Origin of the sequence: Streptomyces sp. NPDC005551, assembly GCF_042871785.1 — a bacterium.
Taxonomy (GTDB): domain Bacteria; phylum Actinomycetota; class Actinomycetes; order Streptomycetales; family Streptomycetaceae; genus Streptomyces.
Genome location: NZ_JBIAJE010000002.1, coordinates 797,266 through 853,498 on the forward strand (window position 1 = coordinate 797,266; position 56,233 = coordinate 853,498).

Annotated in this window: 51 protein-coding genes and 2 tRNA genes (2 of these 53 running past the window's edge); 19 read left to right on the top strand and 34 right to left on the bottom strand. The window is 71.7% G+C overall.

All coding sequences use genetic code 11. From position 1 onward, the window contains the following. Positions 1–10 (top strand) — tRNA-Leu (locus ACFYP4_RS07670) (it extends 74 nt beyond the left edge of the window). Positions 11–68: 58 nt separating this feature from the next. On the opposite strand, the gene rdgB is transcribed toward ACFYP4_RS07670, so the two are convergent. The 4 genes from rdgB to ACFYP4_RS07690 form a co-directional block, all read right to left on the bottom strand. After that, the gene (gene rdgB, locus ACFYP4_RS07675; RefSeq protein ID WP_358851371.1) at positions 69–671 is read right to left on the bottom strand and encodes an RdgB/HAM1 family non-canonical purine NTP pyrophosphatase; all 603 of its coding nucleotides are present in this window, start codon (positions 669–671) and stop codon (positions 69–71) included. Between the two features lie 61 nt (positions 672–732). Next, entirely contained in the window at positions 733–1,119 is a 387-nt protein-coding gene (locus ACFYP4_RS07680; protein WP_358851372.1) for a hypothetical protein, read from the bottom strand. 82 nt (positions 1,120–1,201) lie between these two features. After that, a complete protein-coding gene (gene rph, locus ACFYP4_RS07685; protein ID WP_358851373.1) occupies positions 1,202–1,936 on the bottom strand; it encodes a ribonuclease PH in 735 nt (244 codons plus the stop codon). A 123-nt stretch (positions 1,937–2,059) separates the two neighbouring features. Continuing rightward, the gene (locus ACFYP4_RS07690) at positions 2,060–2,347 is read right to left on the bottom strand and encodes a PTS glucose/sucrose transporter subunit IIB (RefSeq protein ID WP_358851417.1); all 288 of its coding nucleotides are present in this window, start codon (positions 2,345–2,347) and stop codon (positions 2,060–2,062) included. Positions 2,348–2,468: 121 nt separating this feature from the next. On the opposite strand from ACFYP4_RS07690, the gene ACFYP4_RS07695 reads away from it, so the two are divergent. The 5 genes from ACFYP4_RS07695 (at position 2,469) to ACFYP4_RS07715 (ending at position 9,264) form a co-directional block, all read left to right on the top strand. Then, positions 2,469–3,758: a PTS transporter subunit EIIC gene (locus ACFYP4_RS07695; protein ID WP_358851374.1), complete on the top strand. Its 1,290-nt coding sequence runs from the start codon at positions 2,469–2,471 to the stop codon at positions 3,756–3,758. Positions 3,759–3,991: 233 nt separating this feature from the next. Continuing rightward, complete coding sequence (locus ACFYP4_RS07700) at positions 3,992–5,257, top strand: PTS transporter subunit EIIC (protein ID WP_356237616.1); 1,266 nt, start codon at positions 3,992–3,994, stop codon at positions 5,255–5,257. A gap of 288 nt (positions 5,258–5,545) precedes the next feature. Beyond that, entirely contained in the window at positions 5,546–5,737 is a 192-nt protein-coding gene (locus ACFYP4_RS07705) for a hypothetical protein (protein WP_388783653.1), read from the top strand. 63 nt (positions 5,738–5,800) lie between these two features. Beyond that, positions 5,801–7,966, top strand: coding sequence for a peptidase domain-containing ABC transporter (locus ACFYP4_RS07710; protein ID WP_388783656.1), 2,166 nt, complete (start codon positions 5,801–5,803; stop codon positions 7,964–7,966). Next, complete coding sequence (locus ACFYP4_RS07715; RefSeq protein ID WP_388783659.1) at positions 7,963–9,264, top strand: glycosyltransferase; 1,302 nt, start codon at positions 7,963–7,965, stop codon at positions 9,262–9,264. The genes ACFYP4_RS07710 and ACFYP4_RS07715 overlap by 4 nt, the downstream gene beginning before the upstream one ends. 154 nt (positions 9,265–9,418) lie before the next feature. Here the strand turns inward: ACFYP4_RS07715 and ACFYP4_RS07720 are convergent, their stop codons facing one another. Further along, positions 9,419–10,171 (bottom strand): MBL fold metallo-hydrolase, encoded by a 753-nt coding sequence (locus ACFYP4_RS07720; protein ID WP_358851376.1) that lies wholly within the window; start codon positions 10,169–10,171, stop codon positions 9,419–9,421. Between the two features lie 265 nt (positions 10,172–10,436). On the opposite strand from ACFYP4_RS07720, the gene ACFYP4_RS07725 reads away from it, so the two are divergent. Then, positions 10,437–10,940 (top strand): type II toxin-antitoxin system PemK/MazF family toxin, encoded by a 504-nt coding sequence (locus ACFYP4_RS07725; RefSeq protein ID WP_388783662.1) that lies wholly within the window; start codon positions 10,437–10,439, stop codon positions 10,938–10,940. Between the two features lie 139 nt (positions 10,941–11,079). On the opposite strand, the gene ACFYP4_RS07730 is transcribed toward ACFYP4_RS07725, so the two are convergent. From ACFYP4_RS07730 to clpS, 7 genes are all read right to left on the bottom strand, one after another. After that, entirely contained in the window at positions 11,080–12,030 is a 951-nt protein-coding gene (locus ACFYP4_RS07730; RefSeq protein WP_358851378.1) for a cysteine synthase, read from the bottom strand. Between the two features lie 5 nt (positions 12,031–12,035). Beyond that, positions 12,036–12,314: a MoaD/ThiS family protein gene (locus ACFYP4_RS07735; RefSeq protein WP_388783665.1), complete on the bottom strand. Its 279-nt coding sequence runs from the start codon at positions 12,312–12,314 to the stop codon at positions 12,036–12,038. A 115-nt stretch (positions 12,315–12,429) separates the two neighbouring features. After that, positions 12,430–12,531, bottom strand: a complete 102-nt coding sequence (locus ACFYP4_RS07740) for a putative leader peptide (protein ID WP_356134259.1) — start codon at positions 12,529–12,531, stop codon at positions 12,430–12,432. Between the two features lie 79 nt (positions 12,532–12,610). After that, a complete protein-coding gene (locus ACFYP4_RS07745; RefSeq protein WP_358851380.1) occupies positions 12,611–13,033 on the bottom strand; it encodes a M67 family metallopeptidase in 423 nt (140 codons plus the stop codon). Positions 13,034–13,152: 119 nt separating this feature from the next. After that, positions 13,153–14,589, bottom strand: coding sequence for an amino acid permease (locus tag ACFYP4_RS07750; protein ID WP_358851381.1), 1,437 nt, complete (start codon positions 14,587–14,589; stop codon positions 13,153–13,155). A gap of 331 nt (positions 14,590–14,920) precedes the next feature. Next, the gene (locus ACFYP4_RS07755; RefSeq protein ID WP_358851382.1) at positions 14,921–15,526 is read right to left on the bottom strand and encodes a DUF2017 domain-containing protein; all 606 of its coding nucleotides are present in this window, start codon (positions 15,524–15,526) and stop codon (positions 14,921–14,923) included. A gap of 82 nt (positions 15,527–15,608) precedes the next feature. Continuing rightward, entirely contained in the window at positions 15,609–15,926 is a 318-nt protein-coding gene (gene clpS, locus ACFYP4_RS07760; protein WP_358851383.1) for an ATP-dependent Clp protease adapter ClpS, read from the bottom strand. A 79-nt stretch (positions 15,927–16,005) separates the two neighbouring features. On the opposite strand from clpS, the gene ACFYP4_RS07765 reads away from it, so the two are divergent. Next, complete coding sequence (locus ACFYP4_RS07765) at positions 16,006–17,334, top strand: nicotinate phosphoribosyltransferase (RefSeq protein ID WP_388783671.1); 1,329 nt, start codon at positions 16,006–16,008, stop codon at positions 17,332–17,334. 312 nt (positions 17,335–17,646) lie between these two features. Beyond that, on the top strand, positions 17,647–18,240 hold the full coding sequence (locus tag ACFYP4_RS07770; RefSeq protein ID WP_358851385.1) for a nicotinamidase: 594 nt from the start codon (positions 17,647–17,649) through the stop codon (positions 18,238–18,240). Positions 18,241–18,359: 119 nt separating this feature from the next. Here the strand turns inward: ACFYP4_RS07770 and ACFYP4_RS07775 are convergent, their stop codons facing one another. Continuing rightward, positions 18,360–18,689 carry a hypothetical protein gene (locus ACFYP4_RS07775; protein WP_358851386.1) on the bottom strand — a complete coding sequence of 110 codons (330 nt, stop codon included), beginning with the start codon at positions 18,687–18,689 and terminating at the stop codon, positions 18,360–18,362. A gap of 122 nt (positions 18,690–18,811) precedes the next feature. After that, positions 18,812–21,157 (bottom strand): immune inhibitor A domain-containing protein, encoded by a 2,346-nt coding sequence (locus ACFYP4_RS07780; protein WP_388783675.1) that lies wholly within the window; start codon positions 21,155–21,157, stop codon positions 18,812–18,814. Positions 21,158–21,605: 448 nt separating this feature from the next. On the opposite strand from ACFYP4_RS07780, the gene ACFYP4_RS07785 reads away from it, so the two are divergent. Then, complete coding sequence (locus ACFYP4_RS07785) at positions 21,606–21,902, top strand: hypothetical protein (RefSeq protein ID WP_358851388.1); 297 nt, start codon at positions 21,606–21,608, stop codon at positions 21,900–21,902. Between the two features lie 45 nt (positions 21,903–21,947). Here the strand turns inward: ACFYP4_RS07785 and ACFYP4_RS07790 are convergent, their stop codons facing one another. Together ACFYP4_RS07790 and ACFYP4_RS07795 are read right to left on the bottom strand one after the other, a co-directional pair. After that, complete coding sequence (locus ACFYP4_RS07790) at positions 21,948–22,667, bottom strand: RDD family protein (protein WP_388783678.1); 720 nt, start codon at positions 22,665–22,667, stop codon at positions 21,948–21,950. A 67-nt stretch (positions 22,668–22,734) separates the two neighbouring features. After that, the gene (locus ACFYP4_RS07795) at positions 22,735–24,828 is read right to left on the bottom strand and encodes an RDD family protein (protein WP_388783681.1); all 2,094 of its coding nucleotides are present in this window, start codon (positions 24,826–24,828) and stop codon (positions 22,735–22,737) included. Positions 24,829–25,048: 220 nt separating this feature from the next. Here ACFYP4_RS07795 and ACFYP4_RS07800 point away from each other — a divergent pair, with 220 nt between their 5' ends. Beyond that, positions 25,049–25,522, top strand: coding sequence for an SsgA family sporulation/cell division regulator (locus ACFYP4_RS07800; protein ID WP_358851391.1), 474 nt, complete (start codon positions 25,049–25,051; stop codon positions 25,520–25,522). 50 nt (positions 25,523–25,572) lie between these two features. On the opposite strand, the gene ACFYP4_RS07805 is transcribed toward ACFYP4_RS07800, so the two are convergent. After that, complete coding sequence (locus ACFYP4_RS07805; RefSeq protein WP_358851392.1) at positions 25,573–26,979, bottom strand: FAD-linked oxidase C-terminal domain-containing protein; 1,407 nt, start codon at positions 26,977–26,979, stop codon at positions 25,573–25,575. Positions 26,980–27,071: 92 nt separating this feature from the next. On the opposite strand from ACFYP4_RS07805, the gene ACFYP4_RS07810 reads away from it, so the two are divergent. Continuing rightward, on the top strand, positions 27,072–28,679 hold the full coding sequence (locus tag ACFYP4_RS07810) for a tetratricopeptide repeat protein (RefSeq protein WP_388783685.1): 1,608 nt from the start codon (positions 27,072–27,074) through the stop codon (positions 28,677–28,679). 29 nt (positions 28,680–28,708) lie between these two features. Here ACFYP4_RS07810 and hppD read toward each other — a convergent pair whose 3' ends face one another. Then, positions 28,709–29,854 (bottom strand): 4-hydroxyphenylpyruvate dioxygenase, encoded by a 1,146-nt coding sequence (gene hppD / locus ACFYP4_RS07815; RefSeq protein ID WP_358851394.1) that lies wholly within the window; start codon positions 29,852–29,854, stop codon positions 28,709–28,711. Positions 29,855–29,976: 122 nt separating this feature from the next. Between hppD and ACFYP4_RS07820 the strand changes: the two genes are divergently transcribed. The 5 genes from ACFYP4_RS07820 to ACFYP4_RS07840 are packed head-to-tail and all read left to right on the top strand — an operon-like array spanning position 29,977 to position 34,284. After that, a complete protein-coding gene (locus ACFYP4_RS07820) occupies positions 29,977–30,447 on the top strand; it encodes an Lrp/AsnC family transcriptional regulator (RefSeq protein WP_355791329.1) in 471 nt (156 codons plus the stop codon). Positions 30,448–30,493: 46 nt separating this feature from the next. After that, a complete protein-coding gene (locus ACFYP4_RS07825; RefSeq protein WP_358851395.1) occupies positions 30,494–31,141 on the top strand; it encodes an ABC transporter permease in 648 nt (215 codons plus the stop codon). Then, entirely contained in the window at positions 31,134–32,414 is a 1,281-nt protein-coding gene (locus tag ACFYP4_RS07830; protein WP_388783689.1) for a betaine/proline/choline family ABC transporter ATP-binding protein, read from the top strand. Before ACFYP4_RS07825 ends, ACFYP4_RS07830 begins: the two co-directional genes overlap by 8 nt. Next, on the top strand, positions 32,411–33,325 hold the full coding sequence (locus ACFYP4_RS07835) for an ABC transporter permease (RefSeq protein ID WP_358851397.1): 915 nt from the start codon (positions 32,411–32,413) through the stop codon (positions 33,323–33,325). Before ACFYP4_RS07830 ends, ACFYP4_RS07835 begins: the two co-directional genes overlap by 4 nt. Further along, the gene (locus ACFYP4_RS07840) at positions 33,322–34,284 is read left to right on the top strand and encodes a glycine betaine ABC transporter substrate-binding protein (protein WP_358851398.1); all 963 of its coding nucleotides are present in this window, start codon (positions 33,322–33,324) and stop codon (positions 34,282–34,284) included. The genes ACFYP4_RS07835 and ACFYP4_RS07840 overlap by 4 nt, the downstream gene beginning before the upstream one ends. 112 nt (positions 34,285–34,396) lie before the next feature. Here the strand turns inward: ACFYP4_RS07840 and ACFYP4_RS07845 are convergent, their stop codons facing one another. From ACFYP4_RS07845 to ACFYP4_RS07860, 4 genes are all read right to left on the bottom strand, one after another. Further along, positions 34,397–35,182: a S16 family serine protease gene (locus tag ACFYP4_RS07845; protein WP_358851399.1), complete on the bottom strand. Its 786-nt coding sequence runs from the start codon at positions 35,180–35,182 to the stop codon at positions 34,397–34,399. A gap of 288 nt (positions 35,183–35,470) precedes the next feature. Continuing rightward, on the bottom strand, positions 35,471–36,112 hold the full coding sequence (locus tag ACFYP4_RS07850; RefSeq protein WP_358851400.1) for a helix-turn-helix domain-containing protein: 642 nt from the start codon (positions 36,110–36,112) through the stop codon (positions 35,471–35,473). A 431-nt stretch (positions 36,113–36,543) separates the two neighbouring features. Then, positions 36,544–38,343, bottom strand: coding sequence for a DEAD/DEAH box helicase (locus ACFYP4_RS07855; protein ID WP_358851401.1), 1,800 nt, complete (start codon positions 38,341–38,343; stop codon positions 36,544–36,546). A gap of 197 nt (positions 38,344–38,540) precedes the next feature. Beyond that, complete coding sequence (locus tag ACFYP4_RS07860) at positions 38,541–40,073, bottom strand: MFS transporter (protein ID WP_388783695.1); 1,533 nt, start codon at positions 40,071–40,073, stop codon at positions 38,541–38,543. A 287-nt stretch (positions 40,074–40,360) separates the two neighbouring features. Between ACFYP4_RS07860 and ACFYP4_RS07865 the strand changes: the two genes are divergently transcribed. Further along, positions 40,361–40,435 (top strand) — tRNA-Cys (locus ACFYP4_RS07865). Positions 40,436–40,561: 126 nt separating this feature from the next. Here ACFYP4_RS07865 and ACFYP4_RS07870 read toward each other — a convergent pair. The 11 genes from ACFYP4_RS07870 to ACFYP4_RS07920 all read right to left on the bottom strand — a co-directional run bounded on the left by ACFYP4_RS07870 (position 40,562) and on the right by ACFYP4_RS07920 (position 54,272). After that, positions 40,562–41,290, bottom strand: a complete 729-nt coding sequence (locus ACFYP4_RS07870) for a hypothetical protein (protein ID WP_388783698.1) — start codon at positions 41,288–41,290, stop codon at positions 40,562–40,564. A 274-nt stretch (positions 41,291–41,564) separates the two neighbouring features. Continuing rightward, the gene (locus ACFYP4_RS07875; RefSeq protein WP_388783701.1) at positions 41,565–42,662 is read right to left on the bottom strand and encodes an SUKH-4 family immunity protein; all 1,098 of its coding nucleotides are present in this window, start codon (positions 42,660–42,662) and stop codon (positions 41,565–41,567) included. A 237-nt stretch (positions 42,663–42,899) separates the two neighbouring features. Further along, positions 42,900–45,203, bottom strand: coding sequence for a molybdopterin cofactor-binding domain-containing protein (locus ACFYP4_RS07880; RefSeq protein ID WP_358851405.1), 2,304 nt, complete (start codon positions 45,201–45,203; stop codon positions 42,900–42,902). Beyond that, complete coding sequence (locus ACFYP4_RS07885) at positions 45,200–47,116, bottom strand: (2Fe-2S)-binding protein (RefSeq protein ID WP_388783704.1); 1,917 nt, start codon at positions 47,114–47,116, stop codon at positions 45,200–45,202. Before ACFYP4_RS07885 ends, ACFYP4_RS07880 begins: the two co-directional genes overlap by 4 nt. Further along, complete coding sequence (locus ACFYP4_RS07890; RefSeq protein WP_388783707.1) at positions 47,113–48,006, bottom strand: FAD binding domain-containing protein; 894 nt, start codon at positions 48,004–48,006, stop codon at positions 47,113–47,115. The genes ACFYP4_RS07885 and ACFYP4_RS07890 overlap by 4 nt, the downstream gene beginning before the upstream one ends. Before the next feature lie 279 nt (positions 48,007–48,285). Continuing rightward, positions 48,286–49,905 carry a beta-N-acetylhexosaminidase gene (locus ACFYP4_RS07895; RefSeq protein WP_358851408.1) on the bottom strand — a complete coding sequence of 540 codons (1,620 nt, stop codon included), beginning with the start codon at positions 49,903–49,905 and terminating at the stop codon, positions 48,286–48,288. Between the two features lie 4 nt (positions 49,906–49,909). Next, positions 49,910–50,770, bottom strand: coding sequence for a carbohydrate ABC transporter permease (locus tag ACFYP4_RS07900; RefSeq protein ID WP_358851409.1), 861 nt, complete (start codon positions 50,768–50,770; stop codon positions 49,910–49,912). Beyond that, complete coding sequence (locus tag ACFYP4_RS07905; RefSeq protein ID WP_358851410.1) at positions 50,767–51,759, bottom strand: sugar ABC transporter permease; 993 nt, start codon at positions 51,757–51,759, stop codon at positions 50,767–50,769. Before ACFYP4_RS07905 ends, ACFYP4_RS07900 begins: the two co-directional genes overlap by 4 nt. 4 nt (positions 51,760–51,763) lie before the next feature. Beyond that, positions 51,764–53,071, bottom strand: coding sequence for an extracellular solute-binding protein (locus ACFYP4_RS07910; protein ID WP_388783711.1), 1,308 nt, complete (start codon positions 53,069–53,071; stop codon positions 51,764–51,766). A 297-nt stretch (positions 53,072–53,368) separates the two neighbouring features. Continuing rightward, the gene (locus ACFYP4_RS07915) at positions 53,369–53,671 is read right to left on the bottom strand and encodes a DUF3039 domain-containing protein (RefSeq protein WP_356172847.1); all 303 of its coding nucleotides are present in this window, start codon (positions 53,669–53,671) and stop codon (positions 53,369–53,371) included. A gap of 28 nt (positions 53,672–53,699) precedes the next feature. Continuing rightward, positions 53,700–54,272 (bottom strand): YqgE/AlgH family protein, encoded by a 573-nt coding sequence (locus ACFYP4_RS07920; protein ID WP_358851412.1) that lies wholly within the window; start codon positions 54,270–54,272, stop codon positions 53,700–53,702. 252 nt (positions 54,273–54,524) lie between these two features. On the opposite strand from ACFYP4_RS07920, the gene murA reads away from it, so the two are divergent. Beyond that, positions 54,525–55,871 (top strand): UDP-N-acetylglucosamine 1-carboxyvinyltransferase, encoded by a 1,347-nt coding sequence (gene murA, locus ACFYP4_RS07925; protein ID WP_358851413.1) that lies wholly within the window; start codon positions 54,525–54,527, stop codon positions 55,869–55,871. A 139-nt stretch (positions 55,872–56,010) separates the two neighbouring features. On the opposite strand, the gene ACFYP4_RS07930 is transcribed toward murA, so the two are convergent. Further along, positions 56,011–56,233, bottom strand: partial view of an HU family DNA-binding protein gene (locus ACFYP4_RS07930; RefSeq protein WP_007382399.1) — the 3' portion only. The gene runs 59 nt beyond the window's last position; the window shows 223 of its 282 coding nt (coding positions 60–282); its start codon lies beyond the right edge, outside the window — the gene reads right to left on this strand; its stop codon occupies positions 56,011–56,013.

The window sequence follows — 56,233 nt, forward strand, 5'->3', positions numbered from 1 at the left end:
ACCGGCCGCACAAGCGGGAAACCGTGGCGCCCGCCCAGAGAGGTCGGCGCCACGGCTTCTGCGCGCCCTCAGCCCACCAGTTCCCGTACCGCCGGGATCAGGGCGCGGAACGCCTGGCCCCGGTGGCTGATCGCGTTCTTCTCCTCGGGGGAGAGTTCCGCGCAGGTGCGGGTCTCGCCGGCCGGCTGGAGGATCGGGTCGTAGCCGAAGCCGTTCGTGCCGGAGGGGGCGGCGCGGAGGGTGCCGAGGAGGCGCCCCTCGACGACGCGCTCCGTGCCGTCGGGGAGGGCGAGGGCCGCCGCGCACGCGAAGTGGGCGCCGCGGTGCGGGTCGGCGATGTCGCCGAGCTGGGCGAGCAGCAGTTCCAGGTTGGCCGCGTCGTCGCCGTGGCGGCCGGCCCAGCGGGCGGAGAAGATGCCGGGGGCGCCGCCGAGGACGTCGACGCAGAGGCCGGAGTCGTCGGCGACGGCGGGCAGGCCGGTGGCCCGGGCGAGGGCGTGCGCCTTGAGCAGGGCGTTCTCGGCGAAGGTGACGCCGGTTTCCTTGACGTCGGGGATGTGGGGGTAGGCGTCCGCGCCGACGAGGTCGTGTGGGAGTCCTGCGTCGGCGAGGATCGCCTTCAGTTCGGTGATCTTTCCGGCGTTGCGGGTGGCGAGGATCAGGCGGGTCATGCGCACCAGTATCCAGGGGTGCGGCGGGGTCCCGGCCGGACTGCCTTCGTGGCGCCGGGTGTTACGGGGTGCAGACCTTGGTGAGTTCGCCGGCCGCGTCCGTGACGGGGCTGATGTCGGGGGTGTCGTCGCCGTTCTTGATGGCGGTGCGGACGTTGTCGACGGCGGTGCCGAGGTCGTCGACGGCCTTGCTGACGTCGGCGTTGTCGGTGGTGTCGTCGATCTTGTCGAGGTTCCGCTCGATGGAGCGGAGGGATTCGTCGGTCTGTGCCGGGTCGTTGGCGGCGTTCTCGACGGCCTGCTGGAGGTCGGTGACGCTGTCGGCTATGGCGTCCGCGGTCTGGACGCAGTCCAGGGCCTTGTTGACGGCGTCGCAGCCGACGGCCGCCGGCAGGACGACGAGTGCGGCGGCGACGGCGAGTGCCGCGGTGCGGTGGCGCGAGGCCATGGAAGGGTCCCTCCCCGTGGGCATGGTGTGGTCGCGGGCGCGCGGCTGGGCCGTGCGCCCGTACCTCTAAGAACGCGTACGGCTAGTGTGCGGTTGCCTCGAGGGCGGCGCGCTGGGCGGCGGCGAGTGTGTCGCAGCCCGATACGGCGAGGTCGAGGAGGGCGTTGAGTTCCTTGCGGTCGAAGGGTTCGGCCTCCGCGGTGCCCTGGACTTCGACGAAGCGGCCGTCGCCGGTGCAGACGACGTTCATGTCGGTGTCGGCCTTCACGTCTTCCTCGTAGCAGAGGTCGAGGAGGGGTACGCCGCCGACGATGCCGACGGAGACGGCGGAGACGGTGCCGGTGAGGGGCTGTCGTCCGGCCTTGACGAGTTTCCTGCCCTGGGCCCAGGTGACGGCGTCGGCGAGGGCGACGTAGGCGCCGGTGATGGCGGCGGTGCGGGTGCCGCCGTCGGCCTGGAGGACGTCGCAGTCGAGGACGATGGTGTTCTCGCCGAGGGCCTTGTAGTCGATGACGGCGCGCAGGGAGCGGCCGATGAGGCGGCTGATCTCGTGGGTGCGGCCGCCGATCCTGCCGCGGACGGATTCGCGGTCGCCGCGGGTGTTGGTGGAGCGGGGCAGCATGGAGTATTCGGCGGTGACCCAGCCTTCGCCGCTGCCCTTGCGCCAGCGCGGTACGCCTTCGGTGACGGAGGCGGTGCAGAAGACCTTGGTGTCGCCGAAGGAGACGAGGACGGAGCCTTCGGCGTGCTTGCTCCAGCCGCGCTCGATGGTGATGGGGCGGAGCTGGTCGGGGGTGCGGCCGTCGATTCGAGACATGGCGACGAGCCTAGCCGTACATGGGTGAGGGGCCGCTCCGGGTGGGGAGGCGGCCCCTGGGGGTGAGCCCGGTGGGCCCGGCGGGACGTGGTGACTCCGGCGGGGTCCGGTGGGTTCAGGTGTTCACATCATGTCTTCGATGTCGGCGGCGATGGGGTCGGCGTCGGTGCCGATGACGACCTGGATGGCGGTGCCCATCTTGACGACGCCGTGGGCGCCTGCGGCCTTGAGGGCGGCTTCGTCGACCTTGCCGGGGTCGATGACCTCGGTGCGGAGGCGGGTGATGCAGCCTTCGACCTCTTCGATGTTCTCGATGCCGCCGAGCCCGGCAACGATCTTCTCAGCCTTGGTGGCCATGTCCTTCTCCCTGATCCGAACCGCTTTTGTCGCAGTAACCCACAGTTGGCCCATCTTCGCGAGCGGTCGTGCGGTGTGTGCCGAATGATGACGATCACGACAGCCGACCGTTCGCAACTGGTCTACACCACTTTTCAACGGCCGCCAAACCCGGTCCTGTTCCCGGAGGACGTCCATGAGCGCCGACAGTGCGGCCCAGCCCGCGCGCACCCGCCGGAACGACCTGTTCCAGGGCTTGCAGAAGATGGGCCGGAGCCTGCAGCTTCCCATCGCGGTGCTGCCGGCCGCGGGCATCCTGAACCGGCTGGGGCAGCCGGACGTGTTCGGGGACGAGGGGCTCGGCTGGACCGACGTCTCCAAGGTCATGGCGGGTGCGGGCAGCGCGCTGCTCGACGGTTCGCTCGGGCTGCCGCTGCTGTTCTGCATCGGTGTGGCCATCGGCATGGCGAAGAAGGCAGACGGGTCGACGGCGCTGGCGGCGGTGGTCGGGTTCCTCGTCTACTACAACGTGCTGCGGCAGTTCCCGGAGGACTGTGCCGAGCAGGCGAAGGTCATCCAGAACATCGGCTGCATGGGCGCGGACCAGTCCGTGACGGCGTTCACGTACCAGAATCCGGGGGTCTTCGGCGGCATCGTCATGGGGCTGATGACCGCGTATCTCTGGCAGCGTTTCCACCGTACGAAGCTGGTCGACTGGCTGGGGTTCTTCAACGGCCGCCGGCTCGTGCCGATCATCATGTCGTTCGTGGCCATCGCGTTCGCCGCGCTGTGTCTGTGGGTGTGGCCGCCGATCGGTGACGGGCTGGAGAACTTCAGCGACTGGCTGGTGGGGCTCGGGGCGTGGGGTGCGGGTGTCTTCGGTGTGGCCAACCGGGCGCTGCTGATGATCGGGCTGCACCAGTTCCTGAACGTGCCCATCTGGTTCCAGTTCGGCAGTTTCACCAAGCCGGACGGGACGGTGGTGCACGGTGACATCAACATGTTCCTGGCGGGTGACCCGAACGCGGGGCAGTTCACGTCGGGGTTCTTCCCGATCATGATGTTCGCGCTGCCTGCGGCGTGCCTGGCCATGACGCACTGCGCCAAGCCGCACCGCCGCAAGGAGATCGGCGGTCTGATGCTCTCGGTGGCGCTGACGTCGTTCGTCACCGGCATCACGGAACCGATCGAGTACTCGTTCATGTTCATCGCGCCGCTGCTGTACGTGATCCACGCACTGCTCACCGGTGTCTCCATGGCGGTGACCTGGGGGCTCGGCGTGCACGACGGTTTCAGCTTCTCGGCCGGCCTGATCGACTACGTCATCAACTGGAACCTGGCGACGAGACCGTGGGCGATGATTCCGATCGGGCTGTGCTTCGCCGCCGTGTACTACGCGATCTTCCGTTTCGCGATCACCAAATTCGACCTCAAGACTCCGGGGCGTGAGCCCGAGGACGAGGTGGAGGACACGACGCGGGCGTAGCCGCCCCGGGACATACGCCCCCTCGCCGCCCGAAGGGCCCCTGGACCTGCCTGGTCCGGGGGCCCTTCGCGGCGTATGGAACCGGTTGTTCCGCTATGGCCGAGGCCACAAATTCCGCGGGTTCCTTATCCAGCCTTCACCGTGCTACAACAGGTCTACACCACTGAGTGGTGTAGACCACGCCGCTCCCCACCCCCTGTCCCCGGGCGGCGCCTTGCCCACTGGAGGAAGTTGTGTCCACGGCCAGCGCCGCTCCCGCGGCCGAGAAGAAGAAGGGTGCCGGCGCGATGGCTGTCCTGCAGCGCATCGGCCGCAGCCTGATGCTTCCGGTCGCCGTCCTGCCCGCCGCCGCACTGCTGGTGCGCCTAGGCAACACCGACATGCTGGGACGCGAGTCCTTCCCCGCGTTCCTCACGAAGATCGCGAGCTTCATGTCGGCCGGCGGCAACGCCATCCTCGACAACATGGCGCTGCTGTTCGCCGTGGGTATCGCGATCGGCTTCGCGAAGAAGTCGGACGGCTCCACCGCCCTTGCGGCCGTGGTCGGCTACCTCGTCTTCAAGAACGTGCTGGCCACGTTCACTGACAAGAACCTGCCGAAGGTGGCGACGGCCGTCGACGGCAAGGTCGTCATGGTCGACGCGCCCGTGGACGCCAAGGTCCTCGGCGGCGTGGTCATGGGCATAGTCGTGGCACTGCTGTACCAGAAGTTCTACCGGACCAAGCTGCCCGACTGGGCAGGCTTCTTCGGCGGCCGCCGCCTCGTCCCGATCCTCTCCGCCTTCGCGGGCCTCGTCATCGGTGTCGTCTTCGGCTACATCTGGCCGGTGCTCGGTACGGGGCTGCACAACTTCGGTGAGTGGCTCGTGGGTTCGGGCGCCGTGGGCGCGGGCATCTTCGGTGTCGCCAACCGCGCGCTCATCCCGATCGGCATGCACCACCTGCTGAACTCCTTCCCGTGGTTCCAGGCGGGTTCGTACGAGGGCAAGAGCGGCGACATCTCGCGCTTCCTCGCCGGTGACCCGACCGCCGGACAGTTCATGACCGGCTTCTTCCCGATCATGATGTTCGCGCTGCCCGCCGCCTGCCTCGCGATCGTGCACTGCGCCCGCCCCGAGCGCCGCAAGGTCGTCGGCGGCATGATGTTCTCGCTCGCGCTGACCTCGTTCGTCACGGGTGTCACGGAGCCGATCGAGTTCACCTTCATGTTCATCGCGCCGGTCCTCTACGCGATCCACGCGGTCCTCACCGGGGTCTCGATGGCGCTGACCTGGGCGCTCGGCATGAAGGACGGCTTCGGCTTCTCGGCCGGCGCGGTCGACTTCGGCCTGAACCTCGGCATCGCGACCAACCCGTGGGGCCTGGTCCTGGTCGGCCTGTGCTTCGCCGCCGTCTACTACGTCGTCTTCCGCTTCGCCATCACCAAGTGGAACCTGCCGACGCCGGGCCGTGAGTCCGACGAGGAACTGGCGGAACTGCAGAAGGCGGAGGCCAAGTAGGGCCTCCAGGAAAAGCCGTACCACTCGAATTCCCCGGACCGCAGGGCGGCCCGGGGAATTCGGCATGCCCGAAGGAACACGCTTTTCGCCCGCGGAGGCGGCGCAGTCCCGAAAGCCTCGCGGGGTTCCACATTCCCCGACTTTTCCTGCGTGAAGATGATCACCTGTCCATACGGCTTGATCATTTACATTCCCGCCTCGTACGGTCGGGACCACGGCCGCACCGTGACCAGGTACGGCCCGACACGAAGGCCGGAAACGGTCACGACCGACACAGTGGGGAAATCGATGAGTCTTCAAGCTCTTCGGGACATGCAGTTCACCGTGCTCACCGACGAGGAGGCGGCAGCCGCCTCGGGTGAGGGCAAGCCGAGCCGTGCGCGCTGCGAATGGATCTTCGCGCAGATCGGGAATCCGCTGTCCTGCAGTTACATGGACTACTACAAGCTCTGGAAGTCGCTGGGCTGCGACAAGCTGTAGTGCGCGACCGGCGCCCGCCCCTTTCCGGGGCGGGCGCCCGTGACGGCCGGGGGGAGAACACCAGTGAAGTGGCAGCGGTTCCACACGCATCAGACGGGGGACACCGACTGCGGTCCCGCATGTGTACGCACCGTGCTCCTGCGGCACGGGGTGCGGGTCGACGCGGCGATCCTGCGGGACTCCGTCGGCCTGGGCGAACGCGGCTCGAACCTGCTGAAGCTACGTGACGTCCTCGTCGGCTACGGCGTCGACAGCGAGCTTCTGCGCCTGGACACGGCCCAGTTGGAGCAGGTGGTCCGGCTGGCCGGTCCCACCGTCGTGCTGCTGGACGAGGGGGGCAGCCATCGGCACTTCGTCGTCGTGCACGAGGCCGCGGGCGGCTTCTTCCTGGTCAGCGACCCACTCCTGCACCGGCCGATGCGTATCGCCGCCGACGTCCTGGGAGAAGCGTTCCACGGCGAGGCCCTGGTCACCGACCGGCCCGCCGTGCGGCGGGTGCCGGGCATGCGCGTCCGTCGGCCACCGGGGCAGCGGCTCCTGCGGCGCCTGATGCTCGAACACTGGGGACACCTGGCCCTGGTCCTGACAACGACCGCCGTCGTCGCCGGAGTCGCCCTGCTGAACAGTCTCTTCGTCCAACTGGCGGTGGACCGTGTCATGCGGAACGGTTCGCGGCACGAACTAGCCGTCACCTCTCTGCAGTTCGTCGCCGTCGCGTCGGCGGCCGCGGCGGTCCAGTACGGGCGCGGACGCGCCATCGTCGCCCTGAGCCAGTCGTTGCAGCGGCGGCTGTCGGAGAGTTTCCTGGGGAAACTGCTGCGCCTTCCCCAGCCGTATTTCAAAAGCAGGCGGGCCGGCGACCTGGTGAGTCGGCTCGACGATGTGCAGGAGATTCAGGGACGGGTCACCGCGGCCGCCGTGCGGGCCGCCATCGACATCGGAGTCGTTGTTTCCGTCGGCGTCTATCTGCTCGTGACGAGCCCTCTCCTTTTCCTTGTCCTGTTGCCCCCCTCCGCAGTCAACGTCATCAGCTCGGTCTTTCTTTATCCGCACATCAGAAATTCCGCGGAGGAAGCACTCCAGCGTGACGCGACCCTGAAGTCCGAGACTCTGACCGTCCTCCAGGGGCGCGAGGAACTGATCGGCTACGGAAAGCGGGAATTCGCCTTCGACCGGATGACCCGGGCACTACGGCGAAGGGTCGCAGCGGAGACACGGCTGGGCCGACTGGAGAATCTCAACTCCGTGATCAAGACCGGCAACCAGGGAATCTTCACGATCGTGGTCGCCTGGGCCGGACTGACGCAGATGCTCTCCGGGGCCCTCACCGTCGGTCAGGTCTTCGGCTTCCTCACCATGGCCGGCTACTTCCTCGGGTCGATGGACTCCGTCGCCTCGCTCCAGGTGACGGTGCAGCGCACCTCGGCCGCTCTGGGCAGGTACCGAGACGTGGTCCTGCACCGGGACGACGCGCGGCGGGAGCTGACGGAAGCGGAAGCGGAGTCGCCGCTCGAACCGGCGGACATCCGGGTCACCTCGCTGTGCTTCTCCTACGAGGGATCCGGGCGGGACGCGCTCGCGGACTGCGACCTCGACATCCCCTTCGGCGCCAGCGTGCTGCTGCGCGGCTCGAACGGGTCGGGCAAGAGCACCCTGCTCGCCCTGCTGGCCGGCACGCACTCCGGCTATCGCGGGAGCATCACCCTGGGCGGAGCCGAGATCAGCCGTGTCGGCGAATCCGTGTTGCGACGCCACGTGCTGTACGTGCCGGAGACTCCGGTGCTGCTGGCCGCATCCCTGCGCGAGAACCTCACTCTCGGTGCCGGGCACAGCGAGGCCGCCATCAGGGAGGCCTGCCGTGTCGCGGGGTTCTCGGAGGTCCTGGCCACTCTTCCGGAAGGGCTCGACGAACCGGTACGGGACACCGGCGCGGGCCTGTCGCGCGGGCAGCTGCAGCGGCTCTCCCTGGCCCGCGCCGTACTGCACGCCCCCCAGGTCTATCTCTTCGACGAGTCGTTCAGCGGGATCGACCGCGAGACCTTCGCCCGCGTCTGGGACCGTCTCGGTGCCCTCAAGGCGACCAAGGTCGTGGTGTCGCACGGCCATGTCCAGGACGTTCCCTTCGACCTCCACATCTCCCTGGACCAGTCCCCGAAGCCTCGGTCGGCCCGGCAAGCGACCGCCGGCCATCCGCCGGCCGTACTCGTCAGAAAGTCCTCACCGAAATGAAGTTCGCGGAACTGCTGGACCTCGCCCGCACGCCCGACGGTCTGCCTCCCTCACGGCTGGCCGCCGACCTGACCCTGGTCACCACCGTCTCGGCGGATCTGGCGGGGGCATCGCTCCCCTCACCCGACCCGGCGGAACTGGCGCTGCTCTACGAGAGTCACCGAGCGACGCCGGTCACGGCCGCCGTGCTCACCCGTGACGAGGAGCAGGGCATCGCGGACTGCCTCGCGGCACTCGCCCGGGACGCCGACCGCTGCCTGCTGATCGACTCGGGTTCCACCGACGCCACCGTGGAGCGTGCCCGTGCGGCGCACGGCGACGTGACAGTGGTGTCCGCGCCCTGGGCCGACGACTTCTCCCACCACCGCAATCTCGCGCTGCGGCACGTCACAGACGGCTGGATCGTCTACGTGGACGCGGACGAGGTCCTCCGGCCCGAGCACGCGGGCCGGATCCGGCGCGCGCTGGCGCTGTCCGGCTTCCTGCTGCCCGGCGCCGACTTCGTCGTGTCGCCCGTGATCGAGGACGTCGGCGGGCCGGCCTACACCAACACCCAGCGCGTCCTGCGGGCCGACGCCCCGTTCCGCTTCCGGGGACGGGTCCACGAGCACCCGTACGACGCCGCGGGCAACGCCCCTCGGCGGATCGGGATCGACGCCCGCTTCGACCACACGGGATATCTGCCGGAGGTGGTCGAGGAAAGGGGCAAACGGGAGCTCTACGGCAGGCTGAGCCGGCTGGCCGCCCACGAGGAGCCGGACAATCCGAAGTGGGTCTACTACGAGGTGCGCGACACCGTGGACTACCGGACGGCGTCCAGGGAGGAGCTGACGGCCTGCTTCGACCGCGTCGAAGCGGCGTTCGCGGCAGCCGCGGGCCAGGGACCGGACTACCGGGCGGAGCGCACCGTCGACGCGTGGGTCCTGCTCTGCGAACTGGCAGTGCGCTTCGGCGGGGCGGAGCAGATCGCAACGTACGCCGGTCGGCTCGCGGCCGCCGGAAGGACGGTGGAGGCCACCTACTACCGAACCGTCGTGGAGTCGAGCCGGCTCCTGGGACGTCTGTCCGCACTCGTCGACGGGATAACCGCCGCCGAGCCCGCCGAGGAGCCGGACAACCGTCACCTGATGGCGCGGCTGTTCGAACTCCAGGCGACCCTCGCTCTCGCGAGCGGCCGGTACGAGACGGTCGTACCCGCCCAGCGCAAGGCCGTCGCCCGCGGTGCCGGAGAGAGCGTGACCGAGGACTTCGAGGCACTCGAGCGGGTGCTGGCCGCGGCGCGGGAGGGCACTGGGTAGGGGCGCGATCACGCCGGGGCCCGCGAGATCACTCCGGGCCCCGTCGTGCGTACCGGGGTCCGTGGTGCGGATCGGGCCGCCGTGGCCGACGGCTCGTCCCGGCCGACCCGAGCGGGCTCGGGTGCACGCGGCCGCAAGGCCGCGGGAGGAGTGCTTACACCTCGTACGACCTGCTCGGTACCGCCAGTTCCACCGGGCCGTCGTACACCGCGCGCGCGTCCGCCAGGTTGATCCGGGGGTCCGTCCACGGGGGGATGTGGGTGAGGACCAGGCGGCGGGCTCCCGCGCGGGTGGCCGTCTCGCCGGCCTCGCGGCCGTTGAGGTGGAGGTCGGGGATGTTCTCCTTGCCGTGGGTGAACGCCGCCTCGCACAGGAACAGGTCGGTGTCGCGGGCGAGTTGGTCCAGGGCGTCGCTGACCCCCGTGTCCCCGGAGTAGGTCAGCGAGCGGCCGCCGTGCTCGACCCGGATGCCGTACGCCTCCACCGGATGGCGCACCTTCTCCGTGTGCACGGCGAAGGGGCCGATCTCGAACGAGCCCGGCTTGACGGTGTGGAAGTCGAAGACCTCGCTCATCGAGGACGCGGAGGGCGTGTCCGCGTACGCCGTGGTCAGGCGCTGCTCCGTGCCCTCGGGTCCGTACACGGGGAGGGGTTCGCAGCGGCCGCCGTCGTGACGGTAGTAGCGCGCGACGAAGTACGCGCACATGTCGATGCAGTGGTCGGCGTGCAGATGGCTGAGGAAGATCGCGTCGAGGTCGTAGAGACCGCAGTGGCGCTGCAGCTCGCCCAGGGCACCGTTGCCCATGTCGAGAAGCAGCCGGAAGCCGTCGGCCTCGACGAGGTAGCTCGAGCAGGCCGATTCCGCGGACGGGAACGACCCCGAGCAGCCGACGACGGTGAGCTTCATGAGGGCTGGAACCTCCGCGCTGGCGGGAAATGCAAAGGCAGAAACGAAACGGGAACGGGGGTCGTGCGGTGCGTCGAGCGTAAGGCGCAAAAGCTCCCGTCGCTCCTCCGCCAGGGGCCGTTGTGGGCGAACTCACCTGTGCTGTCACCGGTTCGGATGGACATGCCGCGGACGGGGCCGGGCCGTGGCGGTACCGGTCTGGGCCGGCGTGCGGCGGACGGGGCCGGGGCGGCGGCCCGAGGTGCGCGCCGGTACCTTCTACGGTATGCACACGACCTGGTGGCTCGCCCTGGTGGCCGTGGTACTGCTCGCTCTGGTCGCGACGCTGGTCGACGGCTGGGGTCGCGGGCGGCGCCCGCCGGGACGTACGCGTCCGCAGGGACGTACACGTCCGCAGGGACGTACACGTCCGCCGGGGCGTCCGTCCGGGCGGGCGGCGGAGCCGCGGGGACGGGTGGGCGAGCCCCGGCCGGCGGAGATCTGGTGGGCGAACGTGCCCTACGAGGACGGTCCGGGTGCGAAGGACCGGCCCTGTCTGGTGCTGTCCGTGCGCGGGCGCCGGGCGACGGTCGCGAAGATCACCAGCAAGTACCACGACGAGCGGGCCGGGGTGATCCCGTTGCCGCCCGGGTCGGTGGGCGATGCCCACGGCAGGCCGAGTTATCTGGAGACGGACGAGTTGCGGGACGTTCCGGTCGGGGACTTCCGGCGCCGGGTGGGGGCCGTGGACCCCGCGCTGTGGGACCAGGTGCGCCACCTGGCCCGGTGACCGCGCGGCCGTACCCCGAGGGGCCGGCCGCAGTCCCGGACGCCGGCGGGCGTGGCCCCCACGGGCCGGGCCGCCGGCCCCGGGCGCCGGACGGGCCGCGGGTCCGGCCGCCCCTCCGGCTCCGGGAGTGCGCCGGGAGCTACGCCCAGAGCTGGCCCTGGAGCGTCTCGATGGCCTCTTCCGTGGTCGCGGCCGTGTAGACGCCCGTCGACAGGTACTTCCAGCCGCCGTCGGCCACGACGAAGACGATGTCGGCGCTCTCCCCCGCCGCCAGCGCCTTCCTGCCGACGCCGATCGCGGCGTGCAGGGCGGCGCCGGTGGAGACCCCGGCGAAGATGCCCTCCTGCTGGAGCAGTTCCCGCGTACGGGTGACGGCGTCCGCCGAGCCGACGGAGAAACGGGTGGTCAGGACGGAGGCGTCGTACAGCTCGGGGACGAAGCCCTCGTCCAGGTTGCGCAGCCCGTAGACCAGGTCGTCGTAGCGCGGCTCGGCGGCGACGATCTTGACGTCGGGCTTGTGTTCGCGCAGGAACCGGCCGACGCCCATGAGGGTGCCGGTGGTGCCGAGTCCGGCGACGAAGTGCGTGAGGGAGGGGAGGTCGGCGAGGATCTCCGGGCCGGTCGTGGCGTAGTGCGCGCCCGCGTTGTCGGGGTTGCCGTACTGGTAGAGCATCACCCAGTCCGGGTGCTCGGCCGACAGCTCCTTGGCGACGCGTACGGCCGTGTTGGAGCCGCCGGCCGCCGGGGACGAGATGATCTCGGCGCCCCACATGGCGAGCAGGTCGCGGCGCTCCCGGGAGGTGTTCTCGGGCATGACGCAGACGATGCGGTAGCCCTTGAGCCTGGCGGCCATGGCGAGCGAGATGCCGGTGTTGCCGGAGGTCGGTTCGAGGATGGTGCAGCCGGGGGTGAGCCGGCCGTCCTTCTCCGCCTGCTCGATCATGTGGAGGGCCGGGCGGTCCTTGACCGAGCCGGTCGGGTTGCGGTCCTCCAGCTTGGCCCAGATGCGCACGTCCTCGGACGGCGACAGCCGCGGCAGGCGCACCAGGGGGGTGTTGCCCACCGCGGCCAGCGGGGAGTCGTAGCGCATACCGATCAGGCCATGCCGCCGGCCACGGCCGGCAGGATCGTGACGTTGTCGCCGTCGGTCAGCTTGGTGTTGATGCCGTCGAGGAAGCGGACGTCCTCGTCGTTGAGGTAGACGTTGACGAAGCGGCGCAGCTCGCCGGCGTCCACGATCCGGGCCTGGATGCCCGCGTGGCGGGTCTCCAGGTCGGCGAAGAGCTCGGCGAGGGTCTCCCCGCCGCCCTCGACTGCCTTCTGGCCGTCGGTGTAGGTGCGGAGGATGGTGGGGATGCGGACCTCGATGGCCATGATTGCGGGCTCCTGTCGGGAGGAAAGTCAGGTCGGTGGGCGCGCGGCGGTGCTGCGTGCGTAGCGGGACGCGGGGTGCGGACGCCGCGGCTCCACGGCCGTACGGCGGCAGGGGTCAGCGCGGACAGAGGGCGCTGTTGAGCCTGCACAGGTCGACGTGCAGCCGCGCCACGAGCAGCGTGCCCGGCGTCTTCTCGCTCACGTCGTGGGAAACCATGCGCTCATCGTATCGATTCCCGACCGGGGTCCCGGAGTGTGATCTCAGATAGTGGATGAATTCTGACCGAAATGCGGGATCAGTAGCTCTCCACCACGGTGACCTCCTCCTCCGTCACCACGCCGTCGAGGATCCGGTACGAGCGGAACTGGAAGGGTCCGGCCTCGTCGGCGTCGGCCGTGGAGACCAGGACGTAGTGTGCGCCGGGCTCGTTCGCGTACGAGATGTCGGTGCGTGAGGGGTAGGCCTCGGTGGCGGTGTGCGAGTGGTAGATGACGACCGGTTCCTCGTCGCGGTCGTCCAGTTCGCGGTAGAGCTTCAGCAGGTCGCCCGAGTCGAACTCGTAGAAGGTGGGCGAGCGGGCCGCGTTCAGCATCGGAATGAACCGCTCCGGACGGTCCGTGCCGGCCGGGCCCGCGACGACGCCGCAGGCCTCGTCGGGGTGGTCCTGCCGCGCGTGCGCGACGATCTGGTCGAAGAGCGCCTGGGTGATGGTCAGCATGCTGGTCAGGATAAGCAGAAGGGCCGTCCCGTACCGAGGGGTGGTACGGGACGGCCCGGATGCCGGACGGGCGGCTCGGCGCCGACGAGGTCGGCGCGTGGCACGCGGCGCCTCGGAGGTCAGCGCTTGACGAAGGCCGCGCCCTGCGGGTTGCGGTTCTTGAGCACCAGGTAGGAGACGCCCAGGAGCAGGGCCCACACGGGGGCGCAGTAGAGCGAGATGCGGGCGTCCTTGTCGATGCCCATCATCACGATCACCATGCCGATGAAGGCGAGCGACAGGGCGCTGGCCCAGATGCCGCCGGGGGCCGGGAAGGTGGAGCGGGGCAGCTCACCGCGGTCGGACTTGAGGCGGTAGCGGATCTGGCAGATCAGGATGACGATCCAGGCCCACATGCCGGAGATGGTGGCGAAGGAGACGACGTAGTTGAACGCCTCGCCGGGCCACTGGTAGTTGATCCAGACGCCGACCATCATCAGCGCGGCCGAGACCGTGGTGCCGATGAGCGGGGTGCCGTTGCGGGTGAGCCTGGTGAAGACCTTGGGGCCCTGCCCGTTGAGCGCGAGGTCGCGCAGCATGCGGCCGGTGGAGTACATGCCGGAGTTGCAGGAGGACAGCGCGGCGGTCAGCACGACGAAGTTGACGATGCCCGCGCCGGCGGCGAGGCCCATCTTCTCGAAGGCGGCGACGAAGGGGCTGACGCCGGGCTGGAAGTTCGTCCACGGCACGACGGACAGGATCATGATCAGGGCGCCGACGTAGAAGACGGCGATGCGCCACGGCACGGTGTTGATGGCCTTCGGCAGGACCGTCTTCGGGTCCTTGGACTCACCGGCCGTCACGCCGACCAGTTCGACGGCGAGGAAGGCGAACATGACCATCTGGAGGGTCATCAGGGTGCTGCCGACGCCGTGCGGGAAGAAGCCGCCGTCGCTCCACAGGTGGCTGACCGACGCGGTGTCGCCGGCGTCGGAGAAGCCGAGGGTGAGGATGCCGGCGCAGATGAGGATCATGCCGACGATGGCGGTGACCTTGACCATCGAGAACCAGAACTCCAGCTCGCCGAAGAGCTTCACGGAGATGAGGTTCACGGCGTACAGGATGACCGTGAAGACCAGTGCGGAGATCCATTGCGGGATGTCCCACCAGTACGTCATGTAGGTGGCGGCCGCGGTGACCTCGGTGATGCCGGTGACGACCCAGAAGAGCCAGTACGTCCAGCCGGTCACGAAGCCCGCGAAGGGGCCGATGAACTCGCGTGCGTACTCCGAGAAGGAGCCCGACACGGGGCGGTACATGAGCAGCTCGCCGAGGGCGCGCATGATGAAGAAGATGACCACGCCCGCGATGGCGTAGGCGAGGATCAGGCTGGGCCCGGCCTTCGAGATGCCCTTGCCCGCGCCGAGGAACAGGCCGGTGCCGATGGCGCCGCCGATGGCGATCATCTGGATCTGCCGGGATCCGAGACCGCGCTGGTAGCCCTCGCCGTCCTCGGTCGCCGCGCTCTGCACGGCCTCACTGCCGTCGTACTGCTTGTCGACCTGCGATGAGGTCATGTTTGGTGCGCCTTTCTCCATGCCGACCCGAGCCGTCTGCGCGGCCTCGGAATCGGGTCCCGATCCCCCCGGATGTGATGGAGCTGTGCCTGGCCGGCGATCCGCCGGCTCGGTGGCGCACCCGTCGGGACATGGGTGTCGTCCCGTCGGGCGGTCGTGAAGATCTATCACGGCCGCGACAGTGATCGGCTGAGGCGTTCGTGGCGCACACCACAGAAAGAACCGGACAAAAGGCGGACCGCACCCCATAGGGTGCGGCCACGGTAATGCGATCGTTATCCGGATTTGAGCGTCCGCTGAGCGAACAACGGAGGGTGATTGTCCTGACAGGTCAGGGCATAAGGGTCTCGACAAGGGTTTCCTGGAGACCGCCCAGCCACAGGTACGCCAGCACCATGGGCTTGCGCGGGTCCTCGTCGGGGAGCCGGTAGAGCAGGTCGGTGTCCTCCTCGTCGACGACGTCCAGCCGGGCGCCGATCGCCAGCCGCAGGTCGTTGAGGGCCCGCAGCCACTGCTCCGACTGCCCGGCGGACAGTTCGAGGACCGCCCCGCCGTCCCCGGCGGGAGTGAGCGCGTCCAGGGAGCGGATCACCGTGAGCGCGTTGTCGCGTTTGCCGGCGCGCAGGTCGTTCTCCGTGAAGCGGCGGAACTCGGAGGAGTGGGCGCGCTGCTCCTCGGCCTGCTCGGGCGAGTGGGCCTCGACGCCGGGGCCGCTGTACGCGTCCGGGAAGAGGCGTTGCAGCACGGGATCGGTGGGCGGCTCGCTGGGGCCCTCGGCGAACAGCTCGGCGAGCGGGTCCCCGGGCGCGTTCTCGGCGGGGCCGGGGCCGATCAGCTCCAGCAGCTGCACCGCGAGCGAACGGATGATGGAGATCTCGACCTCGTCGAGCGCGACGGCCGCGCCGCCGCCGGGGAGCGGTTCGAAGTGTCCTGGCATCAGGGTGCGTCGCTACTTCCAGTACTGCGCGCCGCGGCCGGCCGGTTCGGTCGTGCGGTACCGGGCGCCGCGACCGGGGCGGTCATTTCCGGTCCTGCTGAAGGGTGGCCCACAGACCGTAGCCGTGCATGGCCTGCACGTCGCGTTCCATCTCCTCGCGCGTGCCGCTGGAGACGACCGCACGGCCCTTGTGGTGGACGTCCAGCATGAGCTTGTTGGCCTTGTCCTTGGAGTAGCCGAAGTACGTCTGGAAGACGTACGCGACGTAGCTCATGAGGTTGACCGGGTCGTTGTGGACGATCGTCACCCAGGGAACGTCGGGCTCGGGTACGGCGAAGACCTCCTCCGCCGACTCGGTCTTCTCGATCTCTAGGGGTGCGGGAGCCGTCACACCGCCCATGCTGCCACCTGAGGGGGCCGCGCGGCGAAACGGACCCACAAATCGTCAGTGTGACGAGATGGGAGTACGATCCGTCGTCATGAACACAGCGGACCTTGGCCTGCCGGTGGAAGTTCCCTCGACGGCGCTCTTCACGGACCAGTACGAGCTGACGATGCTGCAGGCCGCTCTGGCCGGGGGGACCGCCGAGCGGCGCTCGGTCTTCGAGGTCTTCACCCGGCGGCTCCCGGACGGCCGCCGCTACGGCGTGGTGGCGGGCACCGGCCGGGTCCTCGACGCCGTCGAGAACTTCCGCTTCGACGCGGACGTGCTGGGCTTCCTGCGGGAGAACGGGATCGTCGACGAGCCCACCCTGGAGTGGCTCGCCGGGTACCGCTTCGGCGGGGACATCTGGGGCTATCCCGAGGGCGAGGTGTACTTCCCCGGGTCGCCGGTCCTGCGGGTGGAGGGCTCCTTCGCGGAGTGCGTGCTCCTGGAGACCGTGATCCTGTCCATCCTCAACCACGACTCGGCGATCGCCGCGGCGGCGTCCCGCATGTCCTCGGCGGCGGGTGAGCGGCCGCTGATCGAGATGGGTGCGCGCCGCACCCACGAGCTGGCCGCGGTGGCCGCCGCGCGCGCCGCGTACGTCGGCGGCTTCGCGACCACCTCCGACCTCGCCGCCGGTTTCCGGTACGGCATCCCCACGGTGGGGACGAGCGCGCACGCCTTCACGCTCGTCCACGACCGGGAGCGGGACGCCTTCCAGGCCCAGGTGAACTCCCTCGGCCGGGGCACCACGCTGCTCGTGGACACGTACGACGTGCAGGAGGCCGTCCGCACGGCTGTGGAGGTCGCGGGGCCCGAGCTGGGCGCGGTGCGCATCGACTCCGGCGACCTGCTGCTGGTCGCGCACCGGGTGCGCCAGCAGCTGGACGAGCTGGGCGCGGTCAAGACGAAGATCATCGTCACCTCCGACCTGGACGAGTACGCGATCGCCTCGCTGGCGGCGGCGCCGGTGGACGCGTACGGCGTCGGCACCCAGCTGGTGACGGGGTCCGGCCATCCGACGTCCTCGATGGTCTACAAGCTGGTCGCCCGGGCCGAGTCGGCGGACCCGGAGGCCCCGCTGGAGCCGGTCGCGAAGAAGTCGTCCGGCGGCAAGTCGTCCCTCGGCGGCCGCAAGTGGGCCGCCCGGCGCCTGGACAGGTACGGCGTCGCGGAGGCCGAGGTGATCGGCACCGGCGCCGTGCCCGCCGAGCTCGCCGACCGTCAGCTGCTGGTCCAACTGGTCAAGGGGGGCCGGGTGCTGGCCCGCGAGGCCCTGGACGTCGTACGCGGCCGGCACGCGGCCGCCCGGGCGAACCTCCCGCTGTCGGCGATGCAGCTCTCGCGCGGCGAGCCGGTCATTCCGACGGAATACGTGTGAGGGGCGGGGGCGGGCGCCGCGGCCCACAGACGGGGCGGGGCCGGGGCCGCGCCCCGGGCGGGCGCGCATGAACCACCGGTGAGCGGGAATGCAACGGCCACGTCCGCCTCCCTCCCGCCGCAGCCGAATGCCCCCTCCCGCAGTGCACCCGAGATCCCTACGCCCGGTTTCGACGACCCCCGCCCGCACGACCGCCCCCGGCACCCGCGCCGCCCGCCGGCCGGGGTCCGGGTCCGTGCCCGGGTGACGCGCGACGGCCTGGCCCGCACCCCACCCCACACCGAACACCCGCCGAGCCGAAGGACACCGACCATGCGCCGCGCCTTGATCGTCGTAGACGTGCAGAACGACTTCTGCGAGGGAGGCAGCCTCGCGGTGGCCGGAGGCTCGGACGTGGCCGCCGCGATCACCGAGCTGATCGGCCAGGCGCCCGCGGGCTACCGGCACGTCGTCGCCACCCGCGACCTGCACATCGCTCCCGGCGGCCACTTCGCCGACAACCCCGACTACGTCCACTCCTGGCCCGCGCACTGCGTGGCGGGCACCGAGGGGGTGGGCTTCCATCCGAACTTCGCCCCGGCCGTCGCCTCCGGCGCGATCGACGCCGTCTTCGACAAGGGCGCCTACGCGGCCGCGTACAGCGGCTTCGAGGGTGCCGACGAGAACGGCGTCTCGCTGGGCGACTGGCTCAAGGCCCGCGGGATCGACGAGGTCGACGTGGTCGGCATCGCCACCGATCACTGCGTGCGGGCGACCGCGCTGGACGCGGTCCGCCAGGGCTTCCGCACACAGGTGCTGCTGGACCTGACCGCCGGAGTGGCGGAGCAGACCACGCACCGGGCGCTGGAGGAGCTGCGCGAGGCGGGCGTGGAGCTCTCCGGGAAGCCGGTGGGCCAGGAGCTGTGACCGCATCCGGGTCCGGCCGCCGCGCCGGTCCCGGCCGGACAGCCGGCCGTCCCGGCCGGGAGACGGTCGTCCCGGCCGGGAGACGGTCGTCCCGGCCGGGCGGTGGTCGTGGTGGCCGGTCAGGTCTGGGGGGCCGGCCGGCGCGACAGGGACCGGATCGGATGCCAGAGTTCCGTCGCCATGACACCGTTGTCGGGGGCCGTGCGCCAGAGCAGGCCGTCGGGGTGGTGCAGGACCGCGGTGATCTCGTCCGGGGTGGGCGGCGCCGCGTTGCCGCGGAGGTAGACCGCGCGCATCCCCAGATTGCGCAGCCGCGTCAGCGCGCGTGCGCGGTTCTGGGCGAGGACGAGGAAGCGCAGGCAGCCGGTGCCGGGGCCGGCCGGACTCGGCAGGTTGAGCGCCACCACCACGCTGCCGTTCGGCAGCTTGCTGAAACCCCCTGCGGCCATGCGGTCACACCCCCGTGAGATCTGGTGTCAATAAGAAAGTCACAGGACGCACCTAAACACGATCGGCCGCGACCCGCCAGAGGGGTTGCGGCCGATCATGTTCTGACCAGGCAGAACGTCAGTTACTTGGTCGAAGGACCCACCTTGAGCGTGATCGTGGAGCCATCCCTGGGCTCCTTGACGATCTTGATCGTGGTGTTGGTGTCAGTGACCTTGACGCTGTTGAACGGGTTCGCCGGGTCGTAGTACGAACCCCGGTGGTCGTCGAAGGCCGGGACGCCCTTCTGCGACTTGATCTTCAGCGCGACGTCGGCGTTGTGGAGCGTGAACGCGTCCGTCGGATAGGTGCTGAAGGTCGCGTCGAAGGCCTGGACCTTGTTGCGGAGCAGCGTGCCGTCGGCCCACTTCAGCGCCTTGGCGTGCGCGTCCACCGGCAGGATCAGACCCTCGCCCGGGTGTTCGCTGGTGTTGTCGTCCGCCTGCGAGGTGTCCCACTTCCAGATCAGCAGACCGTTCTGGTACGGGTAGTGCTCGACCCAGTCGGGACGCGTCGTCGAGAAGCCGAAGTTGTACGGGCCGACCTTGAGGGTCTTGTCGTACGAGACGTACTGACGGTTCTCGGCCAGGTAGTACTGCGCGTAGTCCTTGGTGAAGGACGCGCCGATGCGGGAGAAGCCGTTGGCCGTCCAGGCCGCGTCCGCGCTCTCCGCGTTGTCGGAGAAGAGGGCGGAGCCGTCGGCGGTCACGGTGATCTCGTCGGCCGCGAAGCCCTTCAGCGCCTTGCCGCCGTCGGAGGAGTAGCGGAACCGCAGGTCGATCTTCTTGCCCGCGTAGGCGTCGAGCGGGAAGGACAGCTTCTTGTACGCGGCCGTCGTGCCGGTCAGGGCCGGCTTGTCACTGCCGTCGCGCGGGATGGCCGCGCCGTCGGCCGTGCCGTCCAGGGCGGTCCAGTTGGCGCCGCCGTCGGTGGACACCTCCGTGTAGAGGAAGTCGTACTCCTCCTCGATGTCCCACCAGCCGTCGAGGGTCAGCGCGGCCTTCGACTTGCCGGTGAGGTCGACCGACCGGGTCAGCGTGTTCTTCAGGTTGTCGCCGCTGCCGCTCCACCACTGGGTGGCACCCTGGGCCGGGGTGACGACCTGGGTGGTCACCGCCTTCTTCGGCAGCGTGACGACCAGCGCCTGCTTGTCCTTGGTGTTGTACTCCGCGACACCCAGCTTGTGCTTCGACTTCTTCCCCGCCTCGGCGGTGGCGTAGTTCAGCCAGCCGAGCTGCAGCTTGTCCCAGGCGTTCATGTCGCCCGGGAGGTCACCGATGGACTCCTTGCCGGTGCCGAGCCAGGAGCCGGCCGACATCAGCGTCCAGAAGCCGGTGCCGTTCTCGCCGCCGCCGGAGGTGTCGTACTCGTCCGGCAGGCCCAGGTCGTGGCCGTACTCGTGGGCGAAGACGCCGAGTCCGCCGTTCTCCGGCTGGATGGTGTAGTCGCCGACCCAGATGCCGGTGTCGCCGATCTGCGCGCCGCCGAGCCGGTTGCCCGTGGGGCCCGTGGCGCCCGCGTCGGAGCCGAACGCGTACCAGCGGTGGGCCCAGATCGCGTCCGTGGCCTGGGCGCCGCCGCCCGCCGACTCGTCCTCACCGGCGTGCACGATCTGGAAGTGGTCGATGTAGCCGTCGGGCTCGTTGAAGTCGCCGTCGGCGTCGAAGTCGTAGCGGTCCCACTGGTCGTAGCGGGCGAGGTCCGCCTTGATGGCGGCGTCGGTCCGGCCGGCCGCCTTCTGCTGGGCGACCCAGGCGGTGACGCCGTCGCTCACCACGTTCCAGACGCTGGAGCAGTTGGTCTGGCCGCAGTAGTTGGAGCCGTAACGGGCCTCGTTGTAGGGGACCTTGACCCAGTCGGTGACCTCACCTTCGACCGAGTAGCGGCCCGAGGACTGCTTCTCGTAGTACTTCTTCAGCGACTCGGTCTTCTTGCCGGTGCCGAAGTAGAGGTCCTGGAAGTGCTTCCGGTCGTAGTCCTTCTGCCAGGCCGTGCTGTTGTCCTTGGCACGGTCCGGCGCGGCTATGCGGTTGTGCAGCGGGCCGGCGGTGCCGCCGTACTTGCTGTCGATCCGGTCGCCGAACTCGACCAGGATCGTGAAGATCTGGTCGGTCTTCTCGCGGCCGACCTCGACGTACTTGCTCTTGTTGAGCTTCACGACCTGGGAGCCGTCGCGGTCCTTGACCTCGGCGTCGCCGGATATGACCCGGTTCAGGGCCTCCTGGCGCTGGGCTTCCTGGGTCTTGCTCAGCGGGCCGTCCAGGTCGTGTTCGACCTTGTTCCTGGCCGGCTGCGGGTCGTGGCGGTCCACGGTCGCCGACGACGGTGCGTCATCGGCCTGGGCCACGGCGAACGTCGAGAACGTGGCGGTCGCCGCCGCGAGGGCGACGCCCACTGCGGCCGCTCTGAACGTCCAGGTTTTGCTGGTCACTTGATTTCCTCCCCTGCGCCCCGTGCGCGCGGAGAGGATGGGGGTCCTGGTCATGGAGGGTCCCGCGCGCCGTACACGCGATTCAAGTGACGTCATTCGACCGGAGTTGCCGAGGAAAAGACAGATCTTGACTTGAACAGGCCAAGTGCACTATGCGAAGTGTTCGTTCGCTATCCGGACGTTCCGCGGGACGCCAACGGGCGCGTCGTACCGTCCGGTTGGCGGACGGCATGACTCCGTGCGCCCCCCATGCTCCGGCACCGTGGGTTAGGTCACGCTTACTGGTCGTTCCGGTCGGGCATGGAGCGGAATAGAGTCGATTGGCGGAGCGCCGGTGTGCCGGCGGAAAGCCAAGTCGACACCGTTGTCCGACCCGCAGATCCTTGTCCGCACCCTCCCCCGTCGCGAGAGGTCCCGGGGGGAGCACCCACCCGAGGACACGATTGCCATGCCTCGTCCGACCGCCAGGCCTCGTCCGACCGCCGCACAGCTCGCCTACGGCTCCTGCACCGTGATCTTCTCCACGCTTGCCATGCTGCTGCTGTCACAGACGAGTTCGGGCCTGGGCATCGCGGTGATCGTGCTCTCGGCGCTCGTCCTCGGGCTGCTCGTCGCCATGACCGTCCCGCTGCCGAAACCCGTACCGGCCGCCCCCGGGCCCCGGGCGCCCCGGCCGGTGCCGGTGCGGCGGGAGACGGCGTCCGTCGGGTCGTCCGAGTCCGGACGCGAGTCGGCGGGCCCGTGAGACACGGACCCGCCCGACGTCACCGCGCCGTCCCACCGGCGTTTCTCACCGGGTCCTGACCACCACCGTCTTCGCCGCCTTGTCGTGCAGACCCTGCTTGTAGGGCCGGTCGAAGAAGCTCCAGCCACCCGCGATCGCGGTCCAGACGCAGGCGCAGCAGAACGCGAAGGGGAGCCACAGCACGAGTGCGCGCACCAGCGAGGACTGCACGGAGGGCGTCGCGCCGTTGTCGAGGTTGGCCACCCGGTGGTTGAACAGCTTCTTGCCCAGGGTCTGGCCCGTCCTGCTGATCATGAAGGTGTCGTACGCGATGTAGAGGACCGCGGCGACGAGCTCCTGCCCGAACGACTTGCCGTACTCGATCTTGTCGGTGTCGACCGTGTACTGGGTGAAGCCGAAGCCCCAGGACAGCAGCCAGATGACGACACCGACGAGGATCATGTCGATGATTCTCGCGAGGACCCGCTTGCCGCTCTCGGCCAGCGGGGGCATTCCGGAGAGGGGTCCGTCGCCGCCGTAGGGGCCGCCGCCGTAGGGGTCGCCGCCCCCGCCGTACGGGGAGCCGCCACCGCCTCCGGGGGGTCCGCCGCCGCCGTACGGGCCGCCGCCCCCTCCGTACGGGTCGCCGCCGCCGTACGGGTCGCCCTGGGGCGGCGGCGTGCCGTACGGGGAGCCGCCGCCCTGGGCCGGCGGAGGCTGCTGCTTCTTGAACGGGTCGTCGTCCGGGAACTGACCGGAGACGGGGGGCGGCGGTTCGGTGCTCATGGCCCGAGTCGACCGCGAACCCCCCGGCTCCGCATCCGGCGCGGGGCCGTCCGGGCTACGGCGCGGGTCAGGCGGCCACGAAGGTGTGGGCCGCCTTGTCGTGCAGGCACTGGCGCCAGGGCCGGTCGAACAGGCACCACACGACGCCCACGAGCCCGATCACGAGGACGCCGGGGACGCTGTAGACGAGCCAGCGGCGCAGCGCCAGGGCGAAGGTCGGCGGCTCGCCGCCCTCGATGTCCCGCACCTGGAGACCGCAGAGCTTCTTGCCGAGCGTGCGGCCCCATCTGGCCGTGGGCAGCACCTCGTAGAGGACCCCGAAGAGGAGCAGCACCGCGAGAACGACACCGAGGCAGGTGGCCGTGGTGCCGTCGAGCAGCCACACGGTGACGGTCTCGCCGGACCGCTTCGCCGCGTCGATCTTGTCGTTGACGTGGTCGACGGCCCTGGCGCCGAGAGGGACGGCGGCCACGGCGGTGACAGCGGCGACGACGACGGTGTCCACCAGCCGGGCGGCCAGCCGCCTGCCGAGCCCCGCCGGGCGGGCGGCGGCCTGAGCGCGCGCCGCCGCTTGGAACACGTCGTCCACGGGCGGTTTCCACGGGACGACGGGCTGTCCCTCGTCGGCCGCGCCTGCCAGCCGGTGCACCTGCTGCGCCCAGGACGGCTGGCCGCCGCCGGCCCCGGGGCTCATCGGGGTGGCGGCCGGATCCGCGGACTGCGGGGGGACCGTGCCGGACGGGGTCTGCGGGGCGGCCGCTGCCGCGGGGCCGGTCTGCGGCCCGGCCGGTCGCTCCGTGCGCGGGGAAGGGGTACGGGGGGCCGTGCCCTCGGGGGCGAGGGGGCCGTCGGCCGTGCCCGCCGGCTGCCCCGCGCCGGCGGGTCCGGGGACCTGCGGCCCGCCGGGACGGCCGGTCGCGGCACCCGCGGGTCCGAAGGTGCCGGCGCCCGCCGGCGCGGCGTGCCCGGCGCGCTGGGCACCGATGCTCCCGGCCTCCGCGGCCAAGGGCCCCGCACCGGCGGGGCCGAAGACCCCGGCGCCCGCGCCGGCGGCACCGGTGTTCCCCGCACCGGGGTTCCCCGGGCCCACGGCACCGAAAGTCCCGGCAACCGCACCGGCGTTCGCGGCACCCGGCACCCCGGCGTTCGCGGAACCCGCGTTCCCCGGGCCCACGGAACCGGGGTTCCCCGAGCCGGCGTTCCCCGTGCCCGCGGCACCGAAAGTCCCGGCACCCGCACCGGCGTTCCCGGCACCCGGCACCCCGGCGTTCGCGGAACCCGCGTTCCCCGCGCCCGCGGAACCGGGGTTCCCCGCGCCGGAGTTCCCCGTGCCCGCGGCACCGAAAGTCCCGGGAGCCGCACCGGCGTTCCCGGTTGCCGCCGTGCCGTACGCCCCGGCGCCCGCGGAACCGGCGTTTCCCGTACCGGGGTTCCCGGACCCCGCCGCTCCGAAGCCCGCTGCCCCCGCGAGCGTACCGGGGTCGGCCGGGTCCGTCGCGGTGCCGGGGCGGGCGGTGCCGCCGGGCAGGCGGCGGAAGACGACCGTGCCGTCCGGCGCGAGCCGGTGCGGTGAGTCCTCGTCGGCGGTCGCCGGGGGGATCGTCGTGGTGCCGTCCGTGCGGGTGGACCTGCCGTCGGGCTGGGCGACCGGGTCGACCGGCCCGCCCGCGTGCGGGACGCGCGGGTCGGCGCTGCGGTCCGCACCCCAGGAGACCCGGCGGTCCTGGTCTCCGCCGAAGCCGGACTGCCACGACCGGTCGGCGCCCCAGGCCGACGCGGGCTCGGGCCGGCTGCCGTGCTGGGCCTCGGCCGGGGGCCGGTGCGGCTCGGCCGGGGGCTGCGGGTCCTCGTCGAAGAAGTGCGGGCCCGTCTCCTCGGCCGCCGGGGTCCCGCCCCGCGCGGCCGGGACCGAGCGCCCGGTAGCGGGCGCCGGGCCGGAGGCGGGACGCGTGCCGGCGGGCGGCGCGAGGGGCACCCCGTCCGTCGGCGCCGGACGGCTGGTGCCCGGCACCCAGGAGGCACCGTTCCAGTACCGGACATATCCAGGAATGGAGGGGTCCGGGTAATACCCTTCGCGGGGCCTGTCGTCACCGGGTGCCGGGGTTGGGGCGCTCATGTCCGTCGTCCCGTATCTGCTCGGGGGTTTTTGGGGGGTCCACATCTATCAGACCGGCGCGCGTACCACTGGCGCTCCCGCCGTACCCACCCCATCGGGGCAAGGCCGCGCCGCCTCCCGCGCTCCCGGCGCCGAAGCTGTCCGGGACAGTGCGCGCGGAAGCCGGGAAACCCTTCCGGATCCGCGTAATGATTCGGGCGCCCCGCGCTCTCCACTCGTGCGGGCCCCTTCCACGGGCCCCGATCCGGAAAGGAAGCGCATCGACATGCACACCGTGGTGGAACGCGAACTCGAGCTCAAACTGGTCCTGTCGCCGGAGCGCAGCATCCCGGTCCCGGCGCGGCTGACCTATCGCACCGACGACCCGTACGCCGTCCACGTCACCTTCCACGTCGGCTCGGACCATCCGGTCGCCTGGACCTTCGCCCGCGAGCTGCTCGTGGAGGGGGTCTTCCGGCCGTGCGGGCACGGTGACGTGCGGGTGTGGCCCACGAAGGGCGCGGACCGCGGTGTCGTCCTGATGGCGCTGAACTCACCCGGCGGCGACGCGCTGCTCGAGGCGCCCGCCGCGCAGGTGTCCGCCTGGCTGGAGCGCACCCTGCGGGCGGTCCCCCCGGGCTCCGAGACGGAGCAGCTCGGGCTCGACGACGGCCTGGCCGAACTGCTCGCGCCCACTCCGGCCGACGACCTGTGGCCGCGCGACCCGTGGCCGTCGGACGAGTCGCCGGACGCTGAGTGAGCGGCCGAGGACGGCCGACGGAGGACGAGGCCGCCCCAGGTCGACACGGTCTACAGCACCTTGCCCGGGTTCAGGATGCCGAGGGGGTCGAAGGCGGCCTTGATGCCGCGCTGCATCTCCACGCCGACCGGGCCGATCTCGCGCGCCAGCCACTCCTTCTTCAGGACGCCCACGCCGTGTTCGCCGGTGATGGTGCCGCCGAGCTCCAGGCCGAGGGCCATGATCTCGTCGAAGGACTCGCGGGCGCGCCGGGACTCGGCGGGGTCGGCGGCGTCGAAGCAGACGGTGGGGTGGGTGTTGCCGTCGCCTGCGTGGGCGCAGACGCCGATGGTGAGGGCGTACTTCCCGGCGATCCGCTCGACCCCTTCGAGCATCTCGCCGAGCCGGGAGCGCGGCACGCAGACGTCGTCGATCATCGTCGTGCCCTTGACCGCCTCGAGCGCGGGCAGTGACAGCCGGCGTGCCTGGAGGAGCAGTTCGGACTCGGCGGCGTCGTCGGCCGGCACGACCTGGGTGGCGCCCGCCGCCTCGCACAGGGCGCCGACCGCCGCGAGGTCGGCGGCGGGCTCCGGGGTGTCGAAGGCGGCCAGCAGGAGCGCCTCGGTGGTTTCCGGGAGGCCCATGTGGGCGAGGGCGTTGACGGCGCGCACCGTCGTGCCGTCCATGAGTTCGAGCAGGGACGGGACGTGGCCGCCCGCCATGATCCGGCAGACGGCGTCGCAGGCGGCGGCGGCCGACGCGAACTCGGCGGCCAGCACCAGCTGCCGCGGCGGCCGGGGCTTCAGGGCCAGGACGGCCCGTACGACGATGCCGAGCGAGCCCTCGGAGCCGACGAAGAGGCGGGTGAGGTCGTACCCGGCGACCCCCTTGGCGGTGCGGCGGCCGGTGCGCAGCAGGCGGCCGTCGGCGAGGACGACGTCCAGGCCGAGGACGTACTCGGCGGTCACCCCGTACTTCACGCAGCACAGGCCGCCGGAGGCCGTGCCGATGTTGCCGCCGATGGTGCACATCTCCCAGCTGGAGGGGTCCGGCGGGTAGCACAGGCCGTGTTCGTCGACGGCGCGGGAGAGCGTCGCGTTGACGACGCCGGGTTCCACGACGGCGATCCGGTCGACGGGGCTGATCTCCAGGATCCGGTCCATCCTGACGAGGGACAGCACGATGCAGCCGTCCGTGGCGTTCGCGGCGCCCGACAGGCCGGTGCGGGCCCCCTGGGGGACGACGGGGACGCGCAGCTCGGTGGCGGTGCGCATGACGTGCTGGACCTGTTCCACCGTGCGCGGCAGGACGACGGCGGCGGGGGTGCCCGCCGCGCAGAAGCTCGCCATGTCGTGGGCGTAGGAGGCCGTGACGTCCGGGTCGGTGAGGACCGCCTCGGCCGGCAGGCCCGCGAGCAGACGGTCCACGAGGTCGCCCGTCGCTTCGTCGCGCGGGGCTTCGATACGGCTCATGATCACAGCGTCGCACCCGGGGCCATCGGTGTGAACCCCGGATACGGCACCCTTCGAGTGCCGGGACGCGGTCTCTGTGTTGACGCACAGTGAGCGGCATGGTGATCGCACAACTCCCGCCGGATTCCGTCCGGCCGAGCCGCTCCCCCGTCGTGCGGCGCGTGCTGACCGGCACCGCCGTGGCAGGTGCCGTCCTGGGCGGTGTGCTGGTGCTGCTGCCCGGGGAGCGGCAGCCGCCGCGGCCCGCGCCGGGGCCGATGGCCCGGACGGTGACCGCGGTCGGGGCCGGGGTGCCGGTGGCGCTGCCCGATCTGGCCGCGCTGATCGCCCAGCGCGAGGCACGGGTGCGGACCCGTCCGCGTGACGGCCGCTCGTGGGCCCTGCTGGGCGCCGCGTACGTGGAGCAGGGCCGGCGGACGGCCACGCCTGCCTTCTACCCGAAGGCCGAGAAGGCGCTGCGTACGGCGCTGGGGACGGGGACGGCGGGGAACGGGACCGCCCTGGACGGACTGGCCGCCCTGGCCAACGCCCGGGGCGACTTCCGGACGGCGAAGAAGTGGGGCGAGGCGGCGGTCGCGCAGGCCCCGAAGCGGTGGACGGCGTACCCGCAGCTGCTGGAGGCATACGAGGGCCTCGGGGACCACAAGGCCACCAAGAAGACACTCGACCGGCTGCTGGAGCTGCGGTCGGGTCCCGCGGTCATGGCCAGGGCCGCCCAGGTGTACCGGGACCGCGGGTGGCGTGAGGACGCCGCGGCCGCTCTCGCGGACGCGGCGGCCGGTGCGGGGACCCCCGCGGCGCGGGCGGCCTATCTGTCCCGGTCGGGTGACCTGGCCTGGGAGCGGGGCGAGCCGGCGGATGCGCTGCGCCGGTACGAGGCGGCGCTGCGCGCGGATCCCGACGAGCATTCCGCGCTCGCCGGACAGGGGCGGGCGCTTGCCGCGCTGGGCCGTACGTCGGAGGCGCTGCGCGCCTACCGGACCGTGCTCGACAGGCAGCCGTCACCGGGCTACGCGCTGGAACTGGGTGAGCTGTACGAGTCGCTGGGGCTGGGCGGGGCGGCCCGGGTCCAGTACGACCTGCTGCGGGCCCGGGCGCGGGAGGAGGCCGCCGCAGGCGTCGACGTCGAGCCGGTGCTCGGGCTGTTCGAGGCGGACCACGGGGACGCGCGTTCGGCCGTGCGCCGGCTGCGCGAGGAGTGGCGGCGGCACCCCGGGACCGCCGTCGCGGACGCGCTGGGCTGGGCGCTGCACCGGGCCGGGGAGAACGAGGAGGCGCTGAAGTTCACGACGCGGGCCATGGACGCGGAGCACGGCGGCGGGGTCCGCAGCGCCCTGTACGCCTACCACCGCGGGCAGATCGAACGGGACCTGGAGCGGTACGGGCCGGCCCGCCGCCATCTCCAGGAGGCGCTGCGCATCAACCCGTACTTCTCGCCGCTCCTCGTCCCGGCGGCCAGGCAGGCGCTGGCGGCCCTGGGCGAGCCTGCCGCACAGGAGCTGCCCGAGGACGCGGAGCCGTCGGGGGAGGAAGCGGAGGCGGAGGCGGTGGAGCCCGGGTCGAAGCCGTCGGCCGCGCGGCCGACGGCTTCGGGCGGGGCGACGGCCTCCGGCGGGGCGACGGCCTCCGGCGGGGCGACGGCTTCGGACGGGCCCACGGCCCCGGGCGGGCCGGCGCCCGACCCGCGGCGCTCGGGCTCCCGTTGAGCGCCGGGGCGTGAGCGCCGGGGCGGCGGCTACAGGTTGCCGCGCTTCTCCTGCTCCCGCTCGATCGCCTCGAACAGGGCCTTGAAGTTGCCCTTGCCGAAGCCCATCGAGCCGTGGCGTTCGATGAGCTCGAAGAAGACGGTCGGGCGGTCCTGGACGGGCTTGGTGAAGATCTGCAGCAGGTAGCCGTCCTCGTCCCGGTCGACGAGGATCTTCAGTTCGCGGAGCGTCTCCACGGGCACCCGCGTCTCGCCCGCCCATTCGCCGAGGGTGTCGTAGTAGGAGTCGGGCGTGTCCAGGAACCGGACGCCGCCCGCCTTCATGGTGCGCACGGTCTCGACGATGTCGTTCGTGTTCAGCGCGATGTGCTGGACGCCCGCGCCGCCGTAGAACTCCAGGTACTCGTCGATCTGGGACTTCTTCTTGGCGATGGCCGGCTCGTTGATCGGGAACTTGACCTTCAGGGTCCCGTCGGCGACGACCTTGGACATCAGCGCCGAGTACTCGGTCGCGATGTCGTCGCCCACGAACTCCTTCATGTTCGTGAAGCCCATGACCTTGTTGTAGAACGCGACCCACTCGTTCATCCGGCCGAGTTCGACGTTGCCGACACAGTGGTCGATGGCCTGGAAGGTGCGGCGGGCGGGCGGCGCGACGATCGGCTCGGCGGCCACGTACCCGGGCAGGTAGGGGCCGTCGTAGCCGGTGCGCTCGACCAGGGTGTGCCGGGTCTTGCCGTACGTGGCGATGGCCGCGAGGACGACCGTGCCGTGCTCGTCCTTCAGCTCGTACGGCTCGGCGAGCGGGCGGGCGCCGTGCTCGACGGCGTACGCGAAGGCGGCGCGCGCGTCCGGGACCTCGATGGCGAGGTCGACGACGCCGTCGCCGTGCTCGGCCACGTGCCCGTCGAGGAAGCGGCCCCAGTCGGTGGCGGCCTTGACGACGGAGGTGAGGACGAAGCGTGCCGAGCCGTTGGTGAGGACGTACGACGCCGTCTCGCGGCTGCCCGTCTCCGGTCCGGAGTAGGCGACCAGCTGCATGCCGAAGGCGCTGGAGTAGTAGTGCGCCGCCTGCTTGGCGTTGCCCACGGCGAAGACGACCGCGTCCATTCCCTTCACCGGGAAGGGGTCTGCCTCGCGCGCGGTGCTGGGGGTGTGGTGGGTTGTCTGAGTCATGGCCGCAGCGTCGCTCCGTTCCGCAAGGTGCGCAATAGTCTGCGAATCGACTGGGCAGTCTGTCCGGAGAAAGGCCCGTAGGATCGGGCGTTCTGTACAGGATGACCACCCCGGAGGCCCGCGTGGCGATCGATCATCTGGACGGTCGGCTCATCGTGCTGCTGGCGCGGGAGCCGCGCATCGGCGTGCTGGAGATGTCCCGGCGCCTCGGCGTCGCGCGCGGCACGGTGCAGGCCCGCCTCGACCGGCTTCAGTCGAATGGAGTCATCCGGGGGTTCGGCCCCCAGGTCGACCCCGCGGCCCTCGGGTATCCGGTGACGGCGTTCGCCACCCTGCAGATCCGGCAGGGGCAAGGTGCCGACGTGCGGGCGCACTTGGCGACCGTGCCCGAGGTGCTGGAGCTGCACACCACGACCGGCAGCGGGGACATGCTGTGCCGGCTGGTGGCCCGCTCGAACGCCGATCTCCAACGGGTGATCGACCGGGTCGTCGGTTTTGATGGCATCGTCCGGGCCTCCACGGCGATCGTCATGGAGAACCCCGTTCCGCTGCGGATCATCCCGCTGGTGGAGCAGGCGTCGGGAGACTCCTGACGCGGGGGCCGAGCCCGGCGGTGCGCCGTCGTGAGGGGTGAGGCCCGTGACTTTCTGGGAGTACCTGAGCAGTCGCCACCAGCAGCTGCTCACCGACGCGTACCAGCACGCGAGCGCCGTCTTCCAGTGCATGGTCGTCGCGACGCTCATCGGCGTGCTCATCGGCGTGGTCACCTACCGCAGCGACTGGGCGGGCAGCCTCGCGACCACCACCACGTCCACCATCCTGACCATCCCGTCCCTCGCCATGATCGGTCTGCTGATCCCCGTCGTGGGCCTCGGTGTGCCGCCGACCGTGATCGCGCTGACCCTCTACGGGCTGCTGCCGATCGTGCGCAACGCGATCGTGGGCCTGCGCGGGGTCGACCCGTCGCTGGTGGACGCGGCCAAGGGCATCGGGATGTCCCGGGCCGCCCGGCTGCTGCGGGTGGAGCTGCCACTGGCCTGGCCGCCCATCCTCACCGGCATCCGGGTCTCCACCCAGATGCTGATGGGCATCGCGGCCATCGCGGCGTACGCCTCGGGGCCGGGCCTCGGGAACGAGATCTTCCGCGGCATCGGTTCGCTGGGCAGCAAGAACGCGCTCAACCAGGTACTCGCGGGCACGCTCGGGATCATCATCCTGGCGCTCCTCTTCGACGCCGCGTACGTCCTCGTCGGACGGCTGACCATCCCGAGGGGGATCCGTGTCTAGGACCACCGACACCGCGACCGCGCCGCCAGGGACGCGGGACGCGCCGGCCACCGGCGCCACGATCGAGCTGGAGAACCTCACCAAGCACTATCCCGGCAGCCGGGAACCCGCGGTCGACAGCGTCAACATGGAGATCAAGGCGGGCGAACTGGTCGTCTTCGTGGGCCCGTCGGGCTGCGGGAAGTCCACCACGCTCAAGATGATCAACCGGCTGATCGAGCCGACCGGCGGCCGGATCCGCATCGGCGGCGAGGACGTCACCCACATGGATCCGGTGAAGCTGCGCCGCAAGGTCGGCTACGCGATCCAGGCCTCCGGTCTCTTCCCGCACATGACCGTCGCGCAGAACATCGCGCTCGTGCCGAGGATGACCGGCTGGTCCAAGCAGCGCATCAGGGCGCGGGTGGAGGAGATGCTCGACCTGGTCGGCCTCGACCCGGGCGAGTTCCACGGGCGCTACCCGCGTCAGCTCTCCGGCGGCCAGCAGCAACGCGTCGGCGTGGCCCGGGCGCTGGCGGCCGACCCGCCGGTGCTCCTGATGGACGAGCCGTTCGGCGCGGTGGACCCGATCACCCGCGACCACCTCCAGGACGAGCTGATCAGGCTCCAGCACGAACTGCACAAGACGATCGTCTTCGTCACCCACGACTTCGACGAGGCGATCAAACTGGGCGACCGGATCGCCGTCCTGCGCGAACGCTCGCACATCGCGCAGTTCGACACCCCGGAGGCGATCCTCACCAACCCGGCCGACGACTTCGTCTCCGGTTTCGTGGGCGCCGGCGCCGCCCTGAAGCGGCTCAACCTGACCCGGGTACGGGATGTGGAGATCACCGACTATCCGACGGTCACCGTGGACGACCCGCTCCAGGACATCTTCAACAGGCTCCGGTCGAGCGGTACGAACGAGATCCTGCTCCTCGACAAACGCGGCCGCCCCTACAAGTGGCTGCGCCGCGGCGACCTGATGCGCGCACGGGGCTCGCTGGCGCGGGCGGGCACGCTGGTGCACGACACGGTGACCCGGGACGCCACCCTGCGGGACGCGCTGGAGGCCGTGCTCACGGACAACGCGGGCCGGGTCGCGGTGACCGGGCGGCGCGGCGAGTACACCGGCGTCGTCGACATGGAGACGCTGATGAACTCCGTGCACGAACTCCTGGAGGCGGACCGGCTGGACGCGATGGAGCACCAGCACGAGCTGGAGGAGGCCCGCGTCCAGCAGACCCGCCACGACCAGGAGGGCGCCGAGGGCGGGGAGACGCGAGCGTGAACGGGCCGAGGACGCCCGCGGACCGCCGCCCCGAGGGCGAGCACGAGGTCAAGGGACTCGCCTTCCGCGACGACGCCGCAGCCGCCGGGGAGGCCGAGGACGCGGTGGACGGCGGTGGTACGGCCGGGCGCGACGCCGGGGTCGCCGCTCCCCCGTCGCCCGCCGCCACCCGCCGCCGCGTCACCTGGCAGAAGCTGACCTTCCTGCCCGCCGTCCTGGTGGCCGTCCTGCTCGCCACCTGGCTCTGGTTCCGGCAGGCCGACCTGGACCCGATCTCGAAGAACGCCCTGGCGGCCGGCCTGGTCGCCAAGGCCCTGCGTCAGCACATCCAGCTGACCGTGATCTCCACGTTCTTCGTACTGATCATCGCGATCCCGCTGGGCATCCTGCTGACCCGCAGGGCCTTCCGGAAGCTGGCCCCCCTCGCCATGACCTTCGCCAACATGGGGCAGGCCACTCCGGCGATCGGTCTGCTGGCGCTGCTCGTCATCTGGCTCGGCACCGGGCAGCGGTCGGCCCTGATCGGCATCACGATCTACGCCATCCTGCCGGTCCTGTCCAACACGATCGCGGGTCTCAAGGCCAACGACCCGACGCTCCTGGAGGCCGCCCGGGGCATCGGCATGTCCTCCGTGGGCGTCCTGTCCCGCGTCGAGCTCCCGCTGGCCGTCCCGCTGATCCTCGCGGGAGTGCGCACCGCCCTCGTGCTGAACGTCGGTACGGCGACCCTCGCGACCTTCGGCGGCGGCGGCGGGCTCGGCGTCCTGATCACCACGGGGATCACCACCCAGCGGATGCCGGTCCTGGTGCTCGGCTCGATCCTGACGGTCGCACTCGCGCTCCTGGTGGACTGGCTGGCCTCGCTCGCCGAACTGCTGCTGCGGCCCCGCGGACTGGAGGTGGAGTCATGAGGCGCGCGTGTCTGCTGCCGGCCGGACTGCTGGTGCTTGCCTCCGCCTGCGGGCTGACCAGCGGCTCCCCCATGGTCGACGACGTCGAACCCGGCTCGATCGGGCAGGGCCGCCCGCTCGACGGCGTCGACCTGACCGTCACCTCCAAGGAGTTCACGGAGCAGCTGATCCTCGGAGCGATCATGGGCATCGCCTTCGAGGCGGCCGGCGCGGAGGTCCTGGACCGCACCGGCATCCAGGGCTCCATCGGCTCCCGGGAGGCCGTCAGGAACGGCGACGCGGACGCCGCGTACGAGTACACGGGCACTGCCTGGATCACGTACCTCGGCAACAGCGACCCCATCGGCGATCCGGACAAGCAGTGGGAGGCGGTCCGTTCCGCCGACAGGAAGAACGGCGTCACCTGGCTGCCGCCGTCCGCCCTCGACAACACGTACGCGCTCGCGATGAACCAGGGCAACCTCAAGAAGTACCGGACCACCACGCTCTCCGGGGTCGCCGCGCTCAGCAGGAAGGACCCCCGGGCCGTCACGCTGTGCGTGGAGAGCGAGTTCGCCAACCGGGCCGACGGGCTGCCCGGCATGGAGAAGGCGTACGGCATGAGCGTGCCCGCGGCGAACGTCACCCAGATGGACACCGGCATCATCTACACCCAGGTCGCGAAGGGCAGCTGCACCTACGGCGAGGTGTTCACGACCGACGGGCGGATCAAGTCGATGAACCTCGTGGTGATGAAGGACGACAAGGGCTTCTTCCCGCACTACAACGCGGCGCCGATGATCAACACGAAGACGCTGGAGAAGTATCCCGCCATCGCCGGGGTCCTGGACCCGATCACCAGGAAGCTGAACAACTCCATGGCCCGGGCGCTCAACGCCAAGGTGGACGTGGAAGGGCAGGACCCGCACGAGGTGGCCCTGGACTGGCTGACGCAGGAGGGCTTCGTGAAGCAGAACTGAGGGCTAGGGCCTGGGGCCCGGGCGGTGGATCCTCAGCCGGGGCTCCGTCGCCGGGCTACGGCGCGGGGCTGCGGCGCGTGGCTGCGGTGCCGTCGGTCGGTGCGGGCCCGGATCAGCAGCTCGGGACCCGGCCCTTGCCCTTCTCCAGCGCGACCAGGGAGCCGACCGCGCCCTTCAGCGTGGTCACGGGGATCAGCCGCAGCCCCTTCGGCAGGTCGGTCCTCGCGTCCGCGCACTCGGCCTTCGGCACCAGGAACACGGTCGCGCCGTCCCGCCGGGCGGCCTGCGTCTTGAGGGCCACGCCGCCGACCGCGCCCACCTTGCCGTCGGCGTCGATCGTGCCCGTACCGGCGACCGTGCGGCCGCCCGTGAGGTCGCCGCCGCTGCCGTCGCCGTCCAGCTTGTCGACGATGCCGAGCGAGAAGAGAAGTCCCGCGCTCGGCCCGCCGACGTCGGCCAGCTTCAGCGTGACGTCGACGTCCTTCTCGTGGAGATACGAGAGCGCGGCCTCGGTCGCGGTGTTCTGGGACTCCTTCATCTGCTCGGCGTTGTGCCGCTCGATCTCCCTGGTGCTGTCCCCGCTCGGGTAGACCGAGTCCCGCGGCATCACCGCCCGGTCGGTACGGAACCAGCTGTCGACGACGTCGCCGAGGCCCACGTGCGTGTCCGGGCCGGTCGCCTCGATCGTCGTCATACGGAGCTGGCCGTTCGTCCTGCGCGCCGTGGCGCCGGTGATCGTGATCACGGGGTCGCCCTTGTTCTCCCCGAGGACGTCCGCCGTCATACCGGGCTGCGCCAGGGAGAACGGCAGCGGCGCGAACACCGCCGTGGCGAGCAGGGCCACGACGGGTACGGCGCAGACGGCGAGGGCCTTGGGGCGCGGGAGACGAGAGAGCACGGGGTCAATCTAACGTGAGGGCACGTTTCGCCCGGGGCGGGTGGCCGGGAAACGCCTGCGGGCGACGGCGCCGACGGCGTCCTCAGTCAGGTCGGCGCGGGGCGTCCGCCGACCTCCCCGGGCGGTCGGCGCGGGACGTCCGCAACCTCCCCGGGCGGTCGGCGCGGGGCGTCCGCGACCTCCCCGGCCGAGTCGGCGCGGGACGTAGGCGGCCTGCCGGCCGGTCAGCTCAGGGCGTCGGCGGCCTGCCGGCCGGTCAGCTCAGGGCGTCCGTGGCCTGCCGGCCGGTCAGCGCAGGGCGTCGGCGACTTCCCTGGCCGCGTCGACCACCCGCGGCCCCACCCGTTCCGGGACGGAGTCCGCGAGCATGACGACACCGACGCTGCCCTCGACCCCGGTCACCCCGATGAGGGGCGCGGCGGCTCCGCTCGCTCCCGCCTCCAGCTCCCCGTGGGTCAGCGTGTACCCGGGCTCGGCCACCGGCGCCTTCCGGGCGGCCAGGATCGCGCGGCCCGCGGCACCCCGGTCCAGCGGATGCCGGAAACCGGCGCGGTAGGCGACGTGGTAGTCCGTCCACGTCGGCTCCACGACGGCGACGGCGAGCGCCTCGCTCCCGTCGACGAGGGTGAGGTGAGCGGTCGCCCCTATGTCCTCCGCCAGCGCCCGGAGCGCCGGCAGCGCGGCCTCGCGTACCAGCGGATGCACCTGGCGGCCCAGGCGCAGCACACCCAGTCCGACCCGGGCCCGGCCGCCCAGATCACGTCGTACGAGAGCGTGCTGCTCCAGGGTGGCGAGCAACCGGTACACAACGGTCCGGTTCACGCCCAGCTTGTTCGAGAGTTCGGTGACGGTCAGCCCGTGATCCGTGTCGGCGAGCAGCTTGAGGACACGCAGTCCCCGGTCGAGCGTCTGGGAGGTCTCCGCGGTCACGACGCCCACTCCTTCGTGGTGAGGGCCGGCGGACCCCTGCACGGCGGTTGCGTCACCGGTCCCGTCGGCGACGCGCCTCAGAGGCCGCCGGTCGGCAAGCGACCCGGGGTGTCCCCGGGCGGAGGCGCTTCACGGCTGCGCTCCGCGGCGGCGCTGCCACGGGGCGTGTGCGTAGCGGGACAGTAGCGAGCCGGTCCGCTCAGCGGAAGGCTCCGTCCAGAATCCGGGCACCGCTCGCCGCGCGGCGGCTCGGTTTGCCCCGGTACGCACGGCGTGCGCACGCCCCACGCACCCCCACACGACGTGCGCACCGTCGGCCGCAGGGAGCGCCCGGGGGTACGGCGACCGCACCCCTCTCGCCCTCGCACCCGTACCCGCGCCCGCGTCCGGCGTCCGGCGTCCGCACTGCGGTCGCCGTGGCCCCGTGGGGCTCAGCGCATGCGCGTGGCCCACTCCTGGACCTTGGCGATGCGCTGGCGCAGCTGGCCGGGCGTGGCCTCGGCGCTCGGCGGGCCGCCGCACACCCGCCGCAGTTCGGTGTGGATCACCCCGTGCGGCTTGCCGCTCTGGTGGACGTACGCACCGACCATCGTGTTGAGCTGCTTGCGGAGCTCCATCATCTCCTTGTGGGAGACGACCGGCCGTCGCTCCGCGGGGAGTTCGAGGAGGTCGGCCGCCTCGTCCGGCTTCTTGCGGCTGTGCGCGATCTGCCGGGCCTGCCGCTTCTGCAGCAGCATCTGGACCTGGTCGGGTTCGAGGAGGCCCGGGATGCCGAGGTAGTCCTGCTCCTCCTCGCTGCCCGGGTGGGCCTGCATGCCGAACTCGGCACCGTCGTAGAGGACCCGGTCGAAGACGGCGTCGGACTCCAGCGCCTCGAAGGGCAGCATGTCCTGCTCGCCGGTGTCCTCGTCCTCCTCGCGGTTCGCCTCCTCCATCTCCTTCTCGGACTCGGCGTACGGGTCCTCCTCGCCCTCCTTCTTGGGCTTGTCGAGGACGTGGTCGCGCTCGACCTCCATCTCGTTGGCGAAGCCGAGGAGGTCGGGGATGGTGGGCAGGAAGACCGAGGCGGTCTCGCCGCGCCGCCGGGACCGTACGAAACGGCCCACGGCCTGCGCGAAGAACAGCGGTGTCGAGATGGTGGTGGCGTACACCCCGACCGCGAGACGGGGGACGTCGACGCCCTCGGACACCATGCGGACGGCGACCATCCACCGGTCGTCGTTCTGGCTGAACTCGTCGATGCGGTTCGAGGCGCCCGTGTCGTCGGAGAGCACGACGGTCGGCTTGCTGCCGGTGATCTCCCGGATCAGTTTCGCGTACGACCGGGCCGAGTCCTGGTCGGAGGCGATGACGAGCCCACCGGCGTCCGGGATGCCCTTGCGCACCTCGGTCAGCCGCTGGTCGGCAGCGCGCAGCACGCTCGGCATCCATTCGCCGCGCGGGTCGAGGGCGGTACGCCAGGCCTGGCTGATCGCGTCCTTGGTCATCGGCTCGCCGAGGCGGGCGGCGATCTCGTCGCCCGCCTTCGTCCGCCAGCGCATGTTGCCGCTGTAGGAGAGGAAGATGACGGGCCGCACGACGCCGTCGCCCAGGGCGCTGCCGTACCCGTACGTGTAGTCGGCCGAGGACCGCCGGATCCCGTCGTTCCCCTCCTCGTAGGTCACGAAGGGGATGGGGTTGGTGTCGGACCGGAACGGCGTACCGGTGAGGGCGAGGCGGCGGGTGGCCGGCTCGAACGCCTCCAGGCAGGCCTCACCCCACGACTTGCTGTCTCCCGCGTGGTGGATCTCGTCGAGGATGACGAGCGTCTTGCGCTGCTCGACACGGTTGCGGTGCAGCATGGGCCGCACGCCGATGCCGGCGTAGGTGACGGCGACGCCGTGGTAGTCCTTGCCGAGCGGCCCCGCGCTGTACTCGGGGTCCAGCTTGATCCCTATCCGCGCCGCCGCCTCCGCCCACTGCTTCTTCAGATGCTCGGTGGGCGCGACCACGGTCACCTGCTGCACGACATGGTGGTGCAGCAGCCAGGACGCGAGCGTCAGCGCGAAGGTCGTCTTGCCGGCCCCGGGGGTGGCGACGGCGAGGAAGTCGCGCGGCTGCTCCTGGATGTACCTCTCCATCGCCCCCTGCTGCCAGGCACGCAGCTTGTTCGCCGTGCCCCAGGGGGCGCGGCCCGGAAAGGCAGGTGAAAGGTGGTGGGAGGTGGAGGAAGAGGCGGCGGTGGTAGTCACGGTCTCCGGGGGTGGTCGATCCGAGGGCGCCGTCCGCTGCGCGCGTCGGTGGGGCTGCGGTGACGACGTGCGGACGACTCGGCTACGTATGACAACCGGGCCACCCTACCGGCGCCCCGGGCGTGTCCACGCGCGGACGGTACCCGGTCACCGTCCGATGGGACTCACGTCACAGCCGGCGCGGCGGGGAGCGCGGCTCACGGCCGCCCGTCCGTGCTCTCCTTCAGCCGGGTGGTCACCCAGGCGCCCGCCAGGGCCACCCCGGCCATCGGCAGGAACACGGCGGCGAAGGCGGCCGGGTGGGACCCGGTGACCTCGCCCGCGGTGTGCGTGACCGTGCCGCCGCCCAGGGCGGCGAAGGCGGCTCCGCCCGCGGCGAGCAGGATCACGTTGGACAGGCCGTCGGAGATCTGGAGGGCGGCGGAGTTGGCGCCGGCCTCCTCGGGGGCGGAGAGGTGGAGCATCAGCACGCTGCTGGAGGAGATCACCAGGCCCATCCTGAAGCAGCCGAACCCCCAGGCGACGGCGACCGTCCACACCGGGACGGACTGGATCAGCACACTCGGGGCGGCGGCGATCGCGGCCGACACCAGCAGCATCCCGGAGAACATCAGCCGTTCCCGGTACGGCTCCACCCGCGGCCTGGACTGCACGAAGGAGCCCAGTGCCCAGGTCGCCCCGCCCGCGGCGAGCGAGAACCCGGCGAGCGTCGGTGACAGCCCCCGCTGGGTGACCAGCATCAGCGGCACGAAGGACTCGGCGGCGATGAAGGAGCCGGCCGCGACCCCGCGCAGCAGCACGACGGACGGCAGCCCGCGGGCCGCCCGGTAGGTGCCGGCCGGGAGGAGGCCGAGCACGGCGGGGACGAGGAGCGCGGCTCCGGCGGCTCCGGCGGGGAGCGCGAACCACCGCCCGTCCTCGCCCGACGCGGCCTGGGCGGCGTACTGGAGGAGCCCGGCGCCCAGGGAGATGCCGAGGGCCAGCCGGATGCGCCGGCGGTCGAAGGGGGCGGGGACCGCGCCGCCCGCCGGGCCGGACGCCCGGCGACGTATCTGCGGGAGGGCGAGCGCGAGCGGGAAGACGACCAGGGCCGGTATCCCGACGAAGACCCAGCGCCAGCCGAGGTGCTCGGTGACCGCGCCCGAGGCGAGCGGGCCGACGACGGACGGGATCACCCAGCTCGCCGCGAACGCCGCCATGATGGCCGGCCGCAGCCGCTCCGGGTAGGCGCGGCCGACGACCACGTAGAGCGCGACAATCACGAGGCCGCCGCCGAGGCCCTGCACCGCCCGCCCGAGCACGAACAGCCACATGGCACCGGCCGTCCCGGCCAGCAGCAGGCCGGCCGCGAAGGCCCCGATCCCGGCGGCGAGCGAGGCCAGCGGTCCGGCGCGGTCCGACCACTGCCCGGCGAACACCATGCCGAACAGGCTCGTGGTGAAGTACGCCGAGAACGCGAAGGCGTACAGCGACAGACCGTCGAGCTCGCGGGCGGCGACCGGCATGGCCGTGCCGACCGCGGTCGCCTCGAAGGCGATGAGCAGCACGACGGAGACGATGCCGATACTGAGCGCCCGGTGCTCCCGGCTCAGCACGCCACCCTCGGGGACGGGCTCGCGGGGTCCGCCCCCGGCATCCCGCCCGGCCTGGACCTCGGCCTCGGCCTCGGGGAGCACGACGGGGACGGGCACGTGGGCGACGCCGCTGTCGCCGGGTTCCAGGACGGTCATGCAGCTCAGGGTAAGGGGCACGAACCCGGATGACCCCTGTCGGAGGTCGCTGACCGGCTACGCCCTTGGTCGTACGCCCGGGGCACGCACGGTCGAGCGTCCGGGCACGCGGGGCCGTACCTCCGGACACGCGAAGCCGTACCTCCGGGGCACACACCCGGCCACGGCGCCGTTCGTGAACGGCGTGTGGCAGTCGCGTTGCGCCCCCCGCGTTCCCCTTGAGCCCCCACCCGGCCCCGCCCTACGGTCATCACACCAGCCCGGAACAAGCACCTCGTTCCCGACCTGGCCGTGTGCCCGAGTGGTTCAGGGACTCGCCTGCAAAGCGGGTTACGCGGGTTCGATTCCCGCCACGGCCTCCACGTCCTGTCCAGGCGGCACAGCAGGCCGGCACCCTCGAAGGGTGCCGGCCCACCTGCCGTCCCGCGCGTCCCGCTCCCCGCCCCAAGTGCCCTTACGCCGCCGCGGTCAGCGAGCCGTTACGAACGTCACCAGAAGTTGGGGGCGTTCACCCGGCCGGCGTTGCGGACCAGGCCCGTAGCGGGATCGACGATCAGGACATGGACCGAGCGGTAATCGGACTGGGTGCTGTTCCTGGTGGCGAAACCGTCCAGTTGACCGCTGCCGTCCGCTCTCAGCGGGAGAGAGGACTTGCTGTACGCGTGCGTGGCGGAGTCGAAGCTCCAGACGTCGACGAGCCGGTTCGGGGTGAATCCCGAACCCCAGACGTGCAGTTGCCCCTCCCACCGGGCGTTCGTACCGTTCGCGGGAAGGCCCGTCGGGTCCGCGTACCCGTAGACAGCGTTCGCATTTTCGTTCCACGTGTATGTGCGCGTGGGTGGAGGGACGCAGACGTGATCCGAAGGCCGTGATTCACGCCAGACATACCCCTGCGTACAGGTGTCGTCTCCGTAGGCCCCTCCGCCCGGCTGGACGCGAGACGCGGCCGCGGCATTGTCCTGCGAGGCCCTCGTCCTCACCCCCGGCGGCACGCACACGTAGTCGCCCGGTACGGCCTCTCGCCACACGAGACTCGTCGCGCACGTGTAGGGGCCGTACGGCAGGGCCGGGCTCGTCACCGGCGAATCGGCCTGTGCGGCAGGAGCCCCCAGCAGGGTTCCTGCCGCGAGGGCCAGGGAAGCGAACAATCCGTTGCCACGCCGGTACGACCTACGCACTCGCAGGTCCCTTCGAGGGCAGTGTGTTGCGATGCTCATGCGCTTCTCCCGTTCCGACGGCTCGCCCTGTCCGGGCGGAGGGGACCATCAGCTGAGGCGGGAATGCGGACCAGATTCACACGAATGCGACGGTGCCTGCGACTGCGGCGTTCATCCAGCGATCCGAAATCGTGTCCCGCACACCAGAACAGCACGAGCGCAGGGTCCCTGCAACCGAAGTGCCCGACGAACGGGGATCAGGCCTCTGCGCGCCTCGCCGGAGTCCGTGCACCGCCCGAACGACCGCCCCGGCACGCGGCTTTGGGCGGCACGCTCAGCGAGCCGTCGTCGGCAGTGCGTCTCTCGTGGTGCGGGTGAGGGACGCTGCCAGGGGTGCGGGCGGGGTCGCCAGGCCGTGGGTTCTGGTGAGCGTCCGCACGCGGTGCAGCAGCCAGACGCTGAACGCGAGCGTGGAGACGTCGGCGTTCAGCGGGCGGAGCGTCAGGTCGGACTCGGTCCAGGCGAGAACCGCGCCCGTGGTGCCGTCGACCACCAGGCCGGTGTCCTCGGTCAGGTGGCCCAGCCGGATCAGCCGGTCCGCGCCCGCCGCGAGGCCGTCGTCGGAGAAGCCGCCGGGACGCCGGCCCGCGCCGTACTCCGCGAGTGTCGGCAACGCCACCTCCGTGTCGAGCCCGAACAGAATGCCGTCCTCGGGAAGCCCCGTCTCCCGCAGGAAGCGGCGGGTCGGACCGTGCGTCAGCGTGGACGGGAAGTCGACCTCCTCGAAGCGCACGATCCCGCCGACGCCGAACTCCTGGTCCAGCAGCCGCCGCGGCAGGTCCAGGACGAGACCGGCGCCCGGCCCCGCGATGCGGGCGAGGGGGCGCACCAGCGCGGCCGCCTTCCAGTAGGGCGGAACGCCACCGGCTCCCGCGCCCCGCTCGAAGACCGCCGTCAGCTGCGCGGACGCCCGCTCGACCGCCCGCGGCCCGAACCGGGCCTCCAGGGAGGCGAACTGCCCGCGAGCCGCGGCCAGTTCCTCGGTCGCCGCCGCGAACCGCAGCAGCACCTCCAGCGGCGGCGCCGACGGGGAGAGACCCATGAGGGCGGGGTCCCGGTGGAGAGCCGTGCCGCCGACCCGGCCCGGCGTCCCGTCCAGGACGATCGGCTCGAGCCCCCGCTCGCAGGCCCGAACGGCCCCGGCGACCAGCTGGTCCCGCAGCTCGGCGGAGAGCGCGGCGACGTCGTCGGCCAGCTCCGCCACTCCGCGCTGCTCCGCCCCGACCAGCGCGCCGAGGCCCAGCAGGGCCCCCTCGGCCGGCAGACCGGGCTTTGTCGGCAGACGCCGGGGCGGCGCGAGCGTGACGTACGGATCGAGCTCGTCGTCGGTCAGTCCGATCGCACCGCCGACAACGGTGTCAGTCGTGATCATGGCTCCCCCGCGCATGTGACCGCATGTGTCCTTCCCCCGCGGGGAACCCCACCGCCGGGCGGCGGTTCCCCCACTGCCGAGAACCCTACGCGGCACCACTGACAACGCCGGAAACACAGGAACACGGGAACACGACCGGCTCACGCCCGGACCCGGTGCGGCGGCGCACCCCGACGACACCGGCAGACGGCCGGCCCGGCACCGGACCGGGGGGTTCGCCCGGCGGTCCGGGGGCGGTCACGCCCCGGTCACCACCGCGGCCTGCGGCCGGATCGGCAGCCGGTTGACCGGGCGTCCGGTCGCCGCGCGGACGGCCGACGCGATCGCCGCCGGGGACGTCACGACCGGCACCGCGCTGACCGCCTTCGCGCCGAAGGGGGCGACGACGTCACGCTCCTCGACCAGCTTGACGATGCGGATGTCGGGCGCGTCCAGGGAGGTGGGCAGCGCGTACCCGGTGAGGTCCGGATGGCGGACCAGACCGCGGGCGGTGCGCAGGTTCTCGGTGAGCGCCGCACCGACCCCCTGGGTGACCCCCGCCTCGATACGGGCCCTGAGCTGGGCGGGGTTGAGGATGCGGCCGACGTCCTGGGCCAGCGCGAGTTCCACGACCCGGACCGAGCCGAGTTCGATGTCGACGTCGACGACCGCGCGGATCGCGCAGAACGCGAGGCCGACGAACGCGTCCCCCTGGCCCGCCGCGTCCAGCGGCTCCGTCGGGTGGGGACGGCACTGGGCGGTGGCCCACAGCTCCTTGCCGTCCAGCGCCTCCGTGACGGTCGTCGAGAGCACACCGTCGTACGAGGTGATCTTGCCGTCGGTGATCTGGAGGAGTTCCGTGGACATCCCGAACTTGTGCGCCAGGGGCTGCAGCAGCTGCGTACGGACCATCTTGGCGGCGCGCTCCACCGCGCCGCCCGACACCCAGGTGTGCCGGCCGCGGCAGCTCGCGCCCGCCGGGGGCTGGTCGGTGTCGACCGGGGCCACGTACACCTCGTCGATGCCGAGCGTCTCCTGGACGATCTGCCGGGCGAGTGTGGCGAAGCCCTGGCCGGTCTCCACAGCCGCGCACAGCACCGTGGCGACGCCGTCGTGGACCTTGACGGTGGCCGTCGAGACCTCGTCCGCGCCCTCGGCGCCGAGCATGTGGACCATGCCGACGCCGTAGCCGACGCCGCGGCGCACCGCTCCCGGCTCGCCCGCGCCCTCGGGACCGCCGGGCAGCAGCCACTCCTCCTCGGGAGTGTCCTTGGGCAGCGCGGGCAGCGGGAAGTCCCGTACGGCCTGGAGCAGTTCGGCGACCGGGGCCGGGCACGTCACCGTCTGGCCGGTGGGCAGCACGTCACCCGTGGCAAGCACGTTGCGCAGGCGCAGCTCGGCGGGGTCCACCCCGAGCTTCTTCGCGAGCTTGTCCATCTGCGCCTCGTAGGCGGCGCACACCTGCATGGCGCCCTCGCCGCGCACATGGCCGGAGGGCGGGTTGTTGGTGCGTACGGCCCAGCCCTCGATGAAGGCGTTCGGGACGACGTACGGGCCGCAGGCGAAGGAGACGGCGGCGGCGAGCGCCTCGGAGGAGGTGTCGGCGTACGCGCCGGCGTCCAGCAGGATCTGCGCCTCCACCTTCACCAGCCTGCCGTCGGCGTCCGCGTGGTGGCGGTAGCGCAGCAGCGTGGGGTGGCGGTGGGCGTGTCCGAGGAAGGACTCCTCGCGCGTGGCGGTGAGTTTGACCGGGCAGCCGGTCTTCAGCGCCAGCAGGCCGAGGGGGAGCTGGACGCCCTGGTCCTCGCGGTCGGCGGTGGCGCCGGGCACGCCGGTGACGACGACCTTCACGCGGTCGGGCTCCAGGCCGTAGCAGGCGGCGGCCGCGTCGCGGTCGGCGTGCGGGTCGGTGGACGCCACGTAGAGCTCGACGCCGCCGTCGGGGCGGGGCACGGCGAGACCGGCCTCCGCGCCGATGGGCGCCGGGTCCTGGCGGCCGATGCGGTACAGGCCCTCGACGACGAGTTCGCCCGCCGCGTCCGGGTCGCCGTGGCGCAGCGGGATGTGGCGGATGAGGTTGCCGTCGGGGTGCAGGGGTTCGGCCTCGAAGGCCTGCTCCGGGTCGGTCACCGGGTCGAGCACCTCGTACTCGACGATGACGGTGGCGGCTGCCATCCGCGCGGTGTCCGGGTGGTCGGCGGCGACGGCCGCGATGGGCTCCCCGTGGTGGCGTACCACCTCGGAGGCGAACACCGGGCGGTCGGCCTTGCCCCGGCCGTGCAGCGCGGTGCCGGGCACGTCCTCGTGGGTGACGACGGCGTGGACGCCGGGCATCTCGCGCGCGTGGGTGGTGTCGATGGACACGATGCGGGCGTGGGGGTGCGGCGACCGGAGCACGGCGGCCCACAGCAGGCCCTCGGCCCACAGGTCGGCCGCGTAGGGGAAGGTGCCCTCCGTCTTCGCGCGGGCCTCCGCCGAGGGCAGGGACGCGCCGAGGCCGTGCGGCAGCGGTTCGGGGGCGGGGGGTGCCGCGGTCGTCTCGGTGGCGGCTTCGTTGCTCACGCCTGGCCTCCGTCCTGGCCGTACGGCTGGTCGTGCGGCTGGTCGTGCTGCTGATCGTGCGGCTGGTCGTACGGCTGGTCGTGCGGTGCCGCCGGTTCGAACGCCGACCGGGTGACGCCACCGTCACCCGGGCCGGCCTGGTGCGGGATACGGGCCTCGTCGCCGTCCGCGTCGCCGGTCGTGGCGTGCGCCTCGCGCTCGGCGACGACCTCGCGCACGGCGTCCAGGACGCCGCGGTAGCCGGAGCAGCGGCACAGGTTGCCGCACAGCGCCTGGCGGGCCTCCAGCTCGGTCGGCGCGGGGTTGCCCTCGAGCAGGTCGTGCACGGTCATGGCCATGCCCGGTACGCAGAAACCGCACTGGACGGCGCCGCACCTGGCGAGCGCCCGCTGCACGTCCGAGGGCTGTCCGTCGGCGGCCAGGCCCTCGACGGTGCGCACCTCGCTGCCGGCTGCGGTGACCGCGGGCACCAGGCAGGACGCGACGAGCCGCCCGTCCACCTGCACGTTGCACGCACCGCACTCGCCCTGCGAGCAGCCGTCCTTGGCGCCCGCCAGGCCGAGCCGCTCACGCAGCACGTAGAGCAGCGACTCGCCGATCCAGGCGCCGGTGACGGGGCGGTCGGCGCCGTTCACCCGCAGGACGTACGACGACATGGGGTGCTCGTCGTGTACGGGGGCGGGGACCTCGGCGGCTCCCGCGTCCTCGGCGTTCTCGGTGTCCTCCGCGTCTGCGGTGTTTTCGGTGTCTGCGGTGTCTGCGGTGTCTGCGGTGTTCTGGGCGCCCTCGGCGTCCTCGGTGGCGGTCCGCGCCGCCGGGTCGGCCGCGTCGTCCGGGGCCGCCTCGGAGGCGTCTGCGTCACCGAGGGCTTCCGGCACCGGCGCGGACTCCTCGTACGCGGCACCGGCGGTCGTCTCGTACGCGGCACCGGCGGGCTCCCCCTCCGGCCCGGCTGCCCCACCCTCGGACCCCGCGAAGTCACCCTCGGACCCCGTGAACTCACCTTCGGGCCCCGCGACGTCACCCTCGTGCTCGTGCGCGTCGGCTTCACGCTCGTACGCCACCGTCCCCTGCCCGGGGACGGCCGTCCCGTCGCGGTGCGCGTTCGCCCGGGTGGCCGCCTCAGCGGCCTCAGCGGCCTTGTGGACGCGCTCGGACGCCTCCTGGGCGGCCAGGGCGGGCACCTCGCCGTACGGGTCGATCGGCACCCCGCCGGGGGCCTCGGCGGCCGTTCCCGCGGCGCCGTGTCCGCGGGGGGCGGAGAACCACGGCTCCCCCACGGTCTCCGTGGTCTCCGTGATCTCCGTGGTCTCCGTCGCCCAGGGCGCGGCGGCGCCTCCGGGGAGCGTGGCCGGCGGTGTCCCGCCCCACTGCTCGACCAGCGACGACGTGGTGAACTCGCCCGATTCGTCCGGAAGATCGCCACCGGCGACGGGGATGGACCACTGCCCGGTGACGTCGTGCCCGGCGGGCTCGTGCCCCACGCTCTCGTGCCCGTAGGGGGCGCCGCCGTGCGCCTGCTGCGCCTCGGACGCGTGGGAGCCCTCCGCGTCGGCGAAGGTCCACTGCCCGGTGGACGCCGGCGGGTAGGAGAATCCGTCGTGCGCGGTCTCCCGCGGCGCGGAGTTCGCCTCCGGCCACTGGACGCCCTCGGCCGGCACGGCCCAGCTCCCGGTGGCCGCCGGGTCCGTTCCCGCGGTGGTGGCGGGGTTGACCGTTATCTGCGGCGGCACGTAGCCGTGCCCGGGCGCCGCGAGCGGGCTGTCCCGTTCCGCCAGGAGGGCGTCGATGCCCCCTTCGGGGAGCTTGACGAAGGCGGTGGCGCCGTCGTCGTAGTCCCCTTGGGGCAGCCGCTCCCAGGCTCCGTGGGTGCCGCCCCGGGGGGCGTCCTCTCCGTGCTGGTCGTCGGTCACGACAGCGCCCTCCCCAGTGCTCGTCGGGCCAGCGCGGCGACGGTGCGCCGCAGGTGCAGTACGGCGGGCGGAAGCTGCGGCACGGAGCCGTCCTCCGCCGGGACGGGGTCCGGGATGCAGGCCGCGGCGACGTAGTCCCCGAAGGCGCCCAGCGCCTCGGGCACCAGGGCGCGGTTGTTGTCCCAGTCGATGAGCGAGGCGACCCACTGCTCGGCGTCCAGCGGGCGCAGCGGCATCGGCGCTATGGCGCCGACGGCACACCGCACTCCGCGCCGCGCGGGGTCGAGGACGAGGGCCACGGACGCGATGGCCCGGCCGGGGCCGGTGCGCCCGGTCGCCTTGACGAAGACCTGGGGGGCGTGGAGCAGCGGCACGCGCACGTAGCCGATGAGTTCGCCGCCGCGGAGCATGTCCACGCCCGCGAGCAGGTGGGACACCGGGATCTCGCGGCGGGCGCCGCCCGGGCCCGCGATGATCAACGTGGCTTCCAGTGCGGCCAGTACGGGCAGGGCGTCACCGGTGGGCGACGCCGAGGCGATGTTGCCGCCCAGGGTGCCCGCGTTGCGGATCTGCGGTGGTCCCGCGGCGCGGGCGGCGGCGGCGAGCGCGGGAATGAGGGCGGCGAAGTCCGGTCGGCCCATGCGCGCGTGGGTGAGGCCCGCGCCCAGCAGGGCGTGGCCGTCCTGGTACTGCCAGCCGCGGATCTCGCTGATGCGTCCGAGGCCGACGAGCGCGGCGGGCCTGAGCTGCCCGGAGTTGACGGCCGCCATGAGGTCGGTGCCGCCGGCCACGGGAACGGCGGCCGGCATGGCGGCGAGGGCCGCCACGGCCTCGTCCAGCGAGCCGGGCAGCGTGATGGCCTGCGCCGCCCGCGGTGCTTGCGTGGTCAAACCGGCTGCCCCTTCCCGCTGCCCCACCTGGTCCCGCCTGTGTTGCCGTACGGTACGTGCTGACAGGGCGGACGTGGCAACTCTGGCACATCTTCCCGGGCCCTCGACGCGGGGGTCCGCTAGGAGGCATTCGCCCCTCTCACCTGCGAGATGGCCCCTTTTGGCACCGCATCTCCGGTCCGCGGGAATTGGCACTCTTCGGTGACTCCTGAGCGCATTTCCGCCGGTCGGCCGCGTCCCGGGGGCGGCACCCCGGGACGGGCTCCTCACCGGCATACCTCACGCGTTCGGGGGCGGCCCCTCGGCCGGGCGGCCGAGCACCCCGGGCCGCCGCTGCCAGGGCCGGGGGCCCGCGGGCGGCCGGTAGGCCACCCCCAGGGCGTCAAGTCGCGCGTAGTGGGCGGTCATCCGCCGTTCGAAGTCCGCGAAGTCCCGCGCGGCGGGCGCGGGCAGGGCGCTCCAGGCGACCTCGGCGAAGGCCGCGAGACGCGGGTAGGTCTGGTAGTCCACGCGGGCCGCGTCCTCCATCACCTCGGTCCACACGTTGGCCTGGGCGCCCAGCACGTGCCGCGCCTCGTCGGGGGTCAGTTCCGGCGGTACGGGCTCGAAGCGGTAGACGTCCTCCAGGGTGCGGACGTGACCGATGGGCACCGGCTCGTCCGGGCCGGCGTGCTGACGGTGGTCCAGGTACACGTGCTGCTCGGGGCACATGACGACGTCGTGGCCCGTGCGGGCGGCGGTGACGCCGCCCCGGTAGCCGCGCCAGGAGGAGACGGCGGCCCCCGCGGCGAGTCCGCCCTCCAGGATCTCGTCCCAGCCGATCAGCCGACGGCCGCGCGCGGACAGCCAGTTGCCGAAGTGTCCGACGAACCACGCCTGGAGTCCGTCCTCGTCCGCGAGGCCGAGTTCCCTGATGCGGGCCTGCGCGGTGGGCGACTGCCGCCACTGGTCTTTCGGGCACTCGTCGCCGCCGACGTGAATGAACGTGGACGGGAAGAGTTCGAGGAGTTCCTCGAACACCCCCTCGTAGAAACGCAGGGTGTGGTCGGTCGGCGCGAGTACGTTCCGGGAGATGCCCCAGTCGTCCCAGACGGAGAGGGAGGCCGTGTCGACGACGTCGGTGTTGCCCAGTTCCGGATACGCGGCGATGGCGGCCTGCGAGTGCCCCGGGACGTCGATCTCCGGGACGACGGTGATATGCCGGTCGGCGGCGTAGGCGACGATCTCGCGGATGTCGTCCTGCGTGTAGAAACCGCCGTGCGGTTTCTCCTCCCAGCGGGGTGAGGCGCGGTGGCCGAATTTCGTGCGCGCCCGCCAGGACCCGGTCCCGGTGAGTTCCGGGTGACGCTTGATCTCCACCCGCCATCCCTGGTCGTCCGTCAGGTGGAAGTGGAAGACGTTGAGTTTGTGTGCGGCCAGCAGATCGAGGTGGCGGAGGATTCCGTCCTTGGGCATGAAGTGACGGGAGACGTCCAGCATCATCCCGCGCCAGGGGAACCGGGGCGCGTCCTCGATGGCGCACCGCGGGACGGCGAGGCGGGCGTCCGGCCGGACGGGGGCCCGCCGGAAGGCGTCGGGGCCGAGCAGCTGACGCAGTGTCTGGGCGCCCCAGAAGACGCCCGCCGCGCTGCCGCCCGTGATCTCGACGCCCCGGCCGGTGCTCGCGACGAGCCGGTACGCCTCCGCTTCCAGGCCGTCGTCGAGGCGCAGCCGCAGGGTGTTCGGGCCGTCCGCCCCGCCCGGGGGCAGCGGCAGACCGAGGGCCGCGCCCAGGACGGAGCGCAGCCACCTCTCCGTACCGTCCGTGCCGGGCGCGGCCCACAGGGCGGTCGCCCGGTCGAGCGGCACCTCACCGTGCGAGGGGCCGGTCACGGCGCGCGGCGCCGGAATCACATCCATCACGTCAGTCCTTTACCGCTCCGCCGAGGCCCGAGACGAGCCGCCGCTGGACGAGTACGAAGAAGATCAGTACGGGAATCGTCATCACCGTGGAGGCCGCCATCACGCCGCCCCAGTCCGGCTCGTCAGGTTTGTAGAAGACGAGGAGTGCCATCGGCAGGGTGGACTGCGAGGTGTCGCTGATGATGAACGACTTGGCGAACAGGAAGTCGTTCCAGGCGGAGATGAACGAGAAGACGCTCGTGGCCACGAGCCCGGGGAAGACCAAGGGGAACAGAATCTGCCAGAGGAATCGCGCGCGGCTCGCCCCGTCGAGTTGCGCCGCCTCCTCCAGCGTCTCGGGTACGGCCTTCACGAAACCCCTCAGCATCCAGATGGCGAAGGGCAGTGAGAAGGCGATGTGGGGCAGGATCAGCGCGCTCAGCGTGTTGAGCCGGCCGAGGTCCCGCATCAGGAAGAAGAGCGGGATCGTGAGGGCTTCCACGGGCACCGTCTGCGCGATCAGGAACATGACCAGCAGGGTGGTGCGGAACCGGAAGCGGAAGCGTGTCACCGCGAACGCCGCGAGAAACGCCACGAGCGCCGAGACGACGACCACCGAGCAGGCCACCACGAGGCTGTTGACGAAGTACCGGCCGAATTCCTGCTGCCCGAGGACGCGCTGGAAGGATTCCAGCGAGGGCGACGCCGTCCAGGGCCGGGGTTCGCTGGACTCGATCTCCCCCGCCGGTCTGAGGGCGCTCAGCACCATCCAGTAGAGGGGGAAGGCGACGGCCACCGCGATCAGCAGGGCGGACGCCTCGGCGGCCAGCCGCCAGGGGCGCCGGGGCCGCGGGAACCGTCCCGCCGTGTGCGACGTGGTCACAGGTCCTCCCCCTGTCCGCGCAGCAGCCGCAGATACACCAGCGTGACCGCCATCAGCATCAGCAGCATCACCACGCCGATCGCCGAGCCGAGGCCGTACTGGGACGACGCGAACGCCTTCTGGTACGCGTACACGTTCAGCACGAGGTTCTGGCCCGCGATGCCGCCGCCGTTCGTCATGACGTAGATCTGCGTGAAGACCTTGAAGTCCCAGATGACCGACTGGATGGTGACGACGACCAGGATCGGCCGGAGCATCGGGGCGAGCACCGAGCGCCAGGTCCGCCACTGCGAGGCACCGTCCAGGGAGGCCGCCTCCAGCACCTCGGCGGGCACGGCGCGGATGCCGGCGTACACCGTCACCATCACGAACGGGAAGGAGCACCAGACCACTTCGAGGAGGACGAGGGCGAAGGCGCTGTACCGCCCGTACGTCCAGGAGTGGTCGCCGAGTCCGAGGGCGCGGTTGACCGGGCCGAAGTCGGGGTCGAAGAGGAACAGCCAGACGGTGGAGCCGGTGACGGCAGGGGTCGCCCAGGCGCCGAGGGCCGCCAGCATCAGGGCGAGCCGGGGCAGTGCCCGTATCCGGGTCAGCAGCACGGCCAGCGCGCAGCCGGTCGCGAGCGTGGAGAGGACGCACGCCGCCGCGAAGACCACGGTGGCGAGGAGCACCCGCCGGAACTCGTCGTCGGCGAAGAGCGTCGCGTAGTTGCCGAAGCCCTGGAAGGTGGTCGGTTCGCCGCCGCTGACCTGGGCCTGGGTGTACTCCAGGAACGAGATCAGGCCGAGCTGGTAGACGGGGTAGAGGAGCAGGCCGCCGAGGACGACGAGGGCGGGGGCGAGATAGAGCCAGGGGGCCCGGCCGCCGTGCCCGCGCCGGGACTTCGGGGGCCCCGCCTTCGTGACGGGGGCCCGCCGGACCGGTCGGGGCGGCCCTGGTGCGGACTGCCCCGCCCGGCCCGCGACTTCGGTGGTGTCGTGTGCGGTCATCGGCTCAGCCCGCGGAGCTGAAGGCGTCGTTCATCTTCCTCGCCGCGTCCTTCGAGGCCGCCGGCACGTCCTTCCTGCCGCTGACGATCTCCTGGAACATCGTCGGCAGGACGAGCGAGGCGTCGATCCGGGCCCAGGCGGGCGAGGCGGGGACGAACTTGGTGCCCGCGGCGAGCGTCTTCACGAAGGGCTCGACGAAGGGCTCCTTCTTCGCGGCGTCGGCGCGGACGTCGGTGTACGTCGGCAGGAAGCCCATGGCGTCGAAGAGTTCGCCCTGCGTCTTCTTGGACGCGAGCCGCTTCATCAGGTCCACGGCGAGCGAGCGGTGGGACGTGCTCTTCAGGACGCCGACGTTGTTCCCGCCCGCGAACGCCGGGGCCGTCTCGCCCTTCTCGAGTCCCGGCAGCGGTACGACGGCGTACTTGCCCCTGACCTTCCCGGCCTCCACCGCCGCGTGGCTGAAGTCGCCGCCGATGGCCATGCCCGCCTTGCCCGCGGCGAAGGCGGTCACCGTGTCGTTGCCGCCCATGCCCGCGCACTTGGCCGCGGGACAGTTGTCGTCGCCGAAGAGCGAGGTGTAGGCCTTGATGCCCTTCTGGGCGGCGGCGCTGTCGATGGCGGAGGCGTACGAGCCGCCCCTGCCCCGGGCGAGTTCGCCGCCGTGGGCCCAGATGAAGGGCATCGCGCCGTAGGTGTAGGCGCCGCCGACCACGAGGCCGTACAGGCCGGGTTTCGCGGCCCGGATGCGGCGTGCGGTGTCGATCAGTTCGGCCTGCGTCCCGGGCACGTCGAGGCCGAGTTCCTCGAAGACGTCCGTGCGGTAGTACAGGGCGCGGACGCCGACGAAGAAGGGTGCTCCGTAGACCCTGCCGCCGACCGTCACGGACTGCCGGGCGGTCGGGTCGGTGTCCTTGGCCTCGTCCCAGTCGGTGAACTCCCCGGTGATGTCGGCGAGTCCGCCGTCCTTCACGTACCCGGCGGTGTCGGTGTTGCCGTACTCGATGAGGTCGGGAGCGCTGCCGGGGTCGTTGAAGGCGGCCTTGACGCGCTGGGCGCGCGTCTCGACGGGGATGTACTCGACCTCGACCTCGGCACCCCGGTGGGCCTTCTCGAAGGTGTCGACGGCGGCGTCCACGACCTTCTCCTTGGGCCCGTTGTCGACCTCCTGGAAGAGCCAGACGCGCAGGGTGCCCGTCTTCTCGTCCTTGCCGGAGGCGGAGCCGCCGGACGACTGGGGGGCGCAGGCGGTGGCGGTCACGGTGGCCGCCAACAGGGCGGCCAGCGACGCGGCCATACGGACAGAGAGCTTCATCGAGCATCCTCCGGGGAAGTGCGTTGCAACATACGCAATGACGGTTTCGCAGTGCACAACACACCGGAGGCTATGGAGTTCTTGAACGCGGCCACAAGAGGTCTCCACCACTCTGTGACCCCGGGACGCACTCCGCGCAACGGGCCGGGTCCCGGGAGAGCGCGCGCCGGAGTTTTCGGGCACGACAAGGCCGCGGCACCCCGCACCGGGATGCCGCGGCACCAGGTCCACGCGGCTGCTGCGCCGAAGTGAGCGGCGGGGTGTCGCTACGGGCCGTCGCCCGCCACCCCGCGCGCGCTACTTCTTGTCGCCGCCCTTGCCGCCGTCCTTGTCGCCACCGGCGCCCATGGACTCGTAGATCTCCTTGCACATGGGACACACGGGATACTTCTTCGGGTCGCGGCCCGGGACCCACACCTTGCCGCAGAGGGCCACGACGGGCGTGCCGTCGAGGGCGCTCGCCATGATCTTGTCCTTCTGGACGTAGTGGGCGAAGCGCTCGTGGTCGCCGTCACCGTGCGACGTCTGCGGCGTCGGCTCCACGAGGGTCCCCGTCCCAGTACCTCGCTGGGGCTGGGTCTCAGGCTCAAGAGTGCTCATGCCGCAAGGGTACTGAAGCTCACAGCCGTCAGTTGAGCGAAGGGTCGTCCGGATAGGTGGCCACCATCGCCAGTTCGCCGCGCTGGCGGCGCAGGACCTCGCGCCACAGCCGCTCGGGAGCGGGTGAGGAGACGTCCCCGGGCTCGGACTCGACCACGTACCAGGCGCCCTCGACGAGTTCCTCCTCCAGCTGACCGGGTCCCCAGCCCGCGTATCCGGCGAAGATCCGCAGCGAGCCGAGGGCCGCGGCGAGCAGCTCCGGCGGCGCCTCCAGGTCCACGAGCCCGATCGCGCCGTGCACGCGGCGCCAGCCCAGCGGGGCCTGCTCCCCGGCCGCGCCACCGGGGATGACGGCGACACCCAGCGCCGAGTCGAGGGAGACCGGGCCGCCCTGGAACACCACGCCCGGCTCGCCCGCCAGGTCCGCCCAGGCCTCCAGGATGTCGCCGACGCCCACCGGGGTGGGCCGGTTGAGGACGACGCCCAGCGAGCCCTCCTCGTCGTGGTCGAGGAGGAGCACCACCGCGCGGTCGAAGTTCGGGTCCGCCAGGGCGGGCGTGGCCACGAGCAGCCGTCCTGTGAGCGAGGACACCTCGGTCATGCCAGACATGATCTCTCATCTTCCCGCCACGTGGGGAGCCCATGCGGGTACGCGAGTGAACGCAGCTCAGGGCGCGGAGGGGTCCACCCGGCCCGCGCCGGGGCCGGTGACCCGGTGTGCCCGATTAGGAACGGTTCGTGTTGTGGCCAAGCTATGACGCGGCTGGGAGGTCCTCGGGCTTACAGAAGGGGGGTGGGCGGCCATTACGCTTGCCTCTTCAACCCCTGCCCACCTCACCGGAACGCGAGATTCATGACCGTCAACGGCTCTGATGACGTACTGCTTGTCCACGGCGGCACCCCGCTCGAGGGCGAAATCCGTGTCCGCGGTGCGAAGAACCTCGTACCGAAGGCCATGGTCGCGGCCCTGCTGGGCAGCGCTCCGAGCCGACTGCGCAATGTCCCGGACATCCGTGACGTGCGCGTCGTCCGCGGGCTGCTGCAGCTGCACGGCGTGACGGTCCGTCCGGGAGAGGAGCCCGGCGAGCTGGTGCTCGACCCCTCCCACGTGGAGAGCGCGAACGTCGCCGACATCGACGCCCACGCGGGTTCCTCGCGCATTCCGATCCTCTTCTGCGGTCCGCTGCTGCACCGCCTCGGGCACGCCTTCATCCCCGGCCTCGGCGGCTGCGACATCGGCGGCCGGCCGATCGACTTCCACTTCGAGGTGCTGCGGCAGTTCGGCGCGAAGATCGAGAAGCGGGCCGACGGCCAGTACCTGGAGGCTCCGCAGCGGCTGCGCGGCACCAAGATCCAGCTGCCGTACCCGTCCGTCGGCGCCACCGAGCAGGTGCTGCTGACGGCGGTGCTCGCCGAGGGCGTCACCGAGCTGGCCAACGCCGCCGTGGAGCCCGAGATCGAGGACCTCATCTGCGTGCTGCAGAAGATGGGCGCGATCATCGCCATGGACACCGACCGGACCATCCGGATCACCGGTGTCGACTCGCTCGGCGGCTACACGCACGCGGCCCTCCCCGACCGTCTGGAGGCCGCCTCCTGGGCGTCCGCGGCCCTGGCGACCGAGGGCAACATCCTCGTCAGGGGCGCCCAGCAGCGCTCGATGATGACGTTCCTCAACACCTACCGGAAGGTGGGCGGTGCCTTCGAGATCGACGACGAGGGCATCCGCTTCTGGCACCCGGGCGGCCAGCTGAAGTCGATCGCCCTGGAGACGGACGTCCACCCCGGCTTCCAGACCGACTGGCAGCAGCCGCTGGTCGTGGCCCTGACGCAGGCCACGGGCCTGTCGATCATCCACGAGACGGTGTACGAGTCCCGCCTCGGCTTCACCTCCGCGCTGAACCAGATGGGCGCGCACATCCAGCTGTACCGCGAATGCCTGGGCGGCTCGAACTGCCGCTTCGGCCAGCGCAACTTCCTGCACTCGGCCGTCGTGTCGGGCCCCACGCGGCTCCAGGGCGCCGATCTGGTCATCCCCGACCTGCGCGGCGGTTTCTCGTACCTGATCGCCGCTCTCGCGGCCCAGGGCACCTCCCGCGTCCACGGCATCGACCTGATCAACCGCGGCTACGAGAACTTCATGGAGAAGCTCGTCGAGCTGGGCGCGAAGGTCGAGCTGCCGGGCAAGGCGCTCGGCTAGCGGCACCCGGCCCGGCTCGCGGCGGAGACCGCGGGCCGGGCCGGCGCAAACACCACGATGGGGCGGCGCCCGGAACTCCGGGCGCCGCCCCATTGGCGTACTGCTCGATGCCGCGCCGCGTGTCGCGGCGCAGGCGGACTTACTTGCCCTTGGCGGCTTCCTTGAGCTTGCTGCCCGCGGAGACCTTCACGCTGTACCCGGCGGGGATCTGGATCGGGTCGCCGGTCTGCGGGTTGCGGGCGGTGCGAGCGGCACGGTGCGTGCGCTCGAAGGTCAGGAAGCCGGGGATGGTGACCTTCTCGTCGCCCTTGGCGACGATCTCGCCGACGGTCTCGGCGAACGCGGCCAGAACGGCGTCGGCG

Bases quoted from the DNA above. Each gene is read 5' to 3' on its own strand.
- ACFYP4_RS07810 (WP_388783685.1), top strand. From the start codon at position 27,072: ATGGTGATCGCACAACTCCCGCCGGATTCCGTCCGGCCGAGCCGCTCC.
- ACFYP4_RS07870 (WP_388783698.1), bottom strand. From the start codon at position 41,290: ATGAGCATCGCAACACACTGCCCTCGAAGGGACCTGCGAGTGCGTAGG.
- ACFYP4_RS07790 (WP_388783678.1), bottom strand. From the start codon at position 22,667: ATGAGCACCGAACCGCCGCCCCCCGTCTCCGGTCAGTTCCCGGACGAC.
- ACFYP4_RS07785 (WP_358851388.1), top strand. From the start codon at position 21,606: ATGCCTCGTCCGACCGCCAGGCCTCGTCCGACCGCCGCACAGCTCGCC.
- ACFYP4_RS07725 (WP_388783662.1), top strand. From the start codon at position 10,437: ATGCACACGACCTGGTGGCTCGCCCTGGTGGCCGTGGTACTGCTCGCT.
- ACFYP4_RS07715 (WP_388783659.1), top strand. From the start codon at position 7,963: ATGAAGTTCGCGGAACTGCTGGACCTCGCCCGCACGCCCGACGGTCTG.
- clpS (WP_358851383.1), bottom strand. From the start codon at position 15,926: ATGGGCGGTGTGACGGCTCCCGCACCCCTAGAGATCGAGAAGACCGAG.
- murA (WP_358851413.1), top strand. From the start codon at position 54,525: ATGACCGTCAACGGCTCTGATGACGTACTGCTTGTCCACGGCGGCACC.
- ACFYP4_RS07920 (WP_358851412.1), bottom strand. From the start codon at position 54,272: ATGACCGAGGTGTCCTCGCTCACAGGACGGCTGCTCGTGGCCACGCCC.
- ACFYP4_RS07720 (WP_358851376.1), bottom strand. From the start codon at position 10,171: ATGAAGCTCACCGTCGTCGGCTGCTCGGGGTCGTTCCCGTCCGCGGAA.
- ACFYP4_RS07735 (WP_388783665.1), bottom strand. From the start codon at position 12,314: ATGGCCATCGAGGTCCGCATCCCCACCATCCTCCGCACCTACACCGAC.
- ACFYP4_RS07910 (WP_388783711.1), bottom strand. From the start codon at position 53,071: ATGAAGCTCTCTGTCCGTATGGCCGCGTCGCTGGCCGCCCTGTTGGCG.
- ACFYP4_RS07690 (WP_358851417.1), bottom strand. From the start codon at position 2,347: ATGGGCCAACTGTGGGTTACTGCGACAAAAGCGGTTCGGATCAGGGAG.
- ACFYP4_RS07750 (WP_358851381.1), bottom strand. From the start codon at position 14,589: ATGACCTCATCGCAGGTCGACAAGCAGTACGACGGCAGTGAGGCCGTG.
- ACFYP4_RS07895 (WP_358851408.1), bottom strand. From the start codon at position 49,905: ATGGATGTGATTCCGGCGCCGCGCGCCGTGACCGGCCCCTCGCACGGT.
- ACFYP4_RS07755 (WP_358851382.1), bottom strand. From the start codon at position 15,526: ATGCCAGGACACTTCGAACCGCTCCCCGGCGGCGGCGCGGCCGTCGCG.
- ACFYP4_RS07905 (WP_358851410.1), bottom strand. From the start codon at position 51,759: ATGACCGCACACGACACCACCGAAGTCGCGGGCCGGGCGGGGCAGTCC.
- ACFYP4_RS07800 (WP_358851391.1), top strand. From the start codon at position 25,049: ATGCACACCGTGGTGGAACGCGAACTCGAGCTCAAACTGGTCCTGTCG.
- ACFYP4_RS07770 (WP_358851385.1), top strand. From the start codon at position 17,647: ATGCGCCGCGCCTTGATCGTCGTAGACGTGCAGAACGACTTCTGCGAG.
- ACFYP4_RS07695 (WP_358851374.1), top strand. From the start codon at position 2,469: ATGAGCGCCGACAGTGCGGCCCAGCCCGCGCGCACCCGCCGGAACGAC.
- ACFYP4_RS07775 (WP_358851386.1), bottom strand. From the start codon at position 18,689: ATGGCCGCAGGGGGTTTCAGCAAGCTGCCGAACGGCAGCGTGGTGGTG.
- ACFYP4_RS07730 (WP_358851378.1), bottom strand. From the start codon at position 12,030: ATGCGCTACGACTCCCCGCTGGCCGCGGTGGGCAACACCCCCCTGGTG.
- ACFYP4_RS07740 (WP_356134259.1), bottom strand. From the start codon at position 12,531: ATGGTTTCCCACGACGTGAGCGAGAAGACGCCGGGCACGCTGCTCGTG.
- ACFYP4_RS07795 (WP_388783681.1), bottom strand. From the start codon at position 24,828: ATGTGGACCCCCCAAAAACCCCCGAGCAGATACGGGACGACGGACATG.
- ACFYP4_RS07705 (WP_388783653.1), top strand. From the start codon at position 5,546: ATGAGTCTTCAAGCTCTTCGGGACATGCAGTTCACCGTGCTCACCGAC.
- rph (WP_358851373.1), bottom strand. From the start codon at position 1,936: ATGTCTCGAATCGACGGCCGCACCCCCGACCAGCTCCGCCCCATCACC.
- ACFYP4_RS07680 (WP_358851372.1), bottom strand. From the start codon at position 1,119: ATGGCCTCGCGCCACCGCACCGCGGCACTCGCCGTCGCCGCCGCACTC.
- hppD (WP_358851394.1), bottom strand. From the start codon at position 29,854: ATGACTCAGACAACCCACCACACCCCCAGCACCGCGCGCGAGGCAGAC.
- rdgB (WP_358851371.1), bottom strand. From the start codon at position 671: ATGACCCGCCTGATCCTCGCCACCCGCAACGCCGGAAAGATCACCGAA.
- ACFYP4_RS07840 (WP_358851398.1), top strand. From the start codon at position 33,322: ATGAGGCGCGCGTGTCTGCTGCCGGCCGGACTGCTGGTGCTTGCCTCC.
- ACFYP4_RS07915 (WP_356172847.1), bottom strand. From the start codon at position 53,671: ATGAGCACTCTTGAGCCTGAGACCCAGCCCCAGCGAGGTACTGGGACG.
- ACFYP4_RS07860 (WP_388783695.1), bottom strand. From the start codon at position 40,073: ATGACCGTCCTGGAACCCGGCGACAGCGGCGTCGCCCACGTGCCCGTC.
- ACFYP4_RS07745 (WP_358851380.1), bottom strand. From the start codon at position 13,033: ATGCTGACCATCACCCAGGCGCTCTTCGACCAGATCGTCGCGCACGCG.
- ACFYP4_RS07875 (WP_388783701.1), bottom strand. From the start codon at position 42,662: ATGATCACGACTGACACCGTTGTCGGCGGTGCGATCGGACTGACCGAC.
- ACFYP4_RS07765 (WP_388783671.1), top strand. From the start codon at position 16,006: ATGAACACAGCGGACCTTGGCCTGCCGGTGGAAGTTCCCTCGACGGCG.